This window comes from Pseudomonas sp. LBUM1669, from assembly GCF_059695705.1.
The window spans coordinates 5,855,830-5,913,500 of the sequence record NZ_CP166784.1 but is presented as its reverse complement, the minus strand read 5'-3'; the positions used below and the strand labels follow the sequence as shown (position 1 = coordinate 5,913,500).

Annotated in this window: 50 protein-coding genes (1 of these 50 running past the window's edge); 22 read left to right on the top strand and 28 right to left on the bottom strand. The window is 60.0% G+C overall.

Annotation, left to right across the window (positions count from 1 at the left end; translation table 11 throughout):
- The 8 genes from ACA051_RS27520 to betI form a co-directional block, all read right to left on the bottom strand.
- Positions 1-832, bottom strand: partial view of a BaiN/RdsA family NAD(P)/FAD-dependent oxidoreductase gene (locus tag ACA051_RS27520; RefSeq protein WP_497306045.1) — the 5' portion only. 347 nt of this gene lie to the left of the window's left edge; only the first 832 of its 1,179 coding nucleotides appear in the window; the start codon lies at positions 830-832; the stop codon falls past the left edge of the window.
- Between the two features lie 148 nt (positions 833-980).
- The gene (gene dbpA, locus ACA051_RS27515) at positions 981-2,318 is read right to left on the bottom strand and encodes an ATP-dependent RNA helicase DbpA (protein WP_497310674.1); all 1,338 of its coding nucleotides are present in this window, start codon (positions 2,316-2,318) and stop codon (positions 981-983) included.
- 105 nt (positions 2,319-2,423) lie between these two features.
- Positions 2,424-3,851, bottom strand: coding sequence for a multidrug transporter subunit MdtD (mdtD, locus tag ACA051_RS27510; protein WP_497372650.1), 1,428 nt, complete (start codon positions 3,849-3,851; stop codon positions 2,424-2,426).
- A gap of 195 nt (positions 3,852-4,046) precedes the next feature.
- The gene (locus ACA051_RS27505) at positions 4,047-5,384 is read right to left on the bottom strand and encodes a TldD/PmbA family protein (RefSeq protein ID WP_497306042.1); all 1,338 of its coding nucleotides are present in this window, start codon (positions 5,382-5,384) and stop codon (positions 4,047-4,049) included.
- Positions 5,384-6,826, bottom strand: a complete 1,443-nt coding sequence (locus tag ACA051_RS27500; protein ID WP_497306041.1) for a TldD/PmbA family protein — start codon at positions 6,824-6,826, stop codon at positions 5,384-5,386. The genes ACA051_RS27505 and ACA051_RS27500 overlap by 1 nt, the downstream gene beginning before the upstream one ends.
- Positions 6,827-7,111: 285 nt before the next feature.
- Complete coding sequence (betA, locus tag ACA051_RS27495) at positions 7,112-8,815, bottom strand: choline dehydrogenase (RefSeq protein ID WP_497306040.1); 1,704 nt, start codon at positions 8,813-8,815, stop codon at positions 7,112-7,114.
- 180 nt (positions 8,816-8,995) lie between these two features.
- Positions 8,996-10,468, bottom strand: coding sequence for a betaine-aldehyde dehydrogenase (gene betB / locus ACA051_RS27490; protein WP_497372648.1), 1,473 nt, complete (start codon positions 10,466-10,468; stop codon positions 8,996-8,998).
- Positions 10,469-10,578: 110 nt separating this feature from the next.
- Complete coding sequence (gene betI / locus ACA051_RS27485) at positions 10,579-11,172, bottom strand: transcriptional regulator BetI (protein WP_010466984.1); 594 nt, start codon at positions 11,170-11,172, stop codon at positions 10,579-10,581.
- A gap of 379 nt (positions 11,173-11,551) precedes the next feature.
- Between betI and ACA051_RS27480 the strand changes: the two genes are divergently transcribed.
- On the top strand, positions 11,552-13,501 hold the full coding sequence (locus ACA051_RS27480) for a BCCT family transporter (RefSeq protein ID WP_497310673.1): 1,950 nt from the start codon (positions 11,552-11,554) through the stop codon (positions 13,499-13,501).
- Between the two features lie 198 nt (positions 13,502-13,699).
- Here the strand turns inward: ACA051_RS27480 and choV are convergent, their stop codons facing one another.
- The 3 genes from choV to ACA051_RS27465 all read right to left on the bottom strand — a co-directional run bounded on the left by choV (position 13,700) and on the right by ACA051_RS27465 (position 16,734).
- Positions 13,700-14,878 (bottom strand): choline ABC transporter ATP-binding protein, encoded by a 1,179-nt coding sequence (gene choV, locus ACA051_RS27475; protein WP_010466986.1) that lies wholly within the window; start codon positions 14,876-14,878, stop codon positions 13,700-13,702.
- Positions 14,875-15,720 (bottom strand): choline ABC transporter permease subunit, encoded by an 846-nt coding sequence (choW, locus tag ACA051_RS27470; RefSeq protein WP_497306036.1) that lies wholly within the window; start codon positions 15,718-15,720, stop codon positions 14,875-14,877. The genes choV and choW overlap by 4 nt, the downstream gene beginning before the upstream one ends.
- Positions 15,721-15,786: 66 nt before the next feature.
- Complete coding sequence (locus tag ACA051_RS27465; protein WP_497306035.1) at positions 15,787-16,734, bottom strand: choline ABC transporter substrate-binding protein; 948 nt, start codon at positions 16,732-16,734, stop codon at positions 15,787-15,789.
- Positions 16,735-17,169: 435 nt separating this feature from the next.
- On the opposite strand from ACA051_RS27465, the gene ACA051_RS27460 reads away from it, so the two are divergent.
- A complete protein-coding gene (locus ACA051_RS27460; RefSeq protein ID WP_497372646.1) occupies positions 17,170-18,546 on the top strand; it encodes an L-serine ammonia-lyase in 1,377 nt (458 codons plus the stop codon).
- A 538-nt stretch (positions 18,547-19,084) separates the two neighbouring features.
- The gene (gbdR, locus tag ACA051_RS27455; RefSeq protein ID WP_201198415.1) at positions 19,085-20,188 is read left to right on the top strand and encodes a choline metabolism transcriptional regulator GbdR; all 1,104 of its coding nucleotides are present in this window, start codon (positions 19,085-19,087) and stop codon (positions 20,186-20,188) included.
- 115 nt (positions 20,189-20,303) lie between these two features.
- Here gbdR and ACA051_RS27450 read toward each other — a convergent pair whose 3' ends face one another.
- The 6 genes from ACA051_RS27450 to choX form a co-directional block, all read right to left on the bottom strand.
- Positions 20,304-20,567, bottom strand: a complete 264-nt coding sequence (locus ACA051_RS27450; RefSeq protein ID WP_109635469.1) for a hypothetical protein — start codon at positions 20,565-20,567, stop codon at positions 20,304-20,306.
- A 373-nt stretch (positions 20,568-20,940) separates the two neighbouring features.
- Positions 20,941-22,104, bottom strand: coding sequence for a gamma-butyrobetaine dioxygenase (locus ACA051_RS27445; RefSeq protein ID WP_497306031.1), 1,164 nt, complete (start codon positions 22,102-22,104; stop codon positions 20,941-20,943).
- 14 nt (positions 22,105-22,118) lie between these two features.
- A complete protein-coding gene (locus tag ACA051_RS27440; protein WP_497306029.1) occupies positions 22,119-22,595 on the bottom strand; it encodes a thioesterase family protein in 477 nt (158 codons plus the stop codon).
- Positions 22,596-22,737: 142 nt separating this feature from the next.
- Positions 22,738-23,703, bottom strand: a complete 966-nt coding sequence (locus ACA051_RS27435; protein WP_497372644.1) for an L-carnitine dehydrogenase — start codon at positions 23,701-23,703, stop codon at positions 22,738-22,740.
- 209 nt (positions 23,704-23,912) lie between these two features.
- Entirely contained in the window at positions 23,913-24,800 is an 888-nt protein-coding gene (gene cdhC, locus ACA051_RS27430; RefSeq protein ID WP_497372642.1) for a 3-dehydrocarnitine:acetyl-CoA trimethylamine transferase CdhC, read from the bottom strand.
- Between the two features lie 75 nt (positions 24,801-24,875).
- Positions 24,876-25,820 carry a choline ABC transporter substrate-binding protein gene (choX, locus tag ACA051_RS27425; protein WP_497372640.1) on the bottom strand — a complete coding sequence of 315 codons (945 nt, stop codon included), beginning with the start codon at positions 25,818-25,820 and terminating at the stop codon, positions 24,876-24,878.
- Between the two features lie 210 nt (positions 25,821-26,030).
- Here choX and ACA051_RS27420 point away from each other — a divergent pair, with 210 nt between their 5' ends.
- Positions 26,031-26,990, top strand: coding sequence for a GlxA family transcriptional regulator (locus ACA051_RS27420; protein WP_219097012.1), 960 nt, complete (start codon positions 26,031-26,033; stop codon positions 26,988-26,990).
- Between the two features lie 121 nt (positions 26,991-27,111).
- Here the strand turns inward: ACA051_RS27420 and ACA051_RS27415 are convergent, their stop codons facing one another.
- The 4 genes from ACA051_RS27415 to ACA051_RS27400 form a co-directional block, all read right to left on the bottom strand.
- Positions 27,112-27,528: a DUF3010 family protein gene (locus tag ACA051_RS27415; RefSeq protein ID WP_497306024.1), complete on the bottom strand. Its 417-nt coding sequence runs from the start codon at positions 27,526-27,528 to the stop codon at positions 27,112-27,114.
- A 32-nt stretch (positions 27,529-27,560) separates the two neighbouring features.
- On the bottom strand, positions 27,561-27,884 hold the full coding sequence (locus ACA051_RS27410; RefSeq protein ID WP_027926651.1) for a helix-turn-helix domain-containing protein: 324 nt from the start codon (positions 27,882-27,884) through the stop codon (positions 27,561-27,563).
- Entirely contained in the window at positions 27,868-28,122 is a 255-nt protein-coding gene (locus tag ACA051_RS27405) for a type II toxin-antitoxin system RelE family toxin (protein WP_131060643.1), read from the bottom strand. Before ACA051_RS27405 ends, ACA051_RS27410 begins: the two co-directional genes overlap by 17 nt.
- 213 nt (positions 28,123-28,335) lie before the next feature.
- Positions 28,336-28,737 carry a lysozyme inhibitor LprI family protein gene (locus ACA051_RS27400; protein WP_497372637.1) on the bottom strand — a complete coding sequence of 134 codons (402 nt, stop codon included), beginning with the start codon at positions 28,735-28,737 and terminating at the stop codon, positions 28,336-28,338.
- Positions 28,738-28,973: 236 nt separating this feature from the next.
- Between ACA051_RS27400 and ACA051_RS27395 the strand changes: the two genes are divergently transcribed.
- The 9 genes from ACA051_RS27395 to ACA051_RS27355 all read left to right on the top strand — a co-directional run bounded on the left by ACA051_RS27395 (position 28,974) and on the right by ACA051_RS27355 (position 39,555).
- On the top strand, positions 28,974-29,951 hold the full coding sequence (locus tag ACA051_RS27395; RefSeq protein ID WP_008033250.1) for a dipeptidase: 978 nt from the start codon (positions 28,974-28,976) through the stop codon (positions 29,949-29,951).
- Positions 29,952-30,029: 78 nt separating this feature from the next.
- Positions 30,030-30,560 carry a DUF5943 domain-containing protein gene (locus ACA051_RS27390; RefSeq protein ID WP_497372635.1) on the top strand — a complete coding sequence of 177 codons (531 nt, stop codon included), beginning with the start codon at positions 30,030-30,032 and terminating at the stop codon, positions 30,558-30,560.
- 15 nt (positions 30,561-30,575) lie between these two features.
- Positions 30,576-32,636 carry a dimethylglycine demethylation protein DgcA gene (dgcA, locus tag ACA051_RS27385; RefSeq protein WP_133835677.1) on the top strand — a complete coding sequence of 687 codons (2,061 nt, stop codon included), beginning with the start codon at positions 30,576-30,578 and terminating at the stop codon, positions 32,634-32,636.
- Positions 32,637-32,845: 209 nt separating this feature from the next.
- Positions 32,846-34,795 carry a dimethylglycine demethylation protein DgcB gene (dgcB, locus tag ACA051_RS27380; protein WP_497372633.1) on the top strand — a complete coding sequence of 650 codons (1,950 nt, stop codon included), beginning with the start codon at positions 32,846-32,848 and terminating at the stop codon, positions 34,793-34,795.
- A complete protein-coding gene (gene etfA, locus ACA051_RS27375) occupies positions 34,795-36,015 on the top strand; it encodes an electron transfer flavoprotein subunit alpha (protein WP_497372631.1) in 1,221 nt (406 codons plus the stop codon). Before dgcB ends, etfA begins: the two co-directional genes overlap by 1 nt.
- Positions 36,016-36,030: 15 nt before the next feature.
- Positions 36,031-36,801 carry an electron transfer flavoprotein subunit beta gene (gene etfB / locus ACA051_RS27370; protein WP_497372629.1) on the top strand — a complete coding sequence of 257 codons (771 nt, stop codon included), beginning with the start codon at positions 36,031-36,033 and terminating at the stop codon, positions 36,799-36,801.
- A gap of 84 nt (positions 36,802-36,885) precedes the next feature.
- A complete protein-coding gene (locus ACA051_RS27365; RefSeq protein WP_497372627.1) occupies positions 36,886-37,452 on the top strand; it encodes a GNAT family N-acetyltransferase in 567 nt (188 codons plus the stop codon).
- Positions 37,453-38,622: 1,170 nt separating this feature from the next.
- Positions 38,623-39,249, top strand: coding sequence for a hypothetical protein (locus ACA051_RS27360; RefSeq protein ID WP_497306011.1), 627 nt, complete (start codon positions 38,623-38,625; stop codon positions 39,247-39,249).
- Between the two features lie 27 nt (positions 39,250-39,276).
- Complete coding sequence (locus ACA051_RS27355) at positions 39,277-39,555, top strand: hypothetical protein (RefSeq protein WP_403102054.1); 279 nt, start codon at positions 39,277-39,279, stop codon at positions 39,553-39,555.
- Between the two features lie 67 nt (positions 39,556-39,622).
- Here the strand turns inward: ACA051_RS27355 and gbca are convergent, their stop codons facing one another.
- On the bottom strand, positions 39,623-40,918 hold the full coding sequence (gbca, locus tag ACA051_RS27350; protein WP_497306010.1) for a glycine betaine monooxygenase oxygenase subunit: 1,296 nt from the start codon (positions 40,916-40,918) through the stop codon (positions 39,623-39,625).
- Positions 40,919-41,214: 296 nt separating this feature from the next.
- Between gbca and gbcB the strand changes: the two genes are divergently transcribed.
- Complete coding sequence (gene gbcB, locus ACA051_RS27345; RefSeq protein ID WP_497372625.1) at positions 41,215-42,315, top strand: glycine betaine monooxygenase reductase subunit; 1,101 nt, start codon at positions 41,215-41,217, stop codon at positions 42,313-42,315.
- 117 nt (positions 42,316-42,432) lie between these two features.
- Here the strand turns inward: gbcB and ACA051_RS27340 are convergent, their stop codons facing one another.
- A complete protein-coding gene (locus tag ACA051_RS27340) occupies positions 42,433-43,257 on the bottom strand; it encodes an SDR family oxidoreductase (RefSeq protein ID WP_497372623.1) in 825 nt (274 codons plus the stop codon).
- Positions 43,258-43,508: 251 nt separating this feature from the next.
- Entirely contained in the window at positions 43,509-44,549 is a 1,041-nt protein-coding gene (locus ACA051_RS27335) for a threonine aldolase family protein (protein WP_497306006.1), read from the bottom strand.
- A 133-nt stretch (positions 44,550-44,682) separates the two neighbouring features.
- Here ACA051_RS27335 and ACA051_RS27330 point away from each other — a divergent pair, with 133 nt between their 5' ends.
- The 8 genes from ACA051_RS27330 (at position 44,683) to fdhA (ending at position 54,833) form a co-directional block, all read left to right on the top strand.
- Complete coding sequence (locus tag ACA051_RS27330) at positions 44,683-45,399, top strand: TraX family protein (RefSeq protein WP_497372621.1); 717 nt, start codon at positions 44,683-44,685, stop codon at positions 45,397-45,399.
- A 283-nt stretch (positions 45,400-45,682) separates the two neighbouring features.
- Positions 45,683-46,936, top strand: a complete 1,254-nt coding sequence (gene glyA / locus ACA051_RS27325) for a serine hydroxymethyltransferase (protein WP_497306003.1) — start codon at positions 45,683-45,685, stop codon at positions 46,934-46,936.
- A 23-nt stretch (positions 46,937-46,959) separates the two neighbouring features.
- Positions 46,960-48,210, top strand: coding sequence for a sarcosine oxidase subunit beta (locus tag ACA051_RS27320; RefSeq protein ID WP_007947735.1), 1,251 nt, complete (start codon positions 46,960-46,962; stop codon positions 48,208-48,210).
- Between the two features lie 14 nt (positions 48,211-48,224).
- Complete coding sequence (locus ACA051_RS27315) at positions 48,225-48,554, top strand: sarcosine oxidase subunit delta (protein ID WP_497306002.1); 330 nt, start codon at positions 48,225-48,227, stop codon at positions 48,552-48,554.
- Positions 48,551-51,568, top strand: a complete 3,018-nt coding sequence (locus ACA051_RS27310) for a sarcosine oxidase subunit alpha (protein ID WP_497372619.1) — start codon at positions 48,551-48,553, stop codon at positions 51,566-51,568. The genes ACA051_RS27315 and ACA051_RS27310 overlap by 4 nt, the downstream gene beginning before the upstream one ends.
- 144 nt (positions 51,569-51,712) lie before the next feature.
- Positions 51,713-52,345, top strand: a complete 633-nt coding sequence (locus ACA051_RS27305) for a sarcosine oxidase subunit gamma (RefSeq protein WP_497372617.1) — start codon at positions 51,713-51,715, stop codon at positions 52,343-52,345.
- Positions 52,346-52,547: 202 nt separating this feature from the next.
- The gene (gene purU / locus ACA051_RS27300) at positions 52,548-53,405 is read left to right on the top strand and encodes a formyltetrahydrofolate deformylase (protein WP_497305996.1); all 858 of its coding nucleotides are present in this window, start codon (positions 52,548-52,550) and stop codon (positions 53,403-53,405) included.
- Between the two features lie 228 nt (positions 53,406-53,633).
- Positions 53,634-54,833 carry a formaldehyde dehydrogenase, glutathione-independent gene (gene fdhA, locus ACA051_RS27295; RefSeq protein WP_007947729.1) on the top strand — a complete coding sequence of 400 codons (1,200 nt, stop codon included), beginning with the start codon at positions 53,634-53,636 and terminating at the stop codon, positions 54,831-54,833.
- Between the two features lie 65 nt (positions 54,834-54,898).
- Here fdhA and ACA051_RS27290 read toward each other — a convergent pair whose 3' ends face one another.
- The 4 genes from ACA051_RS27290 to ACA051_RS27275 form a co-directional block, all read right to left on the bottom strand.
- On the bottom strand, positions 54,899-55,285 hold the full coding sequence (locus tag ACA051_RS27290) for a DUF3757 domain-containing protein (RefSeq protein ID WP_497305994.1): 387 nt from the start codon (positions 55,283-55,285) through the stop codon (positions 54,899-54,901).
- Positions 55,286-55,424: 139 nt separating this feature from the next.
- Positions 55,425-56,099, bottom strand: coding sequence for an anti-sigma factor (locus ACA051_RS27285; protein WP_497372615.1), 675 nt, complete (start codon positions 56,097-56,099; stop codon positions 55,425-55,427).
- Entirely contained in the window at positions 56,096-56,731 is a 636-nt protein-coding gene (locus tag ACA051_RS27280) for an RNA polymerase sigma factor (protein ID WP_497372613.1), read from the bottom strand. Before ACA051_RS27280 ends, ACA051_RS27285 begins: the two co-directional genes overlap by 4 nt.
- Positions 56,732-56,785: 54 nt before the next feature.
- Positions 56,786-57,379 (bottom strand): fasciclin domain-containing protein, encoded by a 594-nt coding sequence (locus ACA051_RS27275; protein WP_497372611.1) that lies wholly within the window; start codon positions 57,377-57,379, stop codon positions 56,786-56,788.
- Between the last annotated feature and the right edge of the window lie 292 nt (positions 57,380-57,671).

The following is a 57,671-nucleotide window of genomic DNA, read 5'->3' as shown; positions in this document are numbered from 1 at the left end:
ACTCGCTGTTCGGGCGTTCGGCTTGCTGCTGTTGCAGCCAGCTTGGCACGTCGTGGTCCGGCATCAGGTTGATCTCGACCGTGTCGCCGGATTCCCAGAACGAGGAAATCTGCAAAATCGCCGGACCACTGAGGCCGCGGTGGGTGAACAGGATGTTCTCGCGAAAACTCTGCTCGTTGCAGCTCACCAGGCAATCCACCGAGGTGCCGGACAGCTCGGTGCACAGTTCCTTGAGCTGATCGGTAATGGTGAACGGCACGAGGCCGGCGCGGGTCGGCAGCAGGTCGTGACCGAACTGCCTGGCCACTTGATAACCGAAGCCGGTGGCGCCCAGGGTCGGGATCGACAGACCGCCCGTGGCGATCACCAGGGATTCACAGGTCAGTTGGCCGAGCGTGGTGTCCAGCAAGTAACCGCTCTCGAGCTTCTCGATGGTCTGGATCGAGGTGTCCAGGTGCAGGCTGACGCCGACCTGATCGCATTCGGTGAGCAGCATCTCAAGGATGTCGCTGGATTTGTTATCGCAGAACAGCTGGCCGAGTTTCTTCTCGTGGTATGGCACGCCGTGCTTGGCGACCATGCCGATGAAATCCCACTGGGTGTAGCGCGCCAGTGCGGATTTGCAGAAGTGTTCGTTCTGCGAGAGGAAATTGCCCGGTTCGGTGTACATGTTGGTGAAATTGCAGCGGCCACCACCCGACATCAGGATTTTCTTGCCGGCCTTGTTCGCATGGTCGAGCAACATCACCTTGCGCCCACGCCCGGCGGCGGTCAGCGCACACATCAACCCTGCGGCGCCAGCGCCAATGATCACGACTTCGGTAGAGCGCAAAACGGTGTCCTCACTCAAATCTCAGGATTTACCCCGATCCCTGTAGGAGCGAGGCTTGCCCGCGAAGAACGATAACGCGGTGAATCAGACACACCGAGTGTTCGTTCTTCGCGGGCAAGCCTCGCTCCTACAAGGGGCCGCGGCGTTCTTAGAGGATGCGAACGCGCAGCGAACGGCCTTTGATCTTGCCGTCGTTCAGGCGCTGCAAGGCTTGCTTGGCGATCCCGCGTTCAACAGCCACATACGCCTGGAAGTCGAAAATCGCGATCTTGCCGACCTGAGCGCCCGGAATACCGGCATCGCCCGTCAACGCACCCAGAATGTCGCCCGGACGCACTTTGTCTTTACGGCCCGCGCCGATGACCAGCGTGCTCATCACCGGCAGCAGCGGTGCGCCGCCCTGGGATTTGAGGTTGTCCAACTGATCCCAGCTCAACGGCGACTTCTGCAGTAGCTCGATGGCCTGGGCGCGGTGGGCTTCGGACGGCGCGACGAGGCTGATCGCGATGCCTTTCTCGCCAGCACGACCGGTACGGCCGACACGGTGAATGTGGATTTCCGAATCACGGGCCAGTTCGACGTTGATCACCATGTCCAGCGCGTCGATGTCCAGGCCGCGAGCGGCAACGTCGGTGGCGACCAGAACCGAAGTACTGCGGTTGGCGAACATCGCCAGCACCTGGTCGCGGTCACGCTGTTCCAGATCGCCGTGCAGGCCGACGGCGGAGATGCCTTTGGCGGTCAGGTGATCAACGGTTTCCTGAACTTGCTGCTTGGTGAAGCAGAAGGCGACGCAGGACGCCGGACGGTGATGCGCAAGGACTTTGACCACTGCGTCCATGCGTTCTTCCGGGGAAATCTCGTAGAAGCGCTGCTCGATCTGCGTGTCGTCGTGGAACGCTTCAGCCTTCACGATCTGCGGGTTACGCATGAATTTCGCCGCCAATTGCTTGATGCCCGTCGGGTAGGTGGCGGAGAACAGCAGGGTCTGACGGCGTTCAGGGCTCTGGGCGATGATTTCTTCGATGGAATCGTAGAAACCCATGTCGAGCATGCGGTCGGCTTCGTCGAGGATCAGGGTGTTCAGGCCATGGAGAATCAGCGAACCCTTGCGCAGGTGCTGCTGAATACGACCCGGGGTGCCGACGATGATGTGCGCGCCGTGCTCCAGCGAGCCGATCTGCGGGCCGAAAGCCACGCCGCCGCACAGGGTCAGGACCTTGATGTTGTCTTCGGCACGGGCCAGACGACGGATTTCCTTGGCGACCTGGTCGGCCAACTCGCGAGTCGGGCAAATGACCAGCGCCTGGCAACCGAAGAAGCGCGGATTGATCGGGTTCAGCAGGCCGACACCGAAGGCGGCGGTCTTGCCGCTGCCGGTCTTGGCCTGGGCGATCAGGTCCATTCCCTTGAGGATCACCGGCAAGCTTTGCGCCTGGATCGGCGTCATCTGGGCATAACCGAGGGAGTCGAGGTTAGCCAGCATGGCGGCGGACAGCGGCAAAGTATTAAAAGCGGTGGCGATGGTGGTCACGGGACTGGCCTGCAAAACAAAATGTCGCGCAGTGTATCAGTCCCGTGGCCATTCGCCCTAAGGCTCTATGTGCTCTTCCGGACGTTTGACGCGCCGTCCGTCTTCCTTTGAGAGCTGGGAGAAGATCGTCGCGGCCAGCATTGCCATGATTCCGACCGTTACAAAGGTCAGCTGGAACGCGCCCAAAACCGTGTCCACGCCATCGTTGCCGACTTCTGTGGTGAACCCGCCGAGCAAGGCGCCGGCGCAGGCAACGCCCAGGCTCAGGGACAATTGCGCGACCACCGACAGCAGGCTGTTGCCGCTGCTGGCGCTGGCGTCGTCGAGGTCGATCAGGGTCACGGTGTTCATGGCGGTGAACTGCAAGGAGTTGATCGCCCCCAGAATCGATAGCATCACCAGCAGCAACCAGTACGGCGTTTGTTCGCTGACCAGCCCCATGCTCGCCAGCATCAGCCCCAGCGCCAAGGTGTTGCCGGTGAGCACGATGCGATAGCCCAGGCGTTCAATCAGCGGTCGCGCCACCGACTTGGCGACCATCGCCGCAGCGGCCAGCGGCAACATGCTCATCCCGGCCTGGGATGGCGAATATCCAAGCGCCACTTGCAACAGCAACGGCACGAGAAACGGCAGGGCACCACTGCCCAGTCGAGCGAAGAGGTTACCGAGGATGCCCACGGCAAACGTCCGGGTCTTGAACAGCGACGGCGCGAACAGCGGATTTTCGATGTGCCCGGCCCGCAACCAGTACGCCGCTAGACAGGCCATGCCGCCGAACAGCAGCAACATCACGCGCAAGTGCGGCAGGTGCAATTCGCCGAGACCTTCCATGGCGACGGTGATCAGCACCATCGCCGCACCAAACAGCAAAAAGCCCAGGCTGTCGAAGCGGGTGCGTTCAGTGCCGCGCAGGTCGGGGATGAATTTCCACACGGCGTAGCAACCGACAGCGCCGACCGGCAGGTTGATCAGGAAGATCCAGTGCCAGGTCAGGTATTCCACCATCCAGCCGCCCATGGTCGGCCCGATCAACGGACCGAGCAGGCCGGGAATGGTGATGAAACCCATAATCCGCACCAGCTCCGAGCGTGGGTACGCCCTGAGTACCACGAGTCGCCCGACCGGCAACATCAATGCCCCGCCCAGGCCCTGAATCACCCGGGCGCCGATCAACATGCTCAGGGTGCTGGACAAGGCGCAGAGCAACGAGCCGAGGCTGAACAGCAAGATGGCACCGAAGAAGATTTTCTTGGTGCCGAAACGGTCGGCGATCCAGCCGGAGGCGGGGATCAGCAAGGCGACGGTGAGCATATAGGCAATGATCACGCCCTGCATGCGCAGCGGATCCTCGGCCAGGTCCCGGGCCATGGCGGGCAGGGCGGTGTTGAGGATGGTCCCGTCGAGGGATTGCATGAAGAACGCGATGGCGACGACCCAAGGCACCCAGCGGGCGGTGACAGCGTCGAGAGGCGGGCGGTTAGGCATGGGACCTCTTGTGGGTTGAAATTAATGCAAGGTCAAGGCTGGCACTGACCTCTGTGGCGAGGGAGCTTGCTCCCGCTCGGCTGCGAAGCAGTCGTAAATCCTGAGAATGCGGTTTAACGGGTAAACCGCATGTACCGGTTTGGGGCCGCTTCGCGACCCAGCGGGAGCAAGCTCCCTCGCCACAGGGCTATGTGTTTACAGGGTCAGCGTCAGTCGTCTGATCAGCGCGCCGGGCAACAACGCCGAGGCCGTGGCCCGCTGGCTGTAGGTGCTGGCCGACAACATCAGCTCACGCTCCTCGGTCAACGCTTCCAGCTGCGATCCCAGCAAACTGTAGGCGCTGTCATCAAAGCGCATGGTGCTCACCGGCGCCTGAATCTCGCCGTTCTCGACCCAGAAGGTCGCAAACCGCGTCATGCCGGTCAGGCGTGCCGCCGGTTGGTCCGAGTAGTTCAGGTACCAGAGGTTGCTGATGTACAAGCCAGTGCCCAGTTGCTTGAGAATCTCTGCATCAGGCAGCGTACCGCCGGCCATGTTCACTGCACTCGGCATTTCGCCGCCGCTGGCGCCATTGGCGGTCAGGCCGTACTCGGCCGCACTGCGTGAACTGACCATCTGCGCGCCCGCCTTGCCTGCGACGATCAACCCAAGATCGCTGCGCGGATAACCTTCGCCGGAAAACGCCGGGCTCAACGAACCGCTGACCTTTTCATCCACCGACACCAACGGGCTGAACGCACTGTCGCCCGCGTAAAGTTTCTGCAGCGGGCTGTTTTTGCTCGCAATCGACTGCGCCGAGAAACCGCCCCAGCCCAGCATGTCCATGATTTCTCCCAAGGCTGCCGGCGCCAGATAGGCGCGGTATTGACCGGGCGCCAGGGTGTGTTGCGGTCTGCCGAGAAACGCCAACTGCTCGCGTGCCTGTGCAAAGCGCTTGGCAAACCCTTCGCTGTTCCAGTCGTGCCCGGCGTAACTGGCTTTCACCGCCTGGCCGTTTTCATGGACCAGACTGAAGTCGAAGTTGAAGCTGTTGGCCTGGTGCCAACCGAACGCACCCAAAGAACTGGCGAAACCACGGCTGATCGGGCCGGCGGCGTAGAAGCCGACCAGATCCAGCCCCTCGGCCGCCTGAGTGATTTCAGCGACCACTTGCTCGGTGTCCGGCAGCGGGTGATCTTGAACATTCTTGCTCTGCCAACCGTTGTGATTGAGCAGCAGGTAGGGATCCTGCGGAAGCAGCGGCAAGGTTTCGCGCAACTGTTGCAGACCTTCGGCCAGACGCTGAACGTCGACTTCCGCATCACCGGAAAGCGTAATGTTCAGGTCGGCATGCCGACCCTCGTTGATCAGTTTGAAACCGACACTCCCCTGCTGTACCTGACCAGCCTGACGAACCTTGGCGTGGTTGAAGCGCACGAAGGCCGAGGATTCGGCGGCGTAGCTGAGGGTGAATTGTTCCGGCTCGCGAATCGCATCGCGCAGCCAATTGACCAAGGCCTTGAACGCATCGGCCTGACTTTTTGAAGTACTCATCAGGCATCCCCCCCAAACACATCAACGTTGCTGAACACACAGGCCGGCGAGGCATGGCCGACGCGGATCACCTGGTTCGGTTCGCCCTTGCCGCAGTTTGGCGTGCCCAGGACCTTGACGGAGTTGGCATCGCCAACGGCGCTGAGGCTTTTCCAGAACTGCGCGGAAATCGCCCGGTAGTTCGGGTTCTTGACCACGCCTTTGAGTTCGCCGTTTTCGATCAGTTGGCCCCATTCACAGCCGAACTGGAATTTGTTGCGGGCATCGTCGATGGACCAGGACCGGTTGGTGCTCATCAAGATGCCGTGCTCGATGTTGCCGATCATCTGCTCCAGCGGTTGATCGCCGGCCTCGATGTTCAGGTTGGCCATGCGATCGATTGGCGGACGGTTCCAGCTGCAGGCGCGGCTGTTGGCCACGCCATCCATGCCCGCGCGAAACTGCGACAGCGCGCCGCCCAATGGGCGCAGCAGCAAGCCTTCTTTAATCAGGAATTGTTTGCTCGCGGCAGTACCGTCGTCGTCATGGCCGTAACTGGCGAGTTGCTCGGGGATGTCCGGATCGAAGGTCACGTTGAGCAGTTTGGAGCCGTATTGCAGGCGGCCGAAGTCTTCTGCCTTGACGAAACTGGTACCGGCGTAATTGCGCTCGTCACCGAGGATGCGGTCCAGTTCCAGCGGGTGCCCGATGGACTCGTGGATCTGCAGCATCATCTGGTCCGGCATCAACAGCAGATCACGCGGGCCTTTCGGGGTGTTCGGCGCCAGCAGCAATTGCAGCGCCTGATCGGCGATTTTCGGACCGGCGCCGACCAGGCCGCAGCGGCTGATCACATCAAAACCACCCTGTTGACCGAAGTTCTCGCGGCCCAGGGTTCGGGTCTGGCTGTCGTTGCCGTCGTAGGCGGTGACTTCCAGGCTCGGGTAGACGAACCGCTGGGCCTGGCGCAGTTCGGCGCCAGCGTTGCTGAGGTAGATCTGTTCGACATTAGTGATGCCGATGCTCACTTCCCAGTTCACCAGTCGCTCATCCTTGGGCACGGCGGCGGATTCGGCGCCGAGCAGTTGGTAGCAATCGCTCAGGGACGGGAATGGCTGGTCCAGGTTCGGCGAAAAGTAGTCGGCGCGGTCGCTGGAGACGGTTTGCTCACGCAGGTCGAGCAGGGCGTGGGGCTTGAGTCGGCGGGCTTGTTGCTCGGCCTTCTCCAGTGCGGCTTGCAGACCTTGTTGCGACAGGTCGTTGGTCGCGGCGTAGGCTTCGACGCCGTTGACGCGCACGGTCAGCATCGCGCCTTCGTCACGGCTCAGGCTGGGAGGTTCAGCGACGTTCTTGCGCACCGATAGGTACTGGCCGGACTCGCGCACATAACGCAGCGAAAAGAATTCAGCGCCCGTGCGCAAGGCAGCGAAGCGCTGCTTGAGCTGGGGGTGGAAATCGAACATTCGGGAACCTCCTTGGTCTGGAGTGGCGGTGTATCGATGTTGCGAGGGGGGTGAAACGTTTGCGTGGCGCTAGATTAGGCCTGCGCGGGGGGTAGGATCAAGGGCGGAGCGATGTAGGAAGGGATTACCAAGGTGTGTCAGATGGGGATGTGTTGTTTGGTAGGGCCTCTTCGCGAGCAAGCCCGCTCCCACACTGGATCTTCAGTGAACACAAAATTCGTGCACACCCGAGATCCAATGTGGGAGCGGGCTTGCTCGCGAAGGCAGCACCGCGGTGTAACGGTCTTACTGAGCAGTAGCGCTCACTTCCCGCAGCGGCTTGCCACGCACCGGCGCATCGCCGGCCACGAAGTAATCAGCCTTGCTGCGCGGCAATGGCTGGCGACCACGGATCTTGTCGGCGATTTTCTCGGCGATCATGATCGTCGGCGCGTTCAGGTTGCCGGTGGTGATGATCGGCATGATCGAGGCATCGACCACACGCAGGCTCTGCATGCCGTGCACACGACCTTCAGCGTCAACCACGGCCATTTCGTCGGTGCCCATCTTGCACGAGCAGGATGGGTGGAATGCAGTTTCGGCGTGTTCGCGGATGAACTTGTCGAGCTGCTCATCGGTTTGCACGTCGATGCCCGGGCTGATTTCGCGGCCACGGAACGCGTCCAGTGCAGGCTGTTGCATGATTTCACGGGTCAGGCGGATGCCATCGCGAAATTCCTGCCAGTCCTGCTCGGTGGCCATGTAGTTGAACAGGATGCTCGGGTACTCGCGCGGATCCTTGGACTTGGCCTGGATGCGACCGCGGCTTGGCGAACGCATGGAACCCATGTGCGCCTGGAAACCGTGCTCTTTCACACCGTTGCTGCCGTTGTAGTTAATGGCAACTGGCAGGAAGTGGTACTGGATGTTCGGCCAATCGAACTCTTCGCGGGTACGGATGAAACCGCCGGCTTCGAACTGGTTGCTGGCGCCGATGCCGGTGCCGTTGAACAGCCACTCGGCACCGATGGCCGGCTGGTTGTACCAGAGCAGCGACGGGTACAGCGAGACCGGTTGGGTGCAGGCGTATTGCAGGTACAACTCGAGGTGGTCCTGCAGGTTTTCGCCGACACCTGGCAGGTCATGGACCACCGGGATGTCGAGCTTGTTCAGCAGTTCGGCCGGGCCGACGCCGGAGCGTTGCAGGATCTGCGGCGACGCGATGGCGCCGGAGCACAGCAGCACTTCCTTGCGGGCGCGGGCTTCAACGCGCTCTTCAGCGGCGCCGATCAGGTAACGCACGCCAACCGCACGCTTGCCTTCAAACAGGATCTTGTCGGTCAGGGCGTGGGTGACGATGGTCAGGGTCGAGCGCTTCTTGGCGATGTCCAGGTAACCGCGAGCGGTGCTGGCGCGACGGCCGTTCGGCGTCACGGTGCGGTCCATCGGGCCGAAGCCTTCTTGCTGGTAACCGTTCAAGTCTTCGGTGCGCGGATAGCCGGCTTGCACGCCTGCTTCAACCATCGCGTGGAACAGCGGGTTGTTGCCGGCTTTCGGCGTGGTCACGCTGACCGGACCGTCGCCACCGTGGTAGTCGTTCGGGCCGATGTCGCGGGTTTCAGCCTTGCGGAAATACGGCAGGCAGTTCAAGTAGTCCCAGTCTTCCAGGCCTGGCAGTTTGGCCCAGTTGTCGTAGTCCATCGCGTTGCCGCGGATGTAGCACATGCCGTTGATCAGCGAAGAACCACCCAGGCCCTTGCCGCGACCGCATTCCATCCGGCGACCGTCCATGTGTGGCTCTGGATCGGTTTCGTAGCCCCAGTTGTAGCGACGACCTTGCAGCGGGAACGCCAAAGCGGCCGGCATTTGCGTGCGGAAGTCTAAACGGTAGTCCGGGCCGCCGGCTTCGAGCAGCAGGACGGTGACACCTTCGTCTTCAGTCAGACGGGTCGCCAGGGTGTTACCGGCCGAGCCGGCACCGATGATGATGTAATCGAATTCTTGGGACATTGAATGCACCCTCTTTGAAGTTGGTCAGGTCACGGCCATGGCGAGTGCTGCGCACTCGATTCGCGGGCAAGCCTCGCTCCTACAGGTTTTGCGTCGTGCAGAAAACCTGCGGCAAACCCCGATCCCGTAGGAGCGAGGCTTGCCCGCGAAGACGGCCTGGCAGGCGAAGCAGATGCCTGCTTAGAAAACCGAGGCGTAATCGCCCAGTTCGACCTGTACCGATTTGATGCGTGTGAAGTTGTTCAGCGAGCTGATGCCGTTCTCACGGCCCACGCCCGACTGCTTGTAGCCGCCGACCGGCATCTTGGCGTCGGACTCGCCCCAGGCGTTGATCCAGCAGATACCGGCTTCCAGTTGATGAATCACGCGGTGAGCGCGGTTCAGGTCTTTGGTGACAACGCCAGCGGCCAGGCCGAAGTCGGTGTCGTTGGCACGACGGATCACTTCTTCTTCGGTTTCGTAGGTCAGGATCGCCATGACCGGGCCGAAGATTTCTTCGCGAACGATGGTCATCTCGTCGGTGCAGTCGGTGAACACGGTCGGTGCCACGAACGCGCCTTTGGCGAACTCGCCCTCGGTCAGACGGTTGCCGCCGCACAGCACGCGAGCGCCTTCTTCCTTACCTTTGGCGATGTAGCCGAGCACGCTTTCCATGTGGGCGAAGCTGACCAGCGGGCCGAAGTTGGTGTTTTCGTCTTCCGGGTTGCCGATGCGGATGCGTGCAACGCGCTCAGCGATTTTGGCTTCGAAAGCAGCTTTCAGGTGAGTCGGTACAAACACGCGAGTGCCGTTGGTGCAGACCTGACCGGAGCTGTAGAAGTTGGCCATCATCGCGGTGTCGGCGGCGCGATCGAGGTCGGCGTCGTCGAAGATGATCAGCGGGGATTTGCCGCCCAGTTCCATGGTCACGTCTTTGAGCGACGAAGCGGAAGCGCTGGCCATGACCTTCTTGCCGGTGTCGGTGCCGCCGGTGAAGGAGATTTTTTCGATGCGTGGGTGCTCGGTCAGCCAGGTGCCGACTTCACGGCCGCTGCCGGTCAGAACGTTGAACACGCCAGCCGGAACGCCTGCTTCGGTGTAGATCTCGGCCAGTTTCAGCGTGGTCAGGGAAGTGACTTCGCTTGGCTTGAAGATCATCGCGTTACCGGCCGCAAGGGCAGGTGCGGATTTCCACAAGGCGATCTGGATCGGGTAGTTCCACGCGCCGATACCGGCGACGACGCCCAGCGGCTCGCGACGGGTGTAGACGAACGACGTGGTACGCAGCGGGATCTGCTCGCCTTCGATGGCAGGCACCAGGCCTGCGTAGTATTCCAGCACGTCAGCACCGGTGACGATGTCGACATACTTGGTTTCGGAGAACGACTTGCCGGTGTCCAGGGTTTCCAGGGCGGCCAGTTCATCGTTGCGCTCGCGCAGGATGTCCACGGCACGACGCAGGATGCGCGAACGCTCCATGGCGGTCATTGCGGCCCAGATTTTCTGGCCCTTTTCGGCGCTGACCACTGCGCGCTCGACGTCTTCCTTGGTCGCACGTTGTACTTTTGCGAGGACTTCACCGTTAGCCGGGTTGATGGCTTCGAAAGTGGCGTCGCTGCTGGCGTCGGAGTAACCGCCATCGATGTAAAGTTTTTGCAGTTCGAAACGGGCCATAGTGTCCTCGCAAGTGCATAAGTGGTTGGCGTAGGCCACTGGAGTGATGCCATATGGTTGTGGCAACACCGATCAGCAGCAGTTCAGGGGCTGAGCGTTTTATGTGTGCTCTAACTCACCTGCTTGGCCAATTGGAAATCCATGTATTCGTAAGCGATCCGGTGCGCCTGCTCAGTGTCGAAAGCATCTCCCGACAGCGCGCCGCGCAACCACAAACCGTCAATGAGGGCTGCCAGGCCCCGGGCGGCACTGCGCGCGTCATCGAGCGGCAATACACGGCGGAACTGGCAGCACAGGTTGGAATACAGGCGGTGATCGTTGATCCGCTGCAACCTGTGCAAAGACGGGTGGTGCATGCTGGTGGCCCAGAAGGCCAACCAGGTTTTCATTGCCGGGCCATTGACCTGGCTGGCGTCGAAGTTGCCTTCGATGATCACCTGGAGGTGCGCCCGCGGGCTGCTGTCCTCCAGCGCCTGACGGCGCGCGGTGACGTTCTCGCTGAGGACACTCATCAGGTACTGCGCCGTGGCAGCGATCAGGCCGTTCTTGTCCTGAAAATAGTGACTGATGATGCCATTCGAGACACCGGCCAAACGGGCGATCAGCGCAATGCTGGCGTCCCCCATTCCGACCTGATCAACCGCCTGCAATGTGGCTTCGATCAACTGCTGGCGGCGGATGGGTTGCATACCGACCTTGGGCATCTTGCACATCTCCTTAGGCCTTCCGGTGGTCGTCAAACGTCCATCGGATTGAAGGCCAGTCTATTTTGTTTTGATTGAACGTTCAATCAACAAAGAATAAGATCTGCGACAAATCGTCGCTGCCTACAGGTTTTTCCTACGCGTAGTTGGCGGAAAAACGACATCCGAAATCGCTCGAAACCCACGCGCACTGGCGCTCCCGGGCTTCGGGCTTTTTTCGGGGTGTCTTTATATCACCCGTCGGTCGGCTGCCAACTAACCGATTAGTCGGGTATCGCGTTGCCTTGTGTTCTTCTCTCGCACTGCCTGGAGCATCTGTGCCATGAGTTCTGCCTCTCTTATAAAGACCCCACCCGAGAAGGTGACGGTCAACGGTTGGGTGTTCTACACCTCTACCGCGTTGATTCTGTTGTTGACCGCCATTCTGATCATCGCCCCGCAAGAGGCTGGCAGATTGCTCGGCATCGCCCAGGCCTGGTTGTCCCGCAGCTTCGGCTGGTACTACATGGTGGTGATTGCCGCCTACCTGGTATTTGTCGTGGGCCTGGCGTTTTCGTCCTACGGCAAGCTCAAGCTGGGCAGCAAGGACGACACCCCGGACTTCAGCTACGGCGCTTGGGCGGGGATGCTGTTCTCGTCGGGTATCGGCATCTCGCTGCTGTACTTCGGTGCTTCCGAGCCGCTGGACCACTACTTCAATCCGCCCGAAGGCGTGGCCGCCAGCAACATGGCCGCGCGTCAGGCTGTGCAACTGACATTCCTGCATTGGGGCCTGCATGGCTGGGCGATTTACGCCTTGGTCGGCCTGGCCGTGGCTTACTTTGCCTACCGTCATAACCAGCCACTGGCGTTGCGTTCGGCGCTGTATCCGCTGGTCGGCGAGCGTTGGGTCAAAGGTGCGGCAGGTCATGCGGTGGACGGCTTCGGCATGTTCGTGACCCTGCTGGGGCTGGTGACGAACCTGGGGATTGGTTCGCTGCAAGTGTCGTCCGGGCTGGAAAACCTGTTCGGCATGGAACACAACAACACCAACCTGCTGATCGTGATCATCGTGATGAGCACCGTGGCGACCATCGCTGCCGTGTCCGGCGTGGAAAACGGTATTCGTCGTCTGTCCAACCTGAACATCGTGCTGTTCAGCGGGCTGCTGATTTTCGTGCTGCTGTTCGGCCCGACTTTGCACTTGCTTAACGGCTTCGTGCAGAACATCGGTGACTACCTGAACGGCATCGTGCTGAAAACCTTCGACCTTTATGTGTACGAAGGCAGCACCGAGAAGACCGAACGCTGGATGGGCCTGTGGACCCTGTTCTACTGGGCCTGGTGGATTTCCTGGGCGCCATTCGTGGGCATGTTCATTGCGCGTATTTCCCGTGGTCGCACGGTGCGTGAACTGGTGGCCGGTGTGCTGCTGATTCCGCTGGGTTTCACTCTGGCGTGGTTGTCGATCTTCGGTAACTCGGCCCTGGACCTGGTGATGAACCATGGGGCGGTGGAGCTCGGGAAGACGGCGCTCGAACAGCCGTCGATGGCGATCTACCAATTGCTTGAGCATTACCCGGCATCGAAGATTGTGATCGGTGTGTCGATCTTCGTCGGTTTCGTGCTGTTCCTGACCCCGGCGGATTCCGGTGCGGTGATGATGGCCAACCTTTCGTGCAAGGGCGGCAACGTCGACGAAGACGCCCCGAACTGGCTGCGGATCTTCTGGTCGGCGGTGATCACGCTGGTGACCGTCGGCCTGCTGTTCGCCGGTAACTTCGAAGCCATGCAAACCATGGTGGTGCTGGCCGGTCTGCCGTTCTCGGTGGTGCTGGTGTTCTTCATGTTCGGCTTGCACAAGGCGATGCGCCAGGACGTGCAGATCGAACAGGAACAAGCCGAGTTGGCGGCGCGTGGCCGTCGTGGCTTCAGCGAGCGTTTGACGCAGCTGGATTTGCAGCCGAATCAGTCGATCGTTCAGCGTTTCATGGACAAGCAAGTCAGCCCGGCGCTGGAAGATGCGGCCGTGCAATTGCGTGCCCAGGGTCTGGACGTGCAAACGTTGCTGGGCAAGTCCAAGCGTTGCATGGGCGTGCGCATCGAGATGGAAGAGGGCAACCCTTTTGTCTACGAAGTGAGCCTGGATGGCTATCTGGCGGCGGCGAGCGACACGGTCTCGGCTGAAAGCGCTGACGAACCGCGTGCACGCTATTACCGCGCCGAGGTTTACCTGCACAACGGCAGCCAGGATTACGACTTGATGGGCTTCACTCAGGATCAGATCACCCGTGACGTGCTCGATCAGTTTGAAAGCCATCGGCAGCTCCTTGGCCGGGTCTATAGCTGAGTTTCGATAGGGCGCTGTGTTTCTGTCTGAAGCACCGCCTCGGCTTCATCGCCAGCAGGCTGGCTCCCACAAGAGAATGCATTCCAATGTGGGAGCCAGCCTGCTGGCGATGGGGTTTTCAACTTCAATACTGCATCACCCGATATCCCATAAACAAAAACGCCGCGATCCTCTCGCGGCGTTTTTGTGCCTGCTGCCTTAACCCAGGTTCTTGCCGAGCAGTGCGTGATACAGCTCGCTGTCGCCCAGAATCCCGACCACCTTGTTGTTGTCGTGCAGCACCAGCTTATTGCCAGTCTGATAACGAATCTGCAACGCATCGCGCATGCCGATGTTCGAGTCCACCAGCGTTGGCCGACGACCCAGGCCTTCGACCGCCTGCCCTGGAATCCAGTTCTGCAGGTCCAGGCTTGCACCGTTCTGGCGGGCGCCTTTGATGGTGTTGCCTTCGGCCAGGTCCAGCCACGAATCGCCGCCCGGATCGAGGCACACCGAACCGTTGATGCGTTTGCAGTTGTCCAGGGTGCGCATCAGGCTGCGACCGCACAGCACGTTCAGCGGATTGGTGTGCGCGACGAAGGTCCGCACGTAGTCGTCCGCCGGGTTGAGCACGATCTCTTCCGGCACGCTGTACTGGATGATCCGGCCGTCTTTCATGATTGCGATACGGCTGCCCAGCTTCAGGGCTTCATCGAGGTCGTGGCTCACGAACACAATGGTTTTGCTCAGCTTGCTTTGCAGTTCCAGCAATTCGTCCTGCAGGCCTTGGCGGATCAGCGGGTCGAGCGCCGAGAACGGTTCGTCCATTAGCAGAATGTCGGCATCCATCGCCAGCGCACGTGCCAGGCCCACGCGTTGCTGCATACCGCCGGAGAGTTCGTCAGGCTTCTTGTTGCGCCACTGGGTCAGGCCTACTAGCTCAAGCTTGTCGTCCACCAATTTGCGCCGTTCTTTCTCCGGGCGACCCTGCATTTCCAGACCGAAACTGATGTTCTCGCGCACCGTCAGCCACGGCATCAGGGCGAACTTCTGGAACACCATCGCGATGCGCTTGGTGCGCATCATTTTCAGTTCTGCTGGGGTGCAGGAAGCGATGTCGATCTGCTTGCCTTCGTGCTCGACGAACAACTTGCCACGGCTCACGGTGTTGAGGCCGTTGATGCAGCGCAGCAGGCTGGATTTGCCGGAGCCGGACAGACCCATCAGCACGCAGATTTCGCCTTTTTCCACGTCCAGGCTGGCTTTTTCAACGCCGACGATCTGCCCGGTTTTTTTCAGAATCTGGTCGCGGGTCATGCCTTGGTCGAGGAGCTTGAGCGCCTCACGTGGATCTTTGGAGAAGATTACGTCGACGTCTTCGAAGCGAATAATGCTCATGCGTCACCCCCTACTTTAGCGTCGGGTTGTTTGCAGATACGGTCGAGCATGATCGCCAGCAGCACGATAGCCAACCCGGCTTCGAAACCCAGGGCTATATCGGCGGTGTTCAGTGCGTTGACCACAGGTTTGCCCAAGCCGTCGGCGCCCACCAGAGCCGCAATCACCACCATCGACAACGACAGCATGATGCACTGGGTGATACCGGCCGCGATGCTTGGCATGGCGTAAGGCAGTTCGATGCGTGCGAGTAACTGGCGGCGCGAGCAGCCGAAGGCTTTGCCGGCGTCCATCAGTTCTGCGGGAACATCGCGGATACCCAGGTAGGTCAGGCGGATAGGCGCGGCAATCGCGAACACCACCGTCGAGATCAGACCTGGGACCACACCCAGCCCGAAGAGGGTCAGGGTAGGAATGAGGTACACAAACGTCGGCACGGTCTGCATCAGATCGAGCACCGGCCGCATCAGTGTGTAGAACATCGGTTTGTGCGCCGCGATGATACCCAACGGTACGCCGATGACCACGCAGACCAGGGTCGCGAAGAGCACCTGGGCGAGGGTTTCCATGGTTTCCTGCCAGTACCCCAGATTGAGGATCAGCAGAAAGGAGGCAATGACGAAAACGGTCAGCCCCCACTTTCGTTGAATGAAGTGAGCCAGTAGCGCGATGAGGCCGATCAATGCCAGCGGGTTGAACCAGGTCAGCGCAAAAGTCACACCGTGGATCATCGTTTCCAGTGACACGGCGATGGCGTCGAAGGTGTTGGCGCCGTGTTGCGTCAACCATTCAACGAAGCCCGCTATGTACTGGCCTAGAGGTAATTTCTGATCAATCAGCATGGTAGTGAACGTCCGCATGCAAGGAAATAAACAGCCCGGACGACCGAAGTCGTCCGGCGTAAGCGATTACTGCGCGAGCTTGGCTTTCACGGCCTCCAGGCCTGGTTTACCGTCAATGGTGGTCACGCCAGCGAGCCAGGTATCGAGGACCTGTGGATTCTTTTTCAGCCAGGCCTTGGCGGCCGCGTCAGGCTTCATTTTGTCGTCCAGGACGTTGCCCATCAGGGTGCTTTCCATGTCGAGGGTGAACGCCAGGTTTTTCAGCAACTGACCGACGTTGCTGCATTCCTGCGCGTAGCCCTTGCGGGTGTTGGTGAAGATGGTCGCCTGACCGAAGTTCGGGCCGAAGAAGTCGTCGCCGCCAGTCAGGTACTTCATCTTGAAACGGGTGTTCATCGGGTGCGGTTCCCAGCCCAGGAACACCACGGCGGTGTTGCGGCGCTGGGCGCGATCGACTTGCGAGAGCATGCCTGCCTCGCTGGACTCGACCACCTTGAAGCCGGCGTCTTTCAGGCCGAAGGCGTTCTTGTCGATCATGCTCTGGATCAGGCGGTTACCGTCGTTGCCTGGTTCGATGCCATAGATCTTGCCGTCGAGTTCTTTCTTGAATTTGGCGATGTCGGCGAAATCTTTCAGACCCTTGTTATACAACTCTTCGGGCACGGCGAGTGTGTATTTTGCGTTTTCCAGGTTGGCCCGCAGGGTCTCCACGGTGCCGGCATCACGGTAAGCCTTGATGTCGTTTTCCATGGTCGGCATCCAGTTCCCCAGGAACACGTCCATGTTCTTTCCGTCGGCCAGGGACTTGTAGGTCACCGGAACGGAAATCATCGTGGTTTTGGTCTTGTAGCCCAGGGCATCGAGAACGACGCTGGTGGTGGCGGTGGTGACGGTAATGTCAGTCCAGCCGACATCGGAGAAGTTTACGGTGCTGCACTGAGCGGGTTCTGCAGCTTGAGCCAGTAACGGCAGACTCAGCATGGCGGCCAACAACAACGACGGGGAACCTTTCATGGGTGGACTCCTTGGTGTTTTTTTTGGCAGTGTTCCGACTGGACCACCGCACTTATAGGTTGCGGTTGGATGGCGTTTTGGAGACAGCTCTACCAAGGCGCCTTGCAATCGAGTCGATACGATCATGTACCAGTGAAAATCTGACGCCTACAGGGTGCGTCGTAACCAGTACAGGGATGGTCGCATCCAGTGTTGGTGAGGTCGTTTACAGCTATTTTCAGCCCTTTCTGCTCCTTTGAACCGTAAAAAAACCGTGAAAACGTAGCGCTGACGGCTCGCGGCGTTAGTGGGCATGAGTGCGTCGGTGTGAGACGTCGAACGACACGGCAAAAGCCTGATGATGCGGCCATCTCGGCGGATTGCAGCTTGAGCGTAGCAGCTCCGTCACTGGGCGCTTTTGCGTCTGGAGTTGGCACATCCAGGAGTTCGGCAGTAATGGCTATCAGTGTTTTCGACCTGTTCAAAATCGGCATCGGCCCTTCCAGTTCGCACACCGTGGGACCTATGCGGGCCGCCGCGCTGTTCGTGCAGGGTTTGCGTGAGCAGGGCCTTTTGGAACAAGTGCGGCGCGTTGAAGTTCAGCTTTATGGCTCACTATCGGCCACCGGCATCGGTCACGGCAGCGACAATGCCGTGATCATGGGCCTGATGGGCGAGTGGCCGGACGCGATTGATCCGTCGCAAATCGGCATTCGCATCGAAACCCTGCGCGAGACCCACACGCTGTTGCTCGACGGTCGCCTGTCGGTGCCGTTTATCTGGGCCCGCGACATGCGCCTGATCGACGAAAACCTGCCGTTTCACCCCAACGCCATGACCCTGGTCGCCGAAGGCGATGACGGCGAGCTGCATCGCGACACCTACTATTCCATCGGCGGTGGTTTTGTCGTGGATGAAGCACAGGCTTCCAGCGGCGTGGTCGATCTGGATCGCACCGTGTTGCCATACGATTTCTCCAGCGCTGTCGAACTGCTCAGCCTGTGCCAGAAGCACAACCTGCGCGTCGCCGAATTGATGATGGCTAACGAGAAGGTCTGGCGCAGCGAGGAAGAGATTCGCAGCGGCCTGATGAAGCTCTGGCGCGCCATGCAGGATTGCGTCGATCAGGGTCTGAAACACGAAGGCATCCTGCCCGGCGGACTGAATGTGCGCCGTCGTGCGGCCAAGTTGCATCGCAGCCTGCAAGAGCTGGGCAAACCCAACGTCATCGGCTCGACCTTGAGCGCCATGGAATGGGTCAATCTGTTCGCCCTGGCGGTCAACGAAGAGAACGCCGCCGGTGGGCGCATGGTCACGGCACCGACCAACGGAGCGGCGGGGATCATTCCGGCGGTGTTGCACTACTTTATGAAGTTCAGCGAGGCGGTGACGGACGCCAACGTGGTCGACTACTTCCTCAGTGCCGCGGCAGTGGGGATTCTGTGCAAGAAGAACGCTTCGATTTCTGGTGCCGAGGTCGGTTGTCAGGGCGAAGTCGGTTCAGCCTGTGCGATGGCTGCGGCTGGCTTGGCGGAGATCCTGGGTGCCACGCCGGAGCAGCTGTGCAACGCAGCGGAAATCGGCCTGGAACACAACCTGGGCCTGACCTGTGACCCGGTGGGCGGGCTGGTTCAAGTGCCGTGCATCGAGCGCAATGCGATTGCCGCGGTAAAAGCCATCAACGCGGCGCAGATGGCGCTGCGCGGGGATGGTCAGCACTTTATCTCGCTGGATCGGGTGATCCGCACCATGCGTGATACCGGCGCGGACATGCATGACAAATATAAAGAGACCTCGCGGGGCGGGTTAGCGGTAAGTGCCGTCGAGTGCTGAGACCGAGGTGCCTGCTTCGCGGGCAAGCCTCGCTCCTACAGAATTGAAGTCGATCACGAAGTATTGGCAGCCTCGCCCTTGTAGGAACGAGGCTTGCCCGCGAAGGCGTCAGACCAGTCAAAACTGCGCGCTAAGTGAACACATAATCCCAAGCGCGCCACCTTTTAGCGCGTCGCTTACAGATAAGCGACTTCCCCCGGATCAGGGATCCAACCTGGCCATTACCGCCTGTCACCTGTGCTTGCGGTGACACTCTCCAACAAGTCGCCGTAGCCCTGTTCCCACAAGTGCTACCGATTTGCTCAAGCCCAACGGGGCAGAGCGCCTCCCTCCGTAAATGGCACTTATAACCCCTACTCGCGGCACGGCTTATATAGACACGCCGCGACGTCGTTTTCAGGAGTTATTGAATGACCATTCAACTTTAGGCATGGCAATTGCTCTGTCATTACAAAGCCCGTCTCCCACGCGAGAACGATGGCAATAACAAGAGCCTCCGCCTGAGGCCATCACCCGCTTTGTGTGAGGAGATACCGCGATGACGACGTTCAACTCCGGGGCTCAACCCCAGAACCGTGCGCCTCAATCCATCGGCTTTCTGCTGCTGGACAATTTCACGCTTATTTCTCTGGCCTCCGCAGTAGAACCCCTGCGCATGGCCAACCAATTGTCCGGCCGCGAGCTGTATCGCTGGACCACGCTCACCGTCGACGGCGGTCAGGTCTGGGCCAGTGATGGTCTGCAGATCACCCCCGATTGCTCCATGCACAAAGCACCCGCCCTGGACACCATCATTGTCTGCGGCGGCATCGGTATCCAGCGCACCGTTACCCGCGAACACGTGTCGTGGCTGCAAAGCCAGGCGCGTCAGTCTCGCCGTCTCGGCGCGGTCTGCACCGGCAGCTGGGCCCTGGCCTGCGCCGGTCTGCTGGACGGTTTTGATTGCAGCGTGCACTGGGAATGCCTGGCCTCGATGCAGGAAGCGTTCCCCCGTGTAGCCATGAGCACACGCTTGTTCACCCTCGACCGTAACCGTTTCACCAGCTCCGGCGGCACCGCGCCGCTGGACATGATGCTGCACCTGATCAGTCGCGATCATGGCCGTGAACTGTCGGCAGCGATCTCGGAAATGTTCGTCTACGAGCGCATCCGCAACGAGCAGGATCACCAGCGCGTGCCGCTCAAGCACATGCTGGGCACCAACCAGCCGAAGTTGCAGGAAATCGTCGCGCTGATGGAAGCCAACCTGGAAGAGCCGATCGACCTCGACGAACTGGCGGTGTACGTCGCTGTTTCCCGTCGTCAGCTGGAGCGCCTGTTCCAGAAATACCTGCACTGCTCGCCGTCGCGCTACTACCTCAAACTGCGCCTGATCCGTGCCCGGCAGTTGCTCAAGCAAACGCCGATGTCGATCATCGAAGTGGCGTCGGTCTGCGGCTTCGTGTCCACGCCGCACTTCTCCAAGTGCTACCGCGAATACTTCGGCATTCCACCGCGTGACGAACGCGTAGGCTCCAACACCACGCAACAGGTAGCGATGATGCCGCTTCCGCAGGCACTGGTGCTTTCGCCGCTGTCCGGGCCGTTGTCGGCGCTGAGTCAGGCGCGCAATGAGTCGACGTTCGCCAGCGTAAGGCTCTAGACCGAGGCGCCTTCATTCGCGGGCAAGCCTCGCTCCTACAGGTTTTTTATCGATCGCGATGTTTCGATACGACGCCAACCCTGTAGGAGCGAGGCTTGCCCGCGAAGGCGTCCGCTTAGGCGCTACGGCTTTGCTGATACTCCGCCAACGCAGGTAGCAATTGCTTGTCGATCGCTTGGCGCACAGCGGGCAGGATGGTCGCGCTGCTGGTGTACATCTGCTTGACCATAGTCCGCAGTTCCGTTGCCCGTTCGTTGTTCAAACCTCGTACCGCGCACTCGCAGGCCTGCTCGGCGTTAGCGCCGGGGGGCACGGCAAATCCCAATGCCTTGAGCTGGCCCAACAGGTCTTCCTGGTCAATCAAATCGGCGTACATCATGACGCAATCCTTCTTCAGGGAACGGTGTCGTGATTCGATTCTCATAGGGGCAAGGGGTGGCGGCAAGGATGATTTGTCGCAATGGCCGCATTACCTATGAACAGGTCGTTTTCGGCTAACTTGCGAGAGGGGAGAGTGGGCACACTGGATTCAGCTGGCTTCACGAAGGTTTGGTCACCCTCGCGCAACGGCTCCTCAACAGTACCCTCCTCAGCTCCGATCCTGTCACGGCTTGATCGGGGTTTTTTTTGCCTGTGAATCAGGAGGGCATTAGGTGTCTGGGCTGACGCATTCGCGGGCAAGCCTCGCTCCTACAGAGTTTTGCGTGATTCCTGTAGGAGCGAGGCTTGCCCGCGAAGAACGATGACGCGGTCTAGCGTTGCAACACGAGGATCCGCGACAACAACTCATCACGGTCGACATAGCACCCTTGAAAATGCCGGGCGCCACTGGCGGGGTCGAAGGCGTTGCGGGCGTGGAGGGTACGGCGGTTGTCGAAGCACCACAGCTCGCCGGGATTGAGCCGCGCCATCACCCTAAACCGTGCTTCACGGGTCATCGCAATAAAGCGTCGATAAGCGCGGTACAGCTTGGGCATGTCTTCGATAGATGCATCAAAAGGCCCACGCAGAAAGTTCGCCATGCGGATCTCCGACACCTGCCCCAACGCATCCAGGGCAATGATCGGCGCCAGGCAGCGGTAGTCGCTATGGCGGTCCTTGTTGCGGAACTCCACGGGGATTTCACACAGGGATTTGAACGACTCGGGATCTTCCTCGCGCAACGCTTGGGCAATGGCAAAGCCGTCGACAAAAATACTCTCGCCACCGTCCGCTTCATTGACCAGGCAATGCAGAAATTGCAGCCCCGGTTGCAACTCTCGGGTCGGCAGGTCGCTGTGTAGCGGCAGGTTGAAAGCGGTGTAGGCGTTGCTGTCGGCATCGGCCTTGGATTGCACGTTGAACAGCACGCCGAAATTGCTCTCGCGAATGAAAGAAATCCGCTGGGCAATCAGCTTCAGCGAACCGGGTTCGGTGGGCACGCCGCGCACTTGAGTCAGGCCGATATCGCGTACCGCCAGCAGCCAGTGCAGCAAGGCGTCGTTGTCGTGCATCAGCGCCTGGTAGTCGAACACCGGCAACTGCAAATCGCTGTGCCAGAGCCTGGCTTTGGGTTTGCCGGCCCGGCGTTCGGCGCGGGATTCATCGTCATAAGCGTGAGCCCGCAGCCAGCCTGGATCGAAGCGGCTGAGGTGACCGTCCTGCCATTCAACGCTAAGGCAACCTTCGGCATCTACGTTTGCCTCTGTCGGTGTCAGGTCCTCTGCGACGTCGACAATTTCCAGTACTTGCTCGCGGGTCACGGTGTAGACGCACAGCGGGCAAGGGCAGTTGTCCCGCAGCCATTGATGATGAAAGGGACTGACCCGACCGTCGGCCCACTGCACTTGAATTCGATCCGCCAGGGTTTGCACGGCGGACAACGCGCTGATCAACGGGTAGGTACGGAAGTCGGCAAAAGCGGCGGCGGTGTTCAATGGCGATCTCCTTGTTATTTTTTAGGGGGCAATGCGATCACTCGGCCAATGTAGTCGGGGGAGGGAAGGTCGGTTTGCTCGGCGACGATGGCTCGCAGCTTGCTCAGGGTGTCTTCGCTGAACGGTGCGGAGCGCGGCCCGGCGAGATCGACGTGCAGCAGCATTTGTTCGTTGCCCGCCAGTTCCTTGTCGTCGCCGACCAGATGCAGGCTGTGATAGAGGTGCAGGCGTTTGCTGTCGTGGCCGATGATTTGGGTGCGCACTTCGACATCGGCGTCGAGCTTCACTTCGTGCAGGTAGTTGAGGTGCAGTTCGAGGGTGAACAACGAGTTGCCGCTGGCTTCGCGGTTGTTGCTGTCCATGCCCAGCCGATCCATCAGCGCGTCGGTGGCGTAGCTGAAAATCAGCAGATAGAAGGCATCGCGCAGGTGGCCGTTGTAGTCGACCCAGTCGGGGATGATTGTGGTTTGGTAGGTGGTGAGGGTGGGCATGATGAAGGATCCAGAATGTGTGGTGACTGGACTACCGCTATCGCGAGCAGGCTCGCTCCCACAGGTGACCGAGTTGTATCAGACACCTGCAATCAAATGTGGGAGCGAGCCTGCTCGCGATGGGGCCGGCCCTGTTGGCAAATTACTCGCTGAACGCCATCCCATGCTTCTCTTTGGTGGTTTTCACCGCTTCGAGTACCGCGAGCAAGCAATCATCACGATAGCGCTCCAGCGCGGAAATGCTGTGTTTGCCCAGCTGATCGCTGGTCCCGTCCACCACATCATCGATCAACTTGTCGGTCAGCTCCGGCGCTGGCAGGTACGTCCACGGCAACTGCAACGCCGGGCCGAACTGCGCCATGAAGTGGCGCATCCCCGCATCGCCACCCGCCAGGGTGTAGGTCAGGAATGTGCCCATGAACGACCAGCGCAGCCCCGCGCCAAAGCGGATGGCATCGTCAATTTCGCCAGTGGTCGCCACACCGTCGTTCACCAGGTGCAGCGCCTCGCGCCATAGTGCTTCGAGCAAGCGGTCGGCGATAAACCCCGGCACTTCCTTGCGCACATGCAGCGGACGCATACCCAGGAATTCATACACTTTCATCGCCGCTTGAACGGCTTCCTGCGCGGTGTTTTTGCCCCCGACCACTTCCACCAGGGGCAGCAGATAAACCGGGTTGAACGGGTGGCCGACCACGCAGCGTTCCGGGTGGGTCGAGCTCTCGTAGAACTCGCTCGGCAACAGGCCCGAAGTGCTGGAACCGATCAAGGCATTAGGCTTGGCTGCCGCGCTGATTTTGCTGTGCAGTTCCAGTTTCAGATCGAGGCGTTCCGGTGCGCTTTCCTGAATGAAATCGGCGTCGCGAACGCATTCCTCAATGGTTGCGACAAAGCGCAACCGATCCTGTGAAGCGCCCGGTGCCAGGCCTTGTTTCTCCAGCGCACCCCAGGCATTGGCGACGCGTTTGCGCAGGGCGGCTTCGGCACCGGGTGCCGGGTCCCAGGCGACAACGTCGAGGCCGTGGGCGAGGGCGCGGGACACCCAACCGCTGCCGATGACACCGCTGCCCAGGGCTGCGAAGGTTTTGATTTCGGTGATAAAGCTCATGGCGTCGTCCTAAAAGAATTCGGTGGTCCCTGTGGGATCTGGCTTTGTGGCGAGGGGATTTATCCCCGTTCGGCTGCGCAGCAGTCGCAAAACATTGCGTGCGGTGTAGCTGACACACCGCGGTTGTAGGTTTTGGGGCCGCTTCGCGACCCAACGGGGATAAATCCCCTCGCCACACCCGCTCCCACAGAGGGAAAGAGTGAGTAGGGTCAGCCGCGCTTGGTCAGGCCCATTTTTGCCCGGCCTTCCGCCGGCGTCAGAACACGGGCGCCAAGACGGCTGAGAATTTCCGAGGCGCGCTCGACCAGTTGGCCGTTGGTCGCCAGCACACCCTTGTCCAGCCAGATGTTGTCTTCCAGACCGACCCGCACGTTGCCGCCGAGCAGCACCGCTTGTGCCGCCATCGGCATTTGCATGCGACCGATGCCGAAGCCGGCCCACACCGCGTTCGCTGGCAGGTTGTCGACGATGGCTTTCATGGTGGTGGTGTCGGCCGGCGCGCCCCACGGAATGCCCAGGCACAGCTGGAACAGTGGGTCGTCGAGCAGGCCTTCCGTGATCAACTGTTTGGCGAACCACAGGTGACCGGTGTCGAATATTTCCAGCTCGGCCTTCACGCCCAGCTCTTGAATGCGTTTGGCGCCTGCGCGCAGTTGCGCCGGGGTGGACACGTAAATGGTGTCGCCGTCGCCGAAGTTCAGGGTGCCGCAGTCGAGGGTGCAGATTTCCGGCAGCAGCGCTTCAACGTGGGCCAGTCGGGTCAGCGGGCCGACCAGGTCGGTGTTCGGGCCGAACTCCATCGGGTTCTCGCCCGCGCCGATTTCCAGGTCGCCGCCCATGCCGGCGGTGAGGTTGACGATGATGTCGACGTCGGCCTCGCGGATGCGCTCCATCACTTCGCGGTACAGCGCCACGTCACGGCTGAATTTGCCGGTTTCGGGGTTGCGAACGTGGCAGTGAACGACCGTGGCACCGGCCTTGGCGGCTTCCACGGCGGCAGCGGCGATTTGTTTCGGGGTGACCGGCACGTGTGGGCTTTTGCTGGTCGTGTCGCCAGCACCGGTGAGTGCGCAGGTGATGATGACGTCGTGGTTCATGAGGCGGGTTCCTTGCAGGCGTGATGATTCCGTTCGCAGCCCGGTCGGGCTGCGAGTCGGTAGTTCAATCGGGGTTTATTTACTGGTCAGTTTCAAATTGTCAGCGGCCGGTTTGCCATCGAAGGTGGTCACGCCTTCGAGCCAGCGTTGCTTGTCTTGCGGGTGATCTTTCAGCCATTGCTTGGCTGACTCGAAGGCGTCCTTGTGGTCCAGCAGCGGCTGCATCATCCGGCTCTCGTCTTCGGCGGTGTAGGTCAGGTTGCTCAGCAATTTGCCAATGTTCGGGCATTGCTCGGCGTATTTCGGCGCGGTGACGGTCCAGACCGTGGCCATGCCTTCGTTCGGGCCCAGGGCGTCTTTGCTGCCGGTGAGGTAAGTCATCTGCACGTTGACGTTCATCGGGTGCGGCGCCCAGCCGAAGAACACCACGGCTTCTTTGCGGCGCACGGCGCGATCCACCGCCGCGAGCATGCCGGCCTCACTGGACTCGACCAGTTGGAACTTGCCGAGGCCAAACTGGTTCTTGGCGATCATGGCCTTGATCTGGGTGTTGGCGCCCGAGCCTGGCTCGATACCGTAGATCTTGCCGCCCAATTCCTTTTCAAACTTGGCGATGTCGGCGAAGGTCTTCAGGCCCTTGTCGGCGAGGTAGGTCGGAACGGCGAGGGTGGCGCGGGCGTCCTTGAGGCTTGGCGCTTCAAGCACCTTGACTTGGTTGGCGTCGACGAAAGGCGTGATGGTCTGGGTCATCAGCGGGTTCCAGTAGCCCAGGAACAGGTCCAGGCGCTGGTCGCGGATCCCGGCGAAGATGATTTGCTGGGACGCGCTGGTTTGTTTGGTGTTGTAGCCGAGGCCATCGAGCAGGACCTGGGTCATGGCACTGGTGGCGATCACGTCGGTCCAGTTCACGACGCCCATGCGCACGTTCTGGCATGAAGCAGGTTCGGCCGCCATGACGCTGGCGCTCAAGAAGGCGGTACCGCTGAGTGCAAGAACACAGCTGCTGATCAGTCGTTTCATGTCGGGGTTCCTCGGCAGACGTTATTGTGGGTTCCGGCATCTTCGTGCGCCGGTGATGACCAAGTTACGCAGCTTGGGCCCCGTCAAAACGCACTGCGGCGACCAGCTCTTGCACTGCAGCGACGTGACCTCTTGAATGCCTGTTGCAAGTGGCGTATCAACGTCCACACGCTTCCCGCCCTCTCGTTACCTGCCAGTCGAGTGCGCTCCATGTCCCAGGATTTCTACTTCATGTTGATGCCGGGTTTCTCGGCCATCGGTTTTATCTCGGCCATCGAGCCGCTGCGGGTCGCCAATCGCTTTCGCGGCGAGTTGTATCGCTGGCATGTGCTGAGTGCCGATGGCGGCGCGGTGTTGGCCAGCAACGGCATGTCGGTCAACGCCGACGCGGCGCTGGAGCCGTTGAAGAAAGGCGCAACCTTGTTGGTGGTCGCCGGCTTTGAACCGCTGAAGTTCGCCACGCCCGCGCTGGAACACTGGCTGCGCCGCCTGGACAACGAAGGCGTGACCCTCGGCGCCATCGACACCGGCAGCTTCGTCCTCGCCGAAGCCGGCCTGCTCGACGGCCATCGCCTGACCCTGCACTGGGAAGCCATCGACGCGTTCAAGGAATCTTATCCACAGCTCAGCGTCACCCAGGAGCTGTTCGAGATCGACCGCCGGCGTATCACCTCCGCCGGCGGCACCGCCTCCATCGACCTGATGCTCGACCTTATCGCCCAGGCCCACGGCCCGGAGCTGGCGATCCAGGTCAGTGAACAATTCGTGCTCGGCCGCATCCGCCCGCGCAAAGACCACCAGCGTATGGAAGTCGCCACGCGTTATGGCATCAGCAACAAAAAACTGGTGCACGTGATCGGCGAGATGGAGCAGCACAGCGAGCCACCGCTGAGTACGCTGGAACTGGCGGAGTCGATCAAGGTGACACGGCGGCAACTGGAGCGATTGTTTCGGTTGCACCTGAACGATACGCCGAGCAATTTCTACCTGAGATTACGGTTGGAGAAGGCGCGGCAGCTGCTTCGGCAGACGGACATGAGTGTGCTGGAAGTGAGTATCGCCTGTGGCTTTGAATCGCCGTCGTATTTCACCCGCAGTTATCGGGCGCGGTTTGAACGGTGTCCGCGGGAAGATCGCCGACGATTGGGAGACGGGCGGGAGCTCGTCTGAACACAGAAGATCCCCTGTAGGAGCGAGCCTGCTCGCGATAGCGGTGGATCATCAACATCAACTTGAATGACGGACCGCTATCGCGAGCAGGCTCACTCCCACAGGGGAATCTTCTTGGGTGTTATTTCTTCATCAGGGCGGAACAGGCCGCCTTGTAAGCCTCATGCTGATACTTGTTCAGCGTCTCCGGCAGCGCAAAGTCAAACTTCTTGTTCTGCGCATTGATCGTCTGCGGCGACAGCAACGTCACCTCGCAACTCTCCAGCAACTGAAAAACGCCCTCGATTTTGAAGGTGGTCGGCCCACCGGCAAACTCGCCTTTTTTGCTGCGCTTCTTGATCGCGATCCGGTCGATGGAATTCTCGCGTACAAACGACGCCACCTGAGCGGCAAAGACTTTGACGTTCGCGGCTTCGTCGTCATCGTCGAGGGCGATTTTCTTGGTGGGCAGGGCTACGTGACTCAGCGTCTGACCGTCCAGGGACGCGACGGCAATGATCGCTTCGCTGCCTTTGATTTCGATGCCGCAGATTTTCATTTCGATCCCTTTCACAAATGGTTGTGTGCAGCCTACAGCTCAAGTTGATTAGCCGTGATGCCAAACGCCGCGGCAATTTTCTCGCGGGTGGCCTTGCGAGGCTTCGCTACAGTCTCTTGCTGGGCAAAAGCAGGTTGAGAAATGCCCATGCGTTTGGCCACTTCATCCTGTGTAAGGTTCAGATGTTCGCGCCAGGCGCGAATCGGCGTCGCGCCATCGACGATGCGGCTGACCACTTCATGGGGAATCAGATCGGGCTCAATCTTCTGCGCCACATATTGCGCGTAGGGAATGACCACAAACGCAGGATTCCCCTCTGCGTCATTGATGATTTGAACGTCAGTAGGTGCGTTCATCGCGTTTTTTGACCTCTTGAATACTGACCACTTTGATTGCGCCATCCCAGTCGAACATGACTCGATAGTTACCCACTCGAAGTCGATAGGCATAGTCATGACCGACCAGTGCTTTGACATTGCCTATATCAGGCATGTCAGTCAGCACCGTGACGGCATCACGAACCTGGATCTGGTGAGCGGAATGCAATTTCAGAAGCTGCTTAACGGCCTTTCGAGTCCAGTGAATGCTGTTCATGGGAGAATATAAGTCTTTTATAAGATTTTCCAATCGTTACTTATATTTCTCTCTCGGCCAATTAACGAAGCATGTCGGGATATTGCCCGGGCAATAGGGTCTGCTGCGAGGTGTAGGGAGTGCTGTAGGTTTAGTCAGCAAGGTTTGTAGGAAACAGCATCTCTTGAGAATCGAAAGCCGGCGACGGTGCCAGCTTCCGACGGAAATTCAGGATCACTCCTGCCCAATCGACTCCAAAAACTCCGACCGCTCGTCACTCATCCGCGCCACGCAATCATTTTGCGCAATGGTGAACGCCTTGCTACCGGTCGTCGCCGGAAACGCTTCAACCGCGCAATCCGCATCCCGGGTTTTCAGCCATTGCTGCTGCGCAGCCTTGAGTTTGGCGGTGATGTCGGTCAGTTGCGCCGGGTTCTTGCCGTAGGCCGTTTGCATGCGCTCGGTCAGGCTTTGGTAGTTGTCTTTGAGCAAGTCTTCGGCGGTGCTTCTGCTGTAGGCCGAGCATTCCAGGGTCTGAACCTCGTTTTCGACTTTGTCGCAGGGGTTGTCGTCGGACTCTTCAGCCGCGTGTACGCCGGTCGCTATCAGTGCCAAAGCCAGGAAGATCGTTCTCATTGCGACGCAGCCCCTTTTTTTCAGTGCCTATTCAGTAATGCAGCGAATTCTGGCCCAAGCAGCGGCCCTTGAACAGGAGGGCGATTACGTCGATCAACGACCCTTTGTCGCGGATTGACGCTTTCGGCAAACCCCCTGTCGTTTTTGCACCCGGCTACCCCGTCCCTCAGGCATATGCTGGCCCCAAAGCGCCGGCACACGATTCGGCGCACGAATCGCTAATAGGGGACAGCCTGATGAGCCCAGCCGAATTGCACGCCGACAGCATCGTTATCGACGGGCTGATTATTGCCAAGTGGAACCGCGAGCTGTTTGAAGACATGCGCAAGGGCGGTCTGACCGCGGCCAACTGCACTGTGTCGGTGTGGGAGGGCTTCCAGGCCACCGTCAACAACATCGCCGCCAGCCAAAAGCTGATCCGCGAAAACAGCGACCTGGTGATTCCGGTACGCACCACCGCCGATATCCGCAAGGCTAAAGAGCAGGGCAAGACCGGCATCCTCTTCGGCTTTCAGAATGCTCACGCCTTTGAAGACCAGATCGGCTATGTCGAGGTGTTCAAGCAGCTCGGCGTCGGTATCGTGCAGATGTGCTACAACACCCAGAACCTGGTGGGTACCGGTTGCTACGAGCGCGATGGCGGCCTGTCGGGTTTCGGTCGTGAAATCGTCGCCGAGATGAACCGCGTCGGCGTCATGTGCGACCTGTCCCACGTCGGCTCGAAGACTTCCGAAGAAGTCATCCTCGAATCCAAGAAGCCGGTCTGCTACTCCCATTGCCTGCCGTCGGGTCTGAAAATTCACCCGCGCAACAAATCCGATGAAGAACTGAAGTTCATCGCCGATCACGGCGGTTTCGTCGGCGTGACCATGTTTGCGCCATTCCTGGCCAAGGGCATTGATTCGACCATCGACGATTACGCCGAAGCCATCGAATACACCATGAACATCGTCGGCGAAGACGCCATCGGTATCGGCACCGACTTCACCCAGGGTCATGGCCAGGACTTCTTCGAATACCTGACCCATGACAAGGGCTACGCCCGCCGCCTGACCAGCTTCGGCAAGATCATCAACCCGCTGGGCATCCGCACCGTTGGCGAGTTCCCGAACCTGACCGAAACCCTGCTCAAGCGCGGCCATTCCGAGCGCGTGGTGCGCAAGATCATGGGCGAGAACTGGGTCAACGTCCTCAAGGACGTCTGGGGCGAGTAAGCCACAGCACCTCTGAATCCTTTCCCCCGGCCGTCCGCGCCGGGGGCAATACCAAAAATTTTCTGGAGTTAAGTTTCCATGGCCAAGATCGCCCCGCAATTGCCAATCGAAGTCGACAGCGAAACCGGTGTCTGGACCTCCGACGCCCTGCCAATGCTGTACGTACCGCGTCACTTCTTCGTGAATAACCACATGGGCATCGAGGAAGTGCTGGGCGCCGACGCCTACGCCGAAATCCTCTACAAGGCCGGCTACAAATCCGCCTGGCACTGGTGTGAAAAAGAAGCTGAATGCCACGCTCTGGAAGGCGTTGCGGTGTTCGAGCACTACATGAAGCGCCTGTCGCAGCGCGGCTGGGGCCTGTTCAAGATCCAGGACATCGATCTCGACAAAGGCACCGCCAGCGTCAAGCTTGAACACTCTGCATTCGTCTACGTGTACGGCAAGGTCGGGCGCAAGGTCGACTACATGTTCACCGGTTGGTTTGCCGGGGCCATGGATCAGATTCTGCAAGCCCGTGGCAGCAAGATCCGCACCGTTGCCGAACAGGTTTACGGTGGCTCCGAAGAAGGCCACGACGACGGCCTGTTCACCGTCAAGCCGTTGTAAGTCGAGGAACCCGCCATGGCTTTCGAAGCAATGTTCCAGCCGATCCAGATCGGCAAACTGACCATCCGCAACCGCGTGCTCAGCACTGCGCACGCCGAGGTCTATGCCACCGACGGCGGCATGACCACCGACCGGTACGTCAAGTATTACGAAGAGAAAGCCAAGGGCGGGATCGGCCTGGCGATTTGCGGCGGTTCCTCCAGCGTGGCCATCGACAGCCCGCAAGGCTGGTGGAAGTCGGTCAACCTGGCCGACGACCGGATCATTCCGCACTTTCAGAACCTGGCCGATGCCATGCACAAGCATGGTGCCAAGATCATGATCCAGATTACCCACATGGGCCGTCGTTCCCGTTGGGACGGCGAGCATTGGCCAACCCTGCTGTCGCCTTCGGGCATCCGTGAACCGGTGCACCGTGCGACCTGCAAAACCATCGAGCCGGAGGAAATCTGGCGGGTGATCGGCAACTACGCCACCGCGGCTGGCCGCGCCAAGGCCGGTGGCCTGGACGGCGTTGAATTGTCCGCAGTGCACCAGCACATGATCGACCAGTTCTGGAGCCCGCGAGTCAACAAACGTACCGACGAATGGGGCGGCAGCTTCGAAAACCGCATGCGTTTCGGCCTGGAAGTGCTCAAGGCTGTACGGGCTGAAGTCGGCCCGGATTTCTGCGTCGGCATCCGTCTGTGCGGTGATGAATTCCACCCGGACGGCTTGTCCCACGAGGACATGAAGCAGATCGCCAAGTACTACGACGACACCGGCATGATCGACTTCATCGGTGTCGTGGGCTCGGGTTGCGACACCCACAACACCCTGGCCAACGTTATCCCGAACATGAGTTATCCACCGGAGCCATTCCTGCATTTGGCGGCCGGTATCAAGGAAGTGGTCAAGGCCCCTGTTTTGCACGCGCAGAACATCAAGGACCCGAACCAGGCGACTCGGATCCTGGAAGGCGGCTACGTCGACATGGTCGGCATGACCCGCGCCCACATCGCTGACCCGCACCTGATCGCCAAGATCAAAATGGGTCAGGTTGACCAGATCAAACAATGTGTCGGCGCCAACTACTGCATCGACCGTCAGTACCAGGGCCTGGACGTCTTGTGCATCCAGAACGCCGCGACCTCCCGTGAATACATGGGCGTGCCGCACATCATCGAGAAATCGACCGGTGTGAAGCGCAAAGTGGTGGTGGTCGGTGCCGGTCCTGCCGGGATGGAAGCCGCTCGCGTGTCGGCCGAACGTGGCCACGACGTGACCCTGTTCGAGAAGAAAGAATTCATCGGCGGGCAGATCACGACCGCATCGAAAGCCCCGCAACGGGACCAGATCGCCGGCATCACCCGCTGGTTCCAACTTGAGCTGGCGCGTTTGAAAGTCGACCTGCGCCTGGGCGTGGCAGCCGATGCGGCAACCATTCTCGACCTGCGTCCGGACGTGGTGGTACTCGCCGTCGGCGGCCATCCGTTCCTGGAGCAGAACGAGCACTGGGGCGCGGCTGAAGGCCTGGTGGTCAGCAGCTGGGACATCCTCGATGGCAAGGTCGCGCCGGGCAAGAATGTGCTGGTCTACGACACCATTTGCGAGTTCACCGGGATGTCCACCGCGGACTTCCTCGCCGACAAGGGCAGCCAGGTTGAGATCGTCACTGACGACATCAAGCCGGGCGTAGCGATTGGCGGCACGTCGTTCCCGACGTACTACCGCAGCATGTACCCGAAAGAAGTGATCATGACCGGCGACATGATGCTGGAGAAGGTCTACCGCGAAGGCGACAAGTTGGTGGCGGTGCTGGAAAACGAATACACCGGCGCCAAAGAGGAGCGGGTGGTGGACCAGGTCGTCGTCGAAAACGGCGTGCGTCCGGACGAAGAAATCTATTACGCGCTGAAGGAAGCGTCGCGCAACAAGGGCCAGATGGACATCGAAGCCTTGTTCGCGATCAAGCCACAACCTTCGCTGAGCCAGGCGGGCGACGGCTACTTGCTGTTCCGCATCGGCGACTGCGTGGCGCAGCGCAACACCCACGCGGCGATCTACGACGCGTTGCGGTTGTGCAAGGATTTCTAACGGATAACCACCATCACCTGTGGCGAGGGAGCTTGCTCCCGCGGGGCTGCGAAGCGGCCCCAAAACCGGCAGTCGAGGTGTATCAGATATACACCGACGGCTGTTTTGGGAGCGCTTCGCACTCCAGCGGGAGCAAGCTCCCTCGCCACAAGTAGGTACGTCGCTCTTACCGGCGCGCACATGACCCCGAGGTCTTTGGGAGCTCCACCATGTTGAACACCCTTCTTCCAATCCTGTTGTTCGCTGCCCTGGGCCTTGCGGTCCTCGGCGCGTTGCGGCGGGTGGCTATGTGGCGCCGGGGCCGTGCCTCCAAGGTCGACCTGATCGGCGGCCTGTTCGCCATGCCCAAGCGTTACATGGTCGATTTGCACCACGTCGTCGCGCGGGACAAATACATCGCCAACACCCACGTGGCCACGGCTGGCGGTGCGGTGGCGTCCATTGTGCTGGCGATCCTGGTTCACGGTTTCGGCCTGCACAATCGCATTCTCGGTGTTGCTCTGTTGATTGCCTCGACGGTGATGTTCGTCGGTGCGATTTTCATGTTTCTGCGTCGTCGCAACCCTCCGGCCCGCTTGTCCAAAGGGCCATGGATGCGCCTGCCGAAAAGTCTGTTGGCGTTCTCGGCGAGCTTCTTCCTGTTGACCCTGCCGGTCGCCGGCATCCTCCCGGAAAACTTCGGAGGTTGGGTGGTGGCGGCGATCCTCGGTGTCGGCGTGCTGTGGGGCGTCACAGAATTGTTCTTCGGCATGACCTGGGGCGGGCCGATGAAGCACGCCTTCGCCGGTGCTTTGCACCTGGCCTGGCACCGTCGCGCCGAGCGCTTTGGTGGCGGCCGTTCCACCGGTTTGAAACCGCTGGACCTGAACGACCCGACTGCGCCGCTGGGCGTTGAAAAACCCAAGGATTTCACCTGGAACCAACTGCTCGGCTTCGACGCCTGCGTGCAGTGCGGTAAGTGCGAAGCCGCGTGCCCGGCGTTCGCCGCCGGCCAGCCGCTGAACCCGAAAAAGCTGATTCAAGACATGGTCGTCGGCCTTGCCGGTGGCACTGATGCCAAATTCGCCGGCAGCCCCTATCCAGGCAAAGCAATTGGCGAACACAGTGGCAACCCGCATCAACCGATCGTCAACGGTCTGGTGGACGCTGAAACCCTGTGGTCCTGCACCACCTGCCGCGCCTGCGTCGAGGAATGCCCGATGATGATCGAGCACGTCGACGCCATCGTCGACATGCGCCGCCATCTGACCCTGGAAAAAGGCGCGACCCCGAACAAGGGCGCCGAAGTCCTGGAAAACTTGATCGCCACTGACAACCCGGGCGGTTTCGCTCCGGGCGGGCGGATGAACTGGGCGGCGGATTTGAACCTCAACCTGATGAGCGAGAAGAAGTCCGTCGACGTGCTGTTCTGGGTCGGCGACGGTGCGTTCGACATGCGCAACCAGCGGACCCTGCGTGCCTTCGTCAAAGTGCTGAAAGCGGCCAAGGTCGACTTCGCCGTGCTAGGCCTCGAAGAACGTGACAGCGGTGACGTGGCTCGACGCCTGGGCGACGAAGCAACGTTCCAGTTGTTGGCCAAACGCAACATCCAGACCCTGGCCAAGTACAGCTTCAACCGCATCGTCACCTGCGACCCGCACAGCTTCCACGTGCTGAAAAACGAGTACGGCGCTTTCGACGGCAACTACCTCGTGCAGCACCACAGCACCTACATGGCGGAAATCATCGGCGCTGGCGCCCTGAATCTTGGCCAGCACAAAGGCAGCAGCGTGACGTATCACGATCCGTGCTACCTCGGCCGCTATAACGGCGAATACGAGGCGCCGCGTGAAGTGCTGCGCGCCCTTGGCATTGAAGTGAAAGAGATGCAACGCTCAGGTTTCCGCTCGCGCTGCTGTGGCGGTGGTGGCGGTGCGCCGATCACCGACATTCCGGGCAAGCAACGGATCCCCGACATGCGCATGGACGACATCCGCGAAACCGGCGCCGAACTGGTGGCCGTGGGTTGTCCACAGTGCACGGCAATGCTCGAAGGCGTGGTCGAACCGCGACCGCTGATCAAGGACATCGCCGAACTGGTGGCCGACGCGTTGCTTGAAGACGCCGCACCGAGCAAACCGGCTGCACCGGCCCAACGTGAACCTGCGGAGGCCCACTGATGAGCGACATTATCCGCCGCGACCCCCGCGCCGAATGGATTGCCCGTAACCGCCTGCACCCGCTGCACGCAGCCATGCAACCGGCGCAACACAGCTGGATGGGTCCCAACGGTGTCATCCGCAAGAATCTGCACGGCATCGGCTTTATCGGCCCCAACGGCATCAAGCGCATTGACCGCAGCGGCGCTCAGCAGGGCGGGGCGAGCAAACGTTCGGCCGCGGTTGAAGTCCAGTTGCCACTGCATCAAGTGCCCGCACCTGCGTTTTACATCAGCGTGGTGCCGGACATGGTCGGCGGCCGCTTGAGCAGCCACGACCGCGACTTGCTCGGTCTGGCTCATCAACTGGCCGGCAAGGACGGCGCGGTCTTGGCCGTGGTCTTCGGCGAACACAAAGAAAACGCCTTCGCCACCGCTGGCGTCGATCGCTTGCTGGTGCTGGAAGGCGACGAATTCAACGGTTATGCACCGGAACAACGGGTCCAGGGCCTGCGGGCTGTGGATAACCAGTTCAGCCCTCGTCACTGGCTGCTTCCCGATAGCCGCAGCGGTGGCGGTGAACTTGGCCGTCGTTTTGCCGCCGCACTGGGTGAGCGCCCGGCCACGCGGGTCTGGCAGGTCAAGGATCAGGAATGCATCGGCCGCGCCGGTGCGGGTTTGCAAGACCTTGCGCGTCCGGTCGCACGCTTGATTCTGGCCGCCGTCGAGTGCGCCGAACCGGTCAGCGAAACCCGTCACGAAGCCTTGCCCGTGGAGTTATCCACAGCGGTCGCGCGCAGTCTCTCGCGCATCGAGGATTTGGGCGCGGTGGCGGTGGATCCGTCAGCCATTCCGATGGCCGAAGCCGAGTTCATCTTCTCCGGCGGCAACGGGGTCAAAGACTGGGGACTTTTCCACAGGACCGCCGAAGCGCTGGGCGCTACCGAAGGCGCGTCCCGTGTGGCAGTGGACGATGGCTTCATGGCGCGCGACCGGCAGGTCGGCGCGTCCGGCACCTGGGTTACCGCGCGGGTTTACGTGGCGGTGGGAATTTCCGGGGCGATCCAGCACCTGCAAGGCATCGGTGCCTGCGACAAGGTGGTGGCAATCAACCTCGACCCTGGCTGCGACATGATCAAACGGGCCGACCTGTCGGTGATCGGCGAGAGCGCCGAGATTCTTCAAGCCTTGATCGCGGCGGTAGAGGCTTACCGCAACGAAGCCAAGCGCGATGCGGCTTAAGGAAAGGAAAGGGTTATGAGCACGAAAATCATCAGCCTGGTGTCCATCGGCGCCCACCCGACCTCCGGCCGGCCACGTCGCGCGGAGCAGGATGCGCGGGCGGTAGAACTGGGTCTGCAACTGGCTGGGGATAACCTGCAAGTGCTGCATGCCGGCGACGTCGCCGAGCCTGCACTGCGCGCGTATCTGGGCATGGGCCTGGAACAACTGCATGTGCTCGAACAACCGCAAGGCGCCGATGCGCTGCCAGCATTGACCGCGTATTTGCGCGACGCCGGGGCACAGGTGGTGCTGACCGGCAGTCAGGCGGAAACCGGTGAAGGCTCGGGCATGCTCCCGTTCCTGTTGGCCGAAAGCCTCGGCTGGCCGCTGGTGGTCGGGCTGGCTCAGGTGGAATCCATTGATGGCAGTTCGGCGCTGGTGCTACAAGCCTTGCCCCGTGGTCAGCGTCGTCGTTTGAAGGTACGGCTGCCGTTCCTCGCGACTGTGGATAACGCGGCGCCCAAACCTCGTCAGAGCGCATACGGCCCGGCACGGCGTGGGGTGCTGCAGGCGGATGAAGTCGAAGTGATCGACGATGATTTGTTGGCCGTCGCCACCCTGCAACCGGCCAAGCCACGGCCCAAACGCTTGAAGGTGATCAAGGCCAAGAGCGGCGCGGACCGGATGAAAGCCGCGACGGCCAAGGCCAGTGGTGGCGGAGGGCAGGTGCTTAATGGGTTGAGCGCCGAGGCGGGAGCCGAGGCGATTCTCAAGTTGCTGATAGAAGAAGGCGTGGTCCGCTAACTTAATGTCACCACTATCCCCTGTGGGGGCGATCAGGTCCGCTCCCACAGGGGGGCTGGTGTCATCGACATTTATGGGGAAACAATGGCAGTAGAATTTCGTTCGGCAGTGCGCGCCGATGCGCGTGAGATTGCGCGTCTGTTTCAAATCACATCGGAGGGGGCTGCCGATTACATCTGGAGCCAACTGGCGCAGCCCGGTCAGGATTTGCTGGACGTCGGCGCCATTCGTTACGCCCGCGACGACGTGGATTTCTCCTGGCAGAACTGCCTCATTGCCGAGTCCGAGGGCAACGTCATCGGCATGATGCACAGCTACGTGATGCGTCACGATCCGTTGGCAGAGCCGACGACCGATCCGGTCCTGGCGCCTTACGCGAAGATGGAAATCCCCGACACCCTCTACATCTCCAGCTTGGCGCTGCATGAAGGCTGGCGAAACCGGGGCCTGGGCAAGCAATTCCTCGCCTACGCTTACGACCGAGCCAGCCAGCTGGGGCTCAATGGCTTGAGCCTGATCGACTACGCCGCCAACACCGGCGCTCGCCGGTTTTACGAGCGACACGGCTTCCGTATTGTCGACACCTGCCAGATCACGCCCCATCCGATGATTCGTGTCACGGGTGAGGCTTACCTGATGTACCGGCCATGAAAAATGCGTGAGGTTGAGGATGGCGTTTCCAAGCCATACACAAAACCCAAGGTTACCCACAATCCCTGTTAGCGCTTCTGTGGATAACATGTTCACCTCTCTCTGCACCCCATACAAATCAAGCCCTGCAACCCTTCGTACAAAAAACAACCAGGCTAACTCGCGGTTTTTTCTCACTTTTTTTAGAGGATAACTTTGCACGCGGGCCAATACTTGCCCCCAATCTCTGTTAGCGCATCTGTGGATAAGATGTTCGCTGTCCGCTGCAGGCCTTGTATATCGGGCTTATCAGGTGGGTGGTTAAAAAACGATCAAATCACCGTTTTGGCGCGACAAACCCCTCGAAAACCCCGGAGAATCGCGGTTTTCAGGGGTTTTCCACAGAGTCGCTGAAGTTGCCCCCAAAGTCTGTTGGCGCTTCTGTGGATAAGGTGTTTACCATCCTCTGTAAGCCACGTAATTCGTGCCTTACGAGCGCTTGGTCAAAAAACAACCAATCGCTGACGAAATCCATGCTTCTGGATAAGTCACGGATTTTCTTCACTTTCCATAGTGGGTTTTTGCTTGGCGAGCCGAGTTGCCCACATTTGCTGTGGGTTGAGGTGTGGATAAGTTGTTCGCGGAACGCTGCAAGCCAGGCTCACTTTGGGCGCCAAGGCAAGCGATTGTTTTTTGTACAGGCTACGGCTTTGAGGGGCGGGTTGGGCTTTGAGCGCTTGGCACGCTAACAAGGTTTCATCGATGTTTTATCATATATCCAATTTAAATACATTCAGGTTCCTATGGGTATATCGGTCTGTTTGACAGGTTTTACCTCTGGGACTTTAATCTCCTTCACGCGATGAAATGAACAGGGTCGTTCAACATTTTTTCTCTTCAATCCTCTTCGCAGGAGCCGTGCAATGGATTGTTTTCGCGCTCACGATTCGACAGATGTTTTCCGCCTGAATTTCTCTTCTCATTAGCGACGATTGTAATGGCGCTGTACCGCGTATTCGTCAGGACGATTACGTTCGGGTCATTGTTTATGCCTTAGGTTTATCGAGCCTGGCAGGTAGTTTAATGAGCGGGCTTTAGAGTAGCGATGAGCGGCGCCGGTCAGGTTGGCCGGCCCTCGTCTACGGGGCACAACACCAGTGCATTTAACACACACTTACAAGGAGTTCTAAAATGTCTGAAGCTGCCAAGTCAAAAGTCAAATCGGTCGCTGATGCCGCCGTTGCTCCGTCCAAAGAAGCGTATGTCGAACTGCTTAATGAAATGCGGGTTCATGCCAAAAAATCCGCCGCCGGTGAAGCGCGAGGCGTACTTATGGCCTCGCCACGCTTGCAGCAGATCCACCTTCGCAGTCTCTACGTAAACAAAAGCTCCAACGATCCGGCGGTTAAGTATCTTGAGCCCAAGGCCCGGGAAGTAGGGGATGAACAGTCTAACCAATCCCAGTCGGAGCTGACCAAGGCGACCGAGACATTCGAAAGTTCGGGCTCCACCGATACGACCCCATATCAGAACAAACTCGATGAGTTGCGCAATCGGGATAAGGATGCCGCTGCAAAACGTATCGATAAAATCTACGACGAGGCGATCGAGCAAGTGAAGAAGTTTCCCGCCAGTGGTGACGCCGTTGTCGGATTTATGGATACGTTTGGAGGTTTGTTTAATGCGGTGCTGGACAAAATTGGTAACTTCTTTATTGAAGTTGGCAAAAACATCCTGAATTGGCTTAAGAATGTATGGGAGAAGATCAGCAGCACTTTTAACTCTGTCGTCAGTTGGATCAGTGGCTGGTTTTCCTGACATCGCATTATTGAAGTGGGGTGAGCGATGAATAAACCTGTTGGTCCGCCTCCTTTTATCGATCCACTTGAGGGTGAGTGGTGTCGTGCATTTAACTTCGAAGAAAATAGAGCGCTTGAGGATAATAAAGAAAGGCTCAATGTTCTTCGTCAGCGCGATAAAAGGAGAACCGATGAAAAGATTGATGGCTTATATGATGAGCTGCAACGAAAAATCAATCCCGACTATAAACAGCCGCCCAGTGCTTCCGATATAAACAGCATCTTTTCGGTGGCGCAGAGGATTATCAAATCCTGGAACTGGTAGCGATACCGTGAGACACAAAAAAACCGCGAGGACGCTCGCGGTTTTTTTCGTCTCGGGTGCCGTGTGGTCAGCCCTGAACCGGAACCCCTTTAAGGTAAGCCGCAGGCTCAGCCCCAAGGTTGTTCAGCAACCGCTCGCTGTACCAGTCCACAAAGTTCACCACACCAAACTCATAGGTCTTGGAATAAGGGCCAGGCTGGTAGGCCGTGGAGTTGATCCCGCGCTGGTTCTCTTCGGCCAGGCGACGGTCCTGGTCGTTGGTCGCATCCCAGACCTGGCGCATACGCTCCACGTCGTAGTCCACACCTTCAACCGCGTCCTTGTGGACGATCCACTTGGTGGTGACCATGGTTTCCTGAGCGCTGATCGGCCACACCGTGAAGACAATGATGTGATCGCCCATGCAGTGGTTCCACGAGTGCGGCAGGTGCAGGATGCGCATCGAGCCCAGGTCCGGGTTCTTGATGCGGCCCATGAGTTTGGCGCAGCCCTGTTTGCCGTCCAGGGTCATCGACACGGTGCCCTTGAGCAGCGGCATGCGCACGATGCGGTTACGCAGGCCGAAGCTGGCGTGGGCGTAAGGAATCTTCTCGGCTTCCCAGGCCGCGGCGGAGGCGGCGACGTGGTCCTTGAAGGCCTGGTCGGCACGCGGGTCGGTGACGTCGTCCCATTCCAGCAGGGTTTTCAGCAGTTCCGGGTGCGACGCGTTGCAGTGGTAGCACTCGCGGTTGTTTTCCAGCACCAGTTTCCAGTTGGCCTTTTCCATCAAGGTGGTGGTAATCGCCACCTTGGTGTTCTCCATGTCATACGGTTCCATGTAATGGTTCAGCGTCGACAGGAAGTCATCAATCGCTGGCGGGTTCTCCGACAGGCTGATGAAGATGTAACCGCCGGCGGTCTTCACGTTCACCGGTTTGAGGCCGTACTGCTTCATGTCGAAGTCGGCGCCCATTTCGGTGCCGGCGAACAGCAGGCGACCGTCCAGTTCGTAAGTCCACTGGTGGTAATGGCAGACCAGTTTGGCGACCTTGCCTTTTTCACTGGTGCACAGACGCGAACCACGGTGCCGGCAGACGTTGTGGAACGCATGGATCACGCCTTCGGCGCCGCGAATCACGATGATCGGGTTCTTGCCGACTTGCAGGGTCAGGTAGTTGCCCTTGGTCGGGATTTCGCAGGCCATGCCGGCGATCAACCACTCTTTCTGGAAGATTTCCTGCATGTCGATTTCAAACAGCCGCTCGTCAGAGTAAAACGGCTGCGGCAGCGAGAAAGTGCGCTCGCGCTCTTGCAGCATCTGCGCGGTGGCCTTGCGTGCGGGTTCCAGCGGATCGCCCAGGCTGATTTTTGCGGTGACGTCCATCGATTTGATCCTCAAGGCCATTCTGTGTGGCCGGCGAAAAGTGGCTAATCAGGTTTGCTACGCAAGGTGTAAAGCAAGGTGTAAAGGTTGTGTCTTGGTATGGGGCGAGTGTGGGGCCGCTGTTGGCCGGAACCTTATCCATGAGCGACATGGCCCACTCTGTTCCCGACGCGTAACCCCCGGTAGTTGGGGGCTGGTCGCGATAAGTATGTGAATGTCGCAGATAGGTAAATGGGTGGTCCGCGCGTTACGCAGAATCGTCAACATAAGGCCGACCATCGGCGGTGGAGAACAGCATGTCCAACAGCTTCCTGAATCCGGTAACCACCCAGACCTGGGCCAACGGTCGACACATCGTCCGTTGCGTCAAAGTCATCCAGGAAACCTGGGATGTGCGCACCTTCTGCTTTATGGCCGACCAGCCGATCCTGTTCTTCTTCAAACCGGGGCAGTTCGTCACCCTGGAGCTGGAAATCGAAGGCGTGCCGATCATGCGCTCCTACACCATTTCCAGCTCGCCATCGGTGCCGTACAGCTTTTCCGTGACCATCAAGCGCGTGCCGGGCGGCAAAGTGTCGAACTGGCTGCACGACACCCTGCATGAAGGTCAGGAGTTGGCCGTGCACGGTCCGGTCGGGCTGTTCAACGCCATGGACTTCACCGCGCCGAAGGTGTTGTACCTGAGCGGCGGTGTCGGTATCACGCCAGTCATGTCCATGGCGCGCTGGTACTACGACACCAACGGCAACGTCGACATGGTGTTTATCCACAGCGCCCGCTCGCCCAAGGACATCATTTACCACCGCGAGCTGGAACACATGGCGTCGCGGATCGATAACTTCAGCCTGCACCTGATCTGCGAAAAGCATGGACTGGGTGAACCGTGGGCCGGTTATCGCGGTTACCTGAACCACAAGATGCTCGAACTGATGGCCCCGGACTTCATGGAGCGCGAAGTGTTCTGCTGCGGCCCGACGCCGTACATGAACGCGGTCAAGCGCATGCTCGAAGCGGTTGGCTTCGACATGTCGCGTTATCACGAGGAATCCTTCGGCGCCACGCCACCGGAAGCCCGTGCCGATGCGGTGGAACAGGCCGAAATCGCCGCCGACGCGCCGGAAGTCGATCTGGCGGACCTGCATCAAGTCGAATTCATCTCCTCCGGCAAAAGCATTCGCGTGACCCCGGGTGAAACCGTGCATGCGGCGGCTGCCAAACTCGGCCTGCTGATTCCGAAGGCCTGCGGCATGGGCATCTGCGGCACATGCAAGGTGCTGAAGTTGGGCGGCGAGGTCGAGATGGACCACAACGGCGGGATTACCGAGGAAGACGAAGCCGAGGGCTACATCCTGTCGTGCTGCAGCGTGCCGAAGGGCGACGTGCGCATCGAATTCTAAGTAGCACCCATCCCTTGTGGGAGCGGGCTTGCTCGCGAAAGCGGTGGTTCAGTCAACATCATCGTTGAATGGCACACCGCTTTCGCGAGCAAGCCCGCTCCCACAGGGCCGGTGCTTTCAGTCGACAAACAGGTCTGGCATCAGCTTGTCGTTGGAACCGGGTTCGAAGCGGTAATGCTCGAACTCGGTCACACCGATTTCCCGCAGGATGTCCTCATCAATCAGTAACCGCCCGGTGATGCTGCGCCCGCTGCTGTCCAGAATCACGTGGGCGGCATCCGCCATGATCGCCGGCGTTCGTGCGTGTTTGAAGGATTCCCGCGACCCCAGCTGAAACTCGATGGCGGCGGTGGCAATCATCGTCTGCGGCCACAACGAGTTGACGCTGATCCCGTAGTTCCTGAATTCCTCGCTCATGCCCAGCGTCAACATGCTCATGCCGTACTTGGTCACGGTGTAGGGGCTGTATTGCGCGAACCACTTTGTCGCCAGGTTCAACGGCGGCGACAGGTTAAGGATGTGGCCGCTGCTCTTTTTCAGGTAAGGCAGCGCGGCCTGGCTGCAGAGCAACACGGCGCGGGTGTTGATCTGGTGCATCAGGTCGAAGCGTTTGAGCTCGATGTGTTGCACCCCGGTCAACTTGATCGCCCCGGCATTGTTGATCAGCGCATCGATAGCGCCGAAATGTTCGTTGGCCTGGGCCAAGGCTTCACGCACCGCGACCTCGTCGCGTACATCCACCTGCAAAGCCAGGGCCTTGCCACCCGCGGCTTCAACTTCCTGCGCCACGCTGAAAATCGTCCCCGGCAACTTGGGATGGGGCTCGGCGCTTTTGGCGGCAATCACAATATTGGCCCCGTCCCGCGCGGCCCGCAGCGCGATCTCGCGGCCGATGCCACGGCTGGCGCCGGTGATGAACAGGGTTTTGCCTTGTAATGACATGCGTAAGCTCCTGATTGTTATTGTCTGAGCGAATCGAGTGGTTCGCAGGACAATGTAGACCAAGACGCTGTGGTGAGTGGTGAGTGAGCTTTTGTGGCGAGGGAGCTTGCTCCCGCTGGGCTGCGAAGCGGCCCCAAAACCTGAATATGCGGTCTGTCAGGCAGACCGCATTGGCTGGTTTTACGACTGCTTCGCAGCCGGACGGGAGCAAGCTCCCTCGCCACAGGAGATCGGGTTGTTGCTCGAAGGGATCAGGCGGACATGACTTCGCGGATATCCGCCGCGAGTTCGCGCACGCGCTCTTCTTCGGTGTCCCACGAGCACATGAAGCGTGCGCCGCCGTTGCCGATGAAGGTGTAGAAGCGCCAGCCCTTGGCGGTGAGTGCGGCGATGGCCGGTTCCGACAGTTGCAGGAACACGCCGTTGGCCTGCACCGGGAACATCAGTTCCACGCCGGGGATGTCGCTGACCAACTCTGCCAGCAGTTGCGCGCAATGGTTGGCGTGTTTGGCGTATTTGAGCCAGGCGTCGTTTTCCAGGATCCCGACCCATGGGGCCGAGAGGAAGCGCATTTTCGAGGCGAGTTGCCCGGCCTGTTTGCAGCGGTAGTCGAAGTCTTCGGCCAGTTTGTGGTTGAAGAACAGAATCGCTTCCCCCACCGCCATGCCGTTTTTCGTGCCGCCGAAGCACAGCACGTCGACGCCGGCCTTCCAGGTCAGGTCCGCCGGGGAGCAGCCGAGGAACGCGCAGGCGTTGGAAAAGCGCGCGCCGTCCATGTGCAGGTTCAGGCCCAGCTCTTTGCAGGTGGCGCTGATGGCGCGGATTTCTTCCGGGGTGTAGACGCTGCCGACTTCGGTGGCCTGGGTCAGGGTCACGACGCGCGGTTTCGGGTAGTGGATGTCCTGGCGCTTGAGCGCGATTTCGCGGATCGATTCCGGGGTCAGCTTGCCGTTTTCGGTGCGGGCAATCAGCAGCTTGGAACCGTTGGAGAAGAATTCCGGGGCGCCGCACTCGTCGGTTTCGACGTGGGCGGTTTCCGAGCAGATCACGCTGTGGTAACTCTGGCACAGCGACGACAGGGCCAGCGAGTTGGCCGCGGTACCGTTGAAGGCGAAAAACACTTCGCAGTCTGTTTCGAACAGTTTGCGGAAATCATCGGACGCGCGAGCGGTCCATTCATCGTCGCCGTAAGCGCGTTGGTGGCCGTGGTTGGCCTGTTCCATGGCCGCCCAGGCTTCAGGGCAGATACCGGAATAGTTGTCGCTGGCGAATTGTTGGCTCTTATCGGTCATGGCCCTGCTTTCCGTGGTCGAGACGCTTATGGTGAAGCGCCTCGTGGTCAATGATGGTGCGCACTGTACCGAAGATCATCCGGTGAGCACACGCGCTGTGTCGGACAGAAAAATACAAAGACGACGGGCAATTATGCACATGACGCAAAGGGATGGGGCACTGGATCTGCTCAAGTGGCTGGCGCTATTGAGCATGGTGTTCGATCACCTGCGATATGTCGGTTACTCCGTTGATCTGCTGTATGTGCCGGGACGACTGGCGTTTGCGTGGTTCTGCCTGGCGATGGCGGCCAACCTGTCACGCACCCGGACAGTGACGACCGACGGCCAGTGGCGATACCTGGGCTGGTTGCTGTTGTTCAGCGCCCTCAGCGAAATTCCGTATCGAATGTTCATTCCTGATCCCGACACGTTGAACGTGTTGCCTACGTTGGCGCTGGGGTTGCTGGTGGCCCGTGGCTGGCAGGATCGAAGCCTGCAATCGCGACTGCTCGCGGTCGGCGCCCTGACGCTGGCGGCACTATTCGCGCAGTGGCTGATGTTTGGTTTCTTCGGCGTCCTGCTGCCGCTGGCGATGTTGCTGGTGATCAGGCGGCCCTGGTATTTCAGCCTGTTGCCGGGGCTGGTGTGCCTGGCGGCGAATCAATGGGAGGTGTTGTTTTACTCCGCGCGGATCGGTAACCGTGCATCAGTCCTCGGCATTGCCGCTTGTCTGATTGCGCCATTGGCCGGTGTGCTTTTACTGCGCCACGCCGGCCGACTCAAACCGCCGCCGATGCGTCGCTGGGCATATGCGCTCTATCCACTGCATTTCTTGATTTTGTTACTCGCCCGCCAGATCGCCACCTAACCCCTGTGGGAGCGGGCTTGCTCGCGAATGCGTCAGGCCAGTCGACATCAACGGTGGCTGACACACTGCATTCGCGAGCAAGCCCGCTCCCACAGGGTTCTGTGCTGATTTGAGGAGTGTGTTGGGCATGCCATTTCAGCCCATGTCGTAAACGCACCTTTGCGTGGCGTCCGTAGGCATTTGGCCTGTCTGCGCCGGTCATACCATCGCATCAAAGGGCACTGTCGAAACACCGGTGCCTTACCGAGACGAATGGCGCATAGATGCCGCTGGGAGAGACGCGATGTTCAGCAAGCAAGACCAGATCAAGGGTTACGACGATGCACTGCTGGCGGCGATGAATGCCGAGGAGCAACGCCAGGAAGATCACATCGAGCTGATCGCGTCAGAGAACTACACCAGCAAACGCGTCATGGAAGCGCAAGGCAGCGGCCTGACCAACAAATACGCCGAAGGCTATCCGGGCAAGCGCTACTACGGTGGTTGCGAGCACGTCGATAAAGTTGAAGCACTGGCCATCGAACGCGCCAAGCAACTGTTCGGTGCCGACTACGCCAACGTGCAGCCGCACTCCGGCTCCTCGGCCAACAGCGCTGTGTATCTGGCCCTGATCCAGCCTGGCGACACCATTCTCGGCATGAGCTTGGCTCACGGTGGTCACCTGACCCACGGCGCCAAAGTGTCGTCCTCGGGCAAGCTGTACAACGCCGTGCAGTACGGGATCGACACCAAAACCGGGCTGATCGACTACGACGAAGTCGAGCGTTTGGCCGTCGAATGCAAACCCAAGATGATCGTTGCCGGGTTCTCGGCTTACTCCAAGACCCTCGACTTCCCACGTTTCCGTCAGATCGCCGACAAGGTCGGTGCGCTGCTGTTCGTCGACATGGCTCACGTTGCCGGTCTGGTCGCTGCCGGCCTGTACCCGAACCCGCTGCCGTACGCCGACGTGGTCACCACCACCACCCACAAGACCCTGCGCGGTCCACGTGGTGGCCTGATCCTGGCCAAGGCCAACGAAGAAATCGAGAAAAAGCTCAACGCCGCGGTGTTCCCGGGTGCCCAGGGCGGCCCGCTGATGCACGTCATCGCCGGTAAAGCGGTGTGCTTCAAGGAAGCGCTGGAGCCAGGTTTCAAGGCTTACCAACAACAAGTGATCGATAACGCCCAGGCCATGGCCGGCGTATTTATCAAACGCGGCTACGATGTAGTGTCCGGCGGCACCGATAACCACCTGTTCCTGGTCAGCCTGATCCGTCAGGGCCTCACCGGCAAAGAGGCGGATGCAGCACTCGGTCGCGCCCACATCACCGTGAACAAGAACGCCGTGCCGAACGATCCACAGTCGCCGTTCGTGACCTCCGGCCTGCGCATCGGCACCCCGGCGGTGACCACGCGCGGCTTCAAGGTGACCCAGTGCGTCACGCTGGCCGGCTGGATCTGCGACATCCTCGACAACCTCGGCGATGCCGATGTCGAGGCCAATGTTGCGCAGCAAGTGTCGGCCCTGTGCGCGGACTTCCCGGTTTATCGCTGAGCGCGGTTTTGGAGTAAATGACTATGCAACGCTACTCGGGCTTCGGCCTCTTCAAACACTCCCTCAGCCATCACGAAAACTGGCAGAAAATGTGGCGCACGCCGACCCCTAAAAAGGTCTATGACGTAGTCATCGTCGGCGGTGGCGGGCATGGTCTGGCGACCGCCTACTACCTGGCCAAAGAGCACGGCATCACCAACGTGGCCGTGGTCGAGAAAGGCTGGCTGGGCGGCGGTAACACCGCGCGCAACACCACCATCGTTCGCTCCAACTACCTGTGGGACGAGTCGGCGCACCTGTACGAACACGCGATGAAATTGTGGGAAGGCCTGTCTCAGGACCTGAACTACAACGTGATGTTCTCCCAGCGCGGCGTTTACAACCTGTGTCACACCTTGCAGGACATTCGTGATTCCGAACGTCGGGTCAGCGCCAACCGCCTCAACGGCGTGGACGGCGAACTGCTCGATGCCAAGCAAGTGGCCGACGAGATTCCGTACCTCGACTGCTCCAAGAACACGCGCTACCCGGTGATGGGCGCAACCGTCCAGCGTCGCGGCGGCGTGGCCCGTCACGATGCCGTGGCGTGGGGCTTTGCCCGTGCCGCCGACGCCCTGGGCGTGGACTTGATCCAGCAGACCGAAGTGATCGGCTTCCGCAAGGAAAACGGCGTGTGCATCGGTGTTGAAACCAACAAAGGCTTCATCGGCGCCAAACGCGTCGGTGTAGTGACCGCCGGTAACTCCGGGCACATGGCCAAACTCGCCGGTTTCCGTCTGCCGATCGAATCCCACCCGCTGCAAGCGCTGGTGTCCGAGCCGATCAAACCGATTATCGACAGCGTGATCATGTCCAACGCCGTACACGGTTACATCAGCCAGTCCGACAAGGGCGACCTGGTGATCGGCGCCGGTATCGACGGCTACAACGGCTACGGCCAGCGCGGTTCGTACCCGGTGATCGAGCACACCATTCAGGCCATCGTCGAGATGTTCCCTGTGTTGTCCCGCGTGCGCATGAACCGTCAGTGGGGCGGCATCGTCGACACCACGCCGGATGCGTGCCCGATCATTTCGAAAACCCCGGTCCCGAACATGTTCTTCAACTGCGGTTGGGGCACCGGTGGCTTCAAGGCCACACCTGGCTCGGGCAACGTGTTTGCCGCGAGTCTGGCCAAGGGTGAAATGCACCCATTGGCTGCACCTTTCTCCATCGACCGTTTCCACAACGGTGCGTTGATCGATGAACACGGCGCTGCTGCGGTTGCCCACTAACAGGAGAAATCCCCATGTTGCATATCTTCTGTCCTCACTGCGGCGAACTGCGCTCCGAAGAGGAATTCCACGCATCCGGCCAGGCGCACATCCCGCGTCCACTGGATCCGAACACCTGCACCGACGAGGAGTGGGGCGACTACATGTTCTTCCGCGATAACCCTCGCGGTCTGCACCACGAGCTGTGGGATCACGTCGCCGGTTGCCGTCAGTACTTCAACGCCACCCGTGACACCGTGACCTACGAGATTCTCGAGACCTACAAGATCGGCACCAAGCCACAATTCACCGACAAGACCGATAGCCCGAAAGCGGCCGCCACGGCTCTGGGAGAGAAGGTATGAGCCAGATCAATCGCCTGTCCAACGGCGGACGGATCGACCGCAACAAAGTGCTGAGCTTCACCTTCAACGGCCAGACTTACAAAGGCTTTGAAGGCGATTCGCTGGCCGCGGCCTTGCTGGCCAACGGTGTGGATATCATTGGTCGCAGCTTCAAGTATTCCCGTCCGCGCGGCATCTTTGCTGCTGGCGCCGAAGAGCCGAACGCCGTGCTGCAGATCGGCGCGACTGAAGCCACGCAAATCCCGAACGTACGCGCCACGCAACAAGCGCTCTATCAAGGCCTGGTCGCCACCAGCACCAACGGCTGGCCGAGCGTGAACAACGACATGATGGGGATTCTCGGCAAGGTCGGCGGCAAGCTGATGCCGCCGGGCTTCTACTACAAAACCTTCATGTACCCGCAATCGTTCTGGATGACTTACGAGAAGTACATTCGTAAGGCCGCCGGTCTTGGCCGCTCGCCGACCGAGAACGATCCGGACACCTACGACTACATGAACCAGCACTGCGACGTGCTGATCGTCGGCGGTGGCCCTGCTGGCCTGGCCGCTGCACTGGCAGCCGCTCGTAGCGGTGCTCGCGTAATCCTGGCTGATGAGCAAGAAGAGTTCGGCGGCAGCCTGCTCGACTCCCGCGAAAGCCTCGACGGCAAGCCTGCCAGCGAGTGGGTGGCCAGCGTCATCGCCGAGCTCAAAGACACTCCGGACGTGCTGCTGTTGCCGCGCGCCACGGTCAACGGTTACCACGACCATAACTTCCTGACCATCCACGAGCGTCTGACCGATCACCTCGGCGACCGCGCCCCGATTGGCCAGGTCCGTCAGCGCATCCACCGGGTTCGCGCCAAACGTGTGGTGCTGGCGACTGGCGCTTGCGAGCGTCCATTGGTTTACGGCAACAACGACGTGCCGGGCAACATGCTCGCCGGCGCTGTGTCGACTTACGTGCGCCGTTACGGCGTGGCCCCGGGCAAGAAACTGGTGCTGTCGACCAACAACGATCACGCCTACCGCGTGGCCCTGGATTGGCTCGACGCCAGCCTGCAAGTCGTCGCCATCGCCGATGCCCGCAGCAATCCGCGTGGTGCGCTGGTGGAAGAAGCCCGCGCTAAAGGCATCCGCATCCTGACCGGCAGTGCCGTGATCGAAGCCCGTGGCAGCAAGCACGTTACTGCTGCTCGCATCGCTGCGATCGATGTCAAAGCCCACGCCGTGACCAGTCCTGGCGAGTGGCTCGATTGCGACCTGGTCGCGACCTCCGGCGGTTACAGCCCGGTGGTTCACCTGGCTTCGCACTTGGGCGGCAAGCCGACCTGGCGTGAAGACATTCTCGGTTTCGTACCGGGCGAAGCACCGCAGAAACGCGTGTGCGTCGGTGGCATCAACGGCGTCTATGGCCTCGGTGATTCCCTGGCCGATGGTTTTGAAGGCGGCGCTCGCGCGGCCAGCGAAGCCGGTTTCAGCGTGGTCGAAGGCACCTTGCCGAAAGCCCTGAGCCGTCTCGAAGAGCCAACCCTGGCGCTGTTCCAGGTGCCGCACGAAAAAGGCACCTCACGCGGACCGAAGCAATTCGTAGACCTGCAAAACGACGTCACTGCGGCCGCCATCGAACTGGCCACCCGCGAAGGTTTCGAGTCGGTCGAGCACGTCAAACGTTACACCGCACTGGGCTTTGGTACGGACCAGGGCAAGCTCGGCAACGTCAACGGCTTGGCCATTGCCGCCCGTTCGCTGAACGTGACCATCCCGCAGATGGGCACCACCATGTTCCGTCCGAACTACACGCCGGTGACTTTCGGCGCCGTGGCCGGCCGTCACTGTGGGCACATCTTCGAACCTGTCCGTCACACCGCGCTGCATCACTGGCACGTGAAGAACGGCGCCGAGTTTGAAGACGTCGGTCAGTGGAAGCGTCCTTGGTACTTCCCGAAAAACGGTGAAGACATTCATGCCGCCGTGAAACGCGAATGCAAAGCCGTGCGCGACAGCGTTGGCCTGCTGGACGCCTCGACCCTGGGCAAGATCGACATCCAGGGCCCGGACTCCCGTGAGTTCCTGAACCGCATCTACACCAACGCCTGGACCAAGCTCGACGTGGGCAAGGCGCGTTACGGCCTGATGTGCAAAGAAGACGGCATGGTGTTCGACGACGGCGTCACCGCTTGCCTCGCCGACAACCACTTCGTGATGACCACCACCACCGGCGGCGCTGCACGCGTGCTGCAATGGCTGGAAATCTACCACCAGACCGAATGGCCAGACCTGAAGGTGTACTTCACTTCCGTGACGGATCACTGGGCAACCATGACCCTGTCCGGGCCGAACAGCCGCAAGCTGCTCAGCCAGGTCACCGACATTGATCTGACCAACGAAGCCTTCCCGTTCATGACCTGGAAAGAAGGCCTGGTCGGCGGTGTGCCGGCGCGGGTATTCCGGATTTCGTTTACCGGTGAGCTGTCGTATGAAGTCAACGTGCAAGCCGACTACGCGATGGGTGTGCTGGAAAAAATCGTCGAGGCTGGCAAGCAATACAACCTGACGCCATATGGCACCGAAACCATGCACATCCTGCGGGCCGAGAAGGGCTTCATCATCGTCGGTCAAGACACCGACGGCTCGATGACCCCGGACGACCTGAACATGGGCTGGTGTGTCGGTCGCACCAAACCGTTCTCGTGGATCGGCCAGCGTGGCATGAACCGCGAAGACTGCGTGCGTGATCAACGCAAACAGCTGGTGGGCCTGAAGCCGATCGATCCGACCAAATGGCTGCCGGAAGGTGCGCAACTGGTGTTCAACACCAAGCAGACGATCCCGATGACGATGGTCGGTCACGTCACTTCCAGCTACCTGCACAACTCCCTGGGCTATTCGTTTGCCATGGGCGTGGTGAAGGGCGGTTTGAAGCGTATTGGTGAGCGTGTGTTCGCGCCGCTGGCTGACGGCAGCGTGATCGAGGCGGAAATCGTTTCTTCGGTGTTCTTCGATCCAAAGGGTGATCGCCAGAACATTTGATGGCCTCGAGATCTGTGGGCGGGCTACCAATCGCCAGCAGGCTAGCTCCCACAGGGGAACGCGGTTGAATGTGGGAGCTAGCCTGCTGGCGATGACGGCAGTCCAGCCACCACAGGAACCAACAGAATTCAGGAAAGGTGCTTTATGACCGTAGCCAATGTATACCAACAACGCCCAACCACCGGAGCCAAGGCCGAGTCGTCGCTGCATCATGCCGACCTCGCCAGCCTGGTGGGCAAGGGCCGCAAAAGCGCCGGCGTGATCGTGCGTGAGAAAAAACTCCTCGGCCACCTGACCATTCGTGGTGATGGCCACGATGCTGCGTTCGCCGCTGGCGTGCACAAGGCCCTCGGCATCGAACTGCCAGCTGCGCTGACCGTCGTCGTCAAAGGCGAAACCAGCCTGCAATGGATTGGGCCGGATGAATGGCTGCTGATCGTGCCAACCGGTGAAGAATTCGCCGCCGAGCAGAAACTGCGCGAAGCGCTGGGTGATCTGCACATTGCGATTACCAACGTCAGCGGCGGCCAGCAGCTCCTCGAACTGAGCGGCCCGAACGTGCGCCAGGTGCTGATGAAATCCACCAGCTACGACGTGCACCCGAACAGTTTTCCGGTGGGCAAGGCCGTCGGCACCGTGTTCGCCAAGTCGCAACTGGTGATCCGCCATACCGCTGAAGACACTTGGGAACTGCTGATCCGCCGCAGCTTCTCGGATTACTGGTGGTTGTGGTTGCAGGATGCTGCGGCTGAATACGGGCTTAGCGTCCAGGCCTGACTCAGTGGTGTGTCAAGACTGCTTTTGTGGCGAGGGGATTTATCTCCGTTCGGCTGCGAAGCAGTCGTAAAACCTGAACCCGTATTCTTTATGAAGGAATGCGGTTGCTGATTTTGGGGCCGCTTCGCGGCCCAACGGGGATAAATCCCCTCGCCACAGGGTCCTCTGTGACCACCCAATTTGCAGCAGGAGTCACCGCACTATGAGCCGCGCCCCAGACACATGGATTCTGACCGCCGACTGCCCAAGCGTCCTCGGCACCGTGGACGCGGTGACCCGCTTTCTGTTCGAGCAGGGCTGCTACGTCACCGAGCACCATTCCTTTGATGATCGGCTCTCGGGCCGTTTCTTCATTCGCGTGGAGTTCCGCCAGCCCGACGGCTTCGACGAACAAGCCTTCCGCGCTGGATTGGAAGAACGCGGCCAAGCCTTCGGCATGATCTTCGAACTGACACCGCCGAACTATCGGCCAAAAGTGGTGATCATGGTGTCCAAGGCCGATCACTGCCTCAACGATTTGCTCTACCGCCAGCGCATCGGCCAGTTGTCTATGGACGTGGCCGCCGTGGTCTCCAACCACCCGGACCTCAAGCCGTTGGCCGACTGGCACCAGATTCCGTACTACCATTTCCCGCTGGACCCGAACGACAAGCCGTCGCAAGAGCGTCAGGTTTGGCAAGTGATCGAAGAGTCCGGCGCCGAACTGGTGATCCTTGCCCGCTACATGCAAGTCCTGTCGCCCGAGCTGTGCCGCAAACTCGACGGCAAGGCGATCAACATCCATCACTCCCTGCTGCCGGGTTTCAAGGGTGCCAAGCCCTATCACCAGGCCTATAACAAGGGCGTGAAACTGGTCGGCGCCACGGCGCACTACATCAACAACGACCTGGACGAAGGCCCGATCATCGCCCAGGGCGTCGAGGCCGTGGACCATAGTCACTACCCCGAAGATCTGATCGCCAAGGGGCGGGATATCGAAGGGCTGACGTTGGCGCGGGCGGTGGGTTATCACATTGAGCGACGGGTATTTCTCAACGCCAATCGCACCGTCGTTCTCTAGATTTTTGGGGCCGCTTCGCAGCCCATTCGCGAGCAAGCCCGCTCCCACAGGGGATCTGCATGAGTAGACAGATCTCCGTCACACCGAAGATCAAATGTGGGAGCGGGCTTGCTCGCGAAGAGGCCCGAACAAACAACACAAAAGACACAGGCAATAACCCGAGCAATCAACGCGCCGCCGCACCATGGCGACGCGACCGCTACATAAAAACAACAGCGAGGTGAAAGCATGTCTGGCAATCGTGGTGTGGTGTATCTCGGCAATGGCAAAGTCGAAATACAGAAAATCGACTATCCGAAAATGCAGGACCCGCGCGGCAGGAAGATTAACCACGCCGTCATCCTGCGTGTGGTTTCCACCAACATCTGTGGTTCCGACCAGCACATGGTGCGCGGCCGTACCACCGCTCAGACCGGTCTGGTGCTGGGCCACGAAATCACCGGCGAAGTCATTGAAAAAGGCAGCGACGTCGAGAACCTGCAGATCGGCGACCTGGTGTCGGTGCCGTTCAACGTTGCTTGCGGGCGCTGCCGTTCCTGCAAGGAAATGCACACCGGTGTCTGCCTCAGCGTTAACCCGGCGCGTCCGGGCGGTGCTTACGGTTACGTCGACATGGGCGACTGGACCGGCGGCCAGGCCGAATACGCGATGGTGCCTTACGCCGACTTCAACCTGCTGAAACTGCCTGATCGCGATCGCGCGATGGAAAAAATCCGCGACCTGACCTGCCTCTCCGACATCCTGCCGACCGGTTACCACGGCGCAGTGACGGCCGGCGTTGGCCCAGGCAGCACCGTGTACATCGCCGGTGCCGGTCCTGTCGGTCTGGCCGCTGCCGCTTCCGCTCGCCTGTTGGGCGCTGCGGTGGTGATCATCGGCGACGTCAACACCGTCCGCCTGGCACACGCCAAGGCGCAGGGTTTCGAAATCGCCGATCTGTCCCTGGACACCCCGCTGCACGAGCAAATCGCTGCACTGCTGGGCGAGCCTGAAGTGGATTGCGCCGTCGACGCCGTGGGCTTCGAAGCGCGTGGTCACGGCCATGACGGCGTGAAACACGAAGCTCCGGCCACCGTGCTCAACTCGCTGATGGGCGTGGTTCGGGTTGCCGGCAAAATCGGTATCCCTGGCCTGTACGTGACTGAAGATCCGGGTGCCGTCGACGCAGCCGCGAAGATGGGCAGCCTGAGCATCCGCTTCGGTCTGGGCTGGGCCAAATCCCACAGCTTCCACACCGGCCAGACGCCCGTGATGAAGTACAACCGCCAGTTGATGCAGGCGATCATGTGGGACCGTATCCACATTGCCGACATTGTGGGTGTTGAGGTGATCAGCCTGGATGACGCGCCACGTGGTTACGGCGAGTTCGATGCGGGCGTGCCGAAGAAGTTTGTGATCGATCCGCATAAGTTGTTTAGTGCGGCGTAAGCTGGGAGCAGGACGGAAAAAGGGGCGACAGTTATGTCGCCCTTTTTTATAGCTGCCGGTTTCAACTAATTGCTCAGAGAGAATGAGCATTCACTGATGGATTTCGTACAGTTATTTGATTTGTCCCACTCTTCAGAGGTCGGCTTCCATCCGGTCACCTTGTCGAGTACCAAGGCGATATTTTTGTAGCGGCAACTCATCTGACTCACGCTGATGGGGCCGTTTTCGTTCTCGTCTTTTGTGACGTACGTGGCGCTTTCAAAGACGGTTGTATTTTTATCGATGCTTGTGAGCGTCGGATTCTCTCCTTCCCATTTCCGGCCCGATTCATCCTCTGCCGCAAAACCTTGATCTGTCTTTTTGATTTTGGAGACCTCAGGACAGATATCAGCCTGAGCGGCGCTCGAAGTACCGGCAATGGCCAAAACAATGACAATCATAGCGATCCGCATGATGTAGTCCTTTACATGAAATGAAGTGTTCATGCTGCGCGGATGCCGTTTATGCGGCCACTGTCACTTCTGACAGTCAGTTATGCCGTTTTGAAATAAAACTTGCGGTTCCTATAGCGTTGCTGGCCGTCGTCGCTGGTCACAGCATTGCTAACGCCCCTTGATACAGAACTGGCCCGGTCGGTTGCCCCGTCGGCGAACCACCCTTCGGTTCAAGACTGACCGCCAACGCAATCGGCTTGCCGATCAGCGCCTTCTGCATATCGTTCAGCTCTACACGACCCATGCCGTCAGCCGGAATCACACCGAGGGAAATCGGTTTGCCATCCGCCGGAATCGCCCACAACTCCAGACTGCGCCCCGGTTCAACCGCTGCCAGCGTCAGCGGCTCGACCTTCAGATAATCCTTATGCGCCTCAACCTTCAGTGCAGGCTGCGCCTCGGCCGTCAGCAGTGTGGCGCTGTAACGCGCATTGTCGCGGTTGTAGAACACGCCCAAGGTCACGGCGATCACCAGCGAGCAAACCGCCCCCGTCACCCGCAACCAGTTCCAGAACGGACGCTTCTCTGGCAAATGAAGCACTTGCGGTTCGATTCGCGCGGTGATGCCTTTCCACACCCGATCCGGCAACGGCTGCTCGGGCAGGGCTTCGGTCAAACTGACCAGGCTTTCCTGCCACTGCGCCAGTTCCGCGCGAAGCGCTGCGTCTTCCAGCAACAACTGTTCAAAACGCCGACGCGCGGCAGAAGGCATCAGGCCAATGGCGTAATCAGCAGCGAGGGCGCGGCGCAGGGTCGGGGTTTGATAGTTCATGATTCAAGACACCTGCGCAGTCGCTCCATACCGCGGCGGATCCAGGATTTCACCGAGCCCAGCGGCGCGTCCAGGTGTTCGGCGAGCTCAGAGCAGGACAGCCCCTGAAAGTAAGCCACGGTGATCGATTGGCGCTGCATGCCGTCGAGTCTTTCCAGGCACCGGTTCAACGCGTTGGCCTCACGGGCACTGCTGAGTTGATCGTGGGCCGAGGGGCTTTCATCCACCAGCGCCTGTTCTTCAAGGTCGCTTAATGGCCGGTCACGGTGTTTGCGCAACTGGTCGATGGCTTGATGACGGGTGATGTTGATCATCCAGGTCAGCGGCGCCGACAAATGCGCCTCATAGCGCGAGGCGTTGTTCCAGATGCGCACGAAGCTTTCCTGCAGCACTTCTTCAGCCAGATCCGGTCGCCCCATGAAACGCAGCGCTACGCCATGCAGCCGTGGACCGACGCTGCGGTAAAGCGTCTCGAAAGCGCGGCGGTCGCCCAGTGAACACTGGGCAAGAAGCTGCCTGAGCTGATCGGCGTCGGCGTTGGGAATGGCAGTTCTCCAAGCAATTGAGGTGGGCTGCGTGAGGAGCCGATTGCAGGCAGAGGTTAGTTCACGCTGTGCAGTTGTTCCATTCACGGGCGGTCACCTCGGCAAACCGCCGACCCTGATGCGCAAGGTCGGCGGCATCCTTCAGGTGTTCGGCATCAGCACTTTGTCGATGACCTGAATCACGCCGTTGGATTGGTACACGTCATAGGTGGTGATGTCGGCGATGTCACCTTTTTCATCCTTGATGGTGATGTTGTGCGGGCCGTTCATCATCACCCACAGCTTGCCGCCCGCGACGGTGGTCAGTTCGGCTTTGCCGCCCCCGGCCTTGATCTTCTCGGCCAGAGTCATCATGTCAAGTTTCCCGGCGACCACGTGGTAGGTGAGGATGTGAGTCAGGGTCGCTTTGTTGGCGGGTTTGAGCAGGGTATCGACAGTGCCGGCCGGCAGCGCAGCGAAGGCCGAGTTGACCGGAGCGAACACGGTGAACGGGCCTTTGCCCTTGAGGGTATCCACCAGGCCTGCGGCTTTCACGGCGGCGACCAAGGTGGTGTGGTCGGCGGAGTTCACGGCGTTGTCGATGATGTCCTTGCTCGGCAACATGCTCTGGCCGCCGACCATGACCGAGTCGTGGCTCATGGTTGCCGCTTGCACGGTGCTCAGGGCGAATCCGCCGCCAAGAGCCAGGGTCAGCAGGCTGGCAATCAACGGCGTTTTGATCGAAGTGCGTTTCATGGTGATGATCCTTGTGGGGAGAATCGGCCAGAAATGTCTGTCCGTGCTTGATATACGCGGGTGGGGCCAGACTGGATGCAGCACGAAGGCATTCTTTTTGGACTTGGCCACAACGCATGACCCTGGAGCTGCCGAAGGCTGCGATCTTTTGATCTTCAGCGTATTCAGTTCCGCCAACAATCAAGATCAAAAGATCGCAGCCTTCGGCAGCTCCTACAGAAACCGCGACAAGCTCACTGGGCTGGGAACAATCCTTAGGGTCACCAGTCCAAGGAACAGTTTTTCCGCCACC

Coding starts and splice junctions, on each gene's coding strand:
- dbpA (WP_497310674.1), bottom strand. CDS start 2,318: ATGCTGGCTAACCTCGACTCCCTCGGTTATGCCCAGATGACGCCGATC.
- gbcB (WP_497372625.1), top strand. CDS start 41,215: ATGTCCAACAGCTTCCTGAATCCGGTAACCACCCAGACCTGGGCCAAC.
- ACA051_RS27400 (WP_497372637.1), bottom strand. CDS start 28,737: ATGAGAACGATCTTCCTGGCTTTGGCACTGATAGCGACCGGCGTACAC.
- ACA051_RS27355 (WP_403102054.1), top strand. CDS start 39,277: ATGAATAAACCTGTTGGTCCGCCTCCTTTTATCGATCCACTTGAGGGT.
- cdhC (WP_497372642.1), bottom strand. CDS start 24,800: ATGAACCACGACGTCATCATCACCTGCGCACTCACCGGTGCTGGCGAC.
- fdhA (WP_007947729.1), top strand. CDS start 53,634: ATGTCTGGCAATCGTGGTGTGGTGTATCTCGGCAATGGCAAAGTCGAA.
- ACA051_RS27310 (WP_497372619.1), top strand. CDS start 48,551: ATGAGCCAGATCAATCGCCTGTCCAACGGCGGACGGATCGACCGCAAC.
- gbdR (WP_201198415.1), top strand. CDS start 19,085: ATGACGACGTTCAACTCCGGGGCTCAACCCCAGAACCGTGCGCCTCAA.
- choX (WP_497372640.1), bottom strand. CDS start 25,820: ATGAAACGACTGATCAGCAGCTGTGTTCTTGCACTCAGCGGTACCGCC.
- ACA051_RS27460 (WP_497372646.1), top strand. CDS start 17,170: ATGGCTATCAGTGTTTTCGACCTGTTCAAAATCGGCATCGGCCCTTCC.
- ACA051_RS27320 (WP_007947735.1), top strand. CDS start 46,960: ATGCAACGCTACTCGGGCTTCGGCCTCTTCAAACACTCCCTCAGCCAT.
- ACA051_RS27340 (WP_497372623.1), bottom strand. CDS start 43,257: ATGTCATTACAAGGCAAAACCCTGTTCATCACCGGCGCCAGCCGTGGC.
- ACA051_RS27290 (WP_497305994.1), bottom strand. CDS start 55,285: ATGCGGATCGCTATGATTGTCATTGTTTTGGCCATTGCCGGTACTTCG.
- ACA051_RS27275 (WP_497372611.1), bottom strand. CDS start 57,379: ATGAAACGCACTTCGATCAAAACGCCGTTGATTGCCAGCCTGCTGACC.
- mdtD (WP_497372650.1), bottom strand. CDS start 3,851: ATGCCTAACCGCCCGCCTCTCGACGCTGTCACCGCCCGCTGGGTGCCT.
- ACA051_RS27305 (WP_497372617.1), top strand. CDS start 51,713: ATGACCGTAGCCAATGTATACCAACAACGCCCAACCACCGGAGCCAAG.
- ACA051_RS27335 (WP_497306006.1), bottom strand. CDS start 44,549: ATGACCGATAAGAGCCAACAATTCGCCAGCGACAACTATTCCGGTATC.
- ACA051_RS27410 (WP_027926651.1), bottom strand. CDS start 27,884: ATGAACGCACCTACTGACGTTCAAATCATCAATGACGCAGAGGGGAAT.
- glyA (WP_497306003.1), top strand. CDS start 45,683: ATGTTCAGCAAGCAAGACCAGATCAAGGGTTACGACGATGCACTGCTG.
- ACA051_RS27405 (WP_131060643.1), bottom strand. CDS start 28,122: ATGAACAGCATTCACTGGACTCGAAAGGCCGTTAAGCAGCTTCTGAAA.
- ACA051_RS27435 (WP_497372644.1), bottom strand. CDS start 23,703: ATGAGCTTTATCACCGAAATCAAAACCTTCGCAGCCCTGGGCAGCGGT.
- dgcB (WP_497372633.1), top strand. CDS start 32,846: ATGTTGAACACCCTTCTTCCAATCCTGTTGTTCGCTGCCCTGGGCCTT.
- ACA051_RS27440 (WP_497306029.1), bottom strand. CDS start 22,595: ATGCCCACCCTCACCACCTACCAAACCACAATCATCCCCGACTGGGTC.
- ACA051_RS27285 (WP_497372615.1), bottom strand. CDS start 56,099: ATGAACTATCAAACCCCGACCCTGCGCCGCGCCCTCGCTGCTGATTAC.
- betB (WP_497372648.1), bottom strand. CDS start 10,468: ATGGCCCGTTTCGAACTGCAAAAACTTTACATCGATGGCGGTTACTCC.
- ACA051_RS27365 (WP_497372627.1), top strand. CDS start 36,886: ATGGCAGTAGAATTTCGTTCGGCAGTGCGCGCCGATGCGCGTGAGATT.
- betA (WP_497306040.1), bottom strand. CDS start 8,815: ATGTCCCAAGAATTCGATTACATCATCATCGGTGCCGGCTCGGCCGGT.
- gbca (WP_497306010.1), bottom strand. CDS start 40,918: ATGGACGTCACCGCAAAAATCAGCCTGGGCGATCCGCTGGAACCCGCA.
- ACA051_RS27465 (WP_497306035.1), bottom strand. CDS start 16,734: ATGAAAGGTTCCCCGTCGTTGTTGTTGGCCGCCATGCTGAGTCTGCCG.
- choV (WP_010466986.1), bottom strand. CDS start 14,878: ATGAGCATTATTCGCTTCGAAGACGTCGACGTAATCTTCTCCAAAGAT.
- ACA051_RS27395 (WP_008033250.1), top strand. CDS start 28,974: ATGAGCCCAGCCGAATTGCACGCCGACAGCATCGTTATCGACGGGCTG.
- etfA (WP_497372631.1), top strand. CDS start 34,795: ATGAGCGACATTATCCGCCGCGACCCCCGCGCCGAATGGATTGCCCGT.
- ACA051_RS27420 (WP_219097012.1), top strand. CDS start 26,031: ATGTCCCAGGATTTCTACTTCATGTTGATGCCGGGTTTCTCGGCCATC.
- ACA051_RS27390 (WP_497372635.1), top strand. CDS start 30,030: ATGGCCAAGATCGCCCCGCAATTGCCAATCGAAGTCGACAGCGAAACC.
- dgcA (WP_133835677.1), top strand. CDS start 30,576: ATGGCTTTCGAAGCAATGTTCCAGCCGATCCAGATCGGCAAACTGACC.
- ACA051_RS27330 (WP_497372621.1), top strand. CDS start 44,683: ATGCACATGACGCAAAGGGATGGGGCACTGGATCTGCTCAAGTGGCTG.
- ACA051_RS27315 (WP_497306002.1), top strand. CDS start 48,225: ATGTTGCATATCTTCTGTCCTCACTGCGGCGAACTGCGCTCCGAAGAG.
- ACA051_RS27450 (WP_109635469.1), bottom strand. CDS start 20,567: ATGATGTACGCCGATTTGATTGACCAGGAAGACCTGTTGGGCCAGCTC.
- ACA051_RS27360 (WP_497306011.1), top strand. CDS start 38,623: ATGTCTGAAGCTGCCAAGTCAAAAGTCAAATCGGTCGCTGATGCCGCC.
- etfB (WP_497372629.1), top strand. CDS start 36,031: ATGAGCACGAAAATCATCAGCCTGGTGTCCATCGGCGCCCACCCGACC.
- choW (WP_497306036.1), bottom strand. CDS start 15,720: ATGCTGATTGATCAGAAATTACCTCTAGGCCAGTACATAGCGGGCTTC.
- ACA051_RS27500 (WP_497306041.1), bottom strand. CDS start 6,826: ATGTTCGATTTCCACCCCCAGCTCAAGCAGCGCTTCGCTGCCTTGCGC.
- ACA051_RS27505 (WP_497306042.1), bottom strand. CDS start 5,384: ATGAGTACTTCAAAAAGTCAGGCCGATGCGTTCAAGGCCTTGGTCAAT.
- ACA051_RS27415 (WP_497306024.1), bottom strand. CDS start 27,528: ATGAAAATCTGCGGCATCGAAATCAAAGGCAGCGAAGCGATCATTGCC.
- purU (WP_497305996.1), top strand. CDS start 52,548: ATGAGCCGCGCCCCAGACACATGGATTCTGACCGCCGACTGCCCAAGC.
- betI (WP_010466984.1), bottom strand. CDS start 11,172: ATGCCCAAGGTCGGTATGCAACCCATCCGCCGCCAGCAGTTGATCGAA.